General features: G+C 62.2%; 54 protein-coding genes (1 of these 54 running past the window's edge). 29 read left to right on the top strand and 25 right to left on the bottom strand.

Annotation, left to right across the window (positions count from 1 at the left end; all coding sequences use genetic code 11):
* On the bottom strand, positions 1-383 hold the 5' portion of the coding sequence (locus tag CRP40_RS08815) for a LysR family transcriptional regulator (RefSeq protein WP_023533541.1). 532 nt of this gene lie to the left of the window's left edge; 383 of the gene's 915 nt are visible here — the first part of the coding sequence; its start codon is at positions 381-383; its stop codon lies off the left edge, out of view.
* Positions 384-587: 204 nt separating this feature from the next.
* On the opposite strand from CRP40_RS08815, the gene CRP40_RS08810 reads away from it, so the two are divergent.
* The 14 genes from CRP40_RS08810 to ureG all read left to right on the top strand — a co-directional run bounded on the left by CRP40_RS08810 (position 588) and on the right by ureG (position 15,971).
* Positions 588-1,610: a zinc-dependent alcohol dehydrogenase family protein gene (locus CRP40_RS08810; RefSeq protein ID WP_027915525.1), complete on the top strand. Its 1,023-nt coding sequence runs from the start codon at positions 588-590 to the stop codon at positions 1,608-1,610.
* Positions 1,611-2,230: 620 nt separating this feature from the next.
* Entirely contained in the window at positions 2,231-3,610 is a 1,380-nt protein-coding gene (locus CRP40_RS08805; RefSeq protein WP_027915526.1) for a hypothetical protein, read from the top strand.
* Complete coding sequence (locus CRP40_RS08800) at positions 3,610-4,938, top strand: GntR family transcriptional regulator (RefSeq protein ID WP_027915527.1); 1,329 nt, start codon at positions 3,610-3,612, stop codon at positions 4,936-4,938. The genes CRP40_RS08805 and CRP40_RS08800 overlap by 1 nt, the downstream gene beginning before the upstream one ends.
* A 132-nt stretch (positions 4,939-5,070) precedes the next feature.
* Positions 5,071-6,720 (top strand): VRR-NUC domain-containing protein, encoded by a 1,650-nt coding sequence (locus tag CRP40_RS08795; RefSeq protein ID WP_027915528.1) that lies wholly within the window; start codon positions 5,071-5,073, stop codon positions 6,718-6,720.
* Entirely contained in the window at positions 6,717-8,978 is a 2,262-nt protein-coding gene (locus tag CRP40_RS08790) for an ATP-dependent DNA helicase (protein WP_027915529.1), read from the top strand. The genes CRP40_RS08795 and CRP40_RS08790 overlap by 4 nt, the downstream gene beginning before the upstream one ends.
* Positions 8,979-9,221: 243 nt before the next feature.
* Positions 9,222-10,136, top strand: coding sequence for a tyrosine-type recombinase/integrase (locus CRP40_RS08785; protein ID WP_027915530.1), 915 nt, complete (start codon positions 9,222-9,224; stop codon positions 10,134-10,136).
* A 282-nt stretch (positions 10,137-10,418) separates the two neighbouring features.
* Complete coding sequence (locus tag CRP40_RS08780) at positions 10,419-11,252, top strand: urease accessory protein UreD (RefSeq protein ID WP_027915531.1); 834 nt, start codon at positions 10,419-10,421, stop codon at positions 11,250-11,252.
* An 11-nt stretch (positions 11,253-11,263) separates the two neighbouring features.
* Complete coding sequence (locus CRP40_RS08775) at positions 11,264-11,566, top strand: urease subunit gamma (RefSeq protein ID WP_003253929.1); 303 nt, start codon at positions 11,264-11,266, stop codon at positions 11,564-11,566.
* Between the two features lie 19 nt (positions 11,567-11,585).
* Positions 11,586-11,903 carry an urease subunit beta gene (locus CRP40_RS08770; RefSeq protein ID WP_027915532.1) on the top strand — a complete coding sequence of 106 codons (318 nt, stop codon included), beginning with the start codon at positions 11,586-11,588 and terminating at the stop codon, positions 11,901-11,903.
* Positions 11,900-13,603 (top strand): urease subunit alpha, encoded by a 1,704-nt coding sequence (gene ureC, locus CRP40_RS08765; RefSeq protein ID WP_027915533.1) that lies wholly within the window; start codon positions 11,900-11,902, stop codon positions 13,601-13,603. The genes CRP40_RS08770 and ureC overlap by 4 nt, the downstream gene beginning before the upstream one ends.
* A 10-nt stretch (positions 13,604-13,613) precedes the next feature.
* Positions 13,614-14,099, top strand: a complete 486-nt coding sequence (gene ureE, locus CRP40_RS08760) for an urease accessory protein UreE (protein WP_027915534.1) — start codon at positions 13,614-13,616, stop codon at positions 14,097-14,099.
* Between the two features lie 17 nt (positions 14,100-14,116).
* Positions 14,117-14,662: a HupE/UreJ family protein gene (locus CRP40_RS08755; protein ID WP_027915535.1), complete on the top strand. Its 546-nt coding sequence runs from the start codon at positions 14,117-14,119 to the stop codon at positions 14,660-14,662.
* A complete protein-coding gene (locus CRP40_RS08750; RefSeq protein WP_027915536.1) occupies positions 14,662-15,336 on the top strand; it encodes an urease accessory UreF family protein in 675 nt (224 codons plus the stop codon). Before CRP40_RS08755 ends, CRP40_RS08750 begins: the two co-directional genes overlap by 1 nt.
* An 11-nt stretch (positions 15,337-15,347) precedes the next feature.
* A complete protein-coding gene (gene ureG, locus CRP40_RS08745; protein WP_027915537.1) occupies positions 15,348-15,971 on the top strand; it encodes an urease accessory protein UreG in 624 nt (207 codons plus the stop codon).
* A gap of 68 nt (positions 15,972-16,039) precedes the next feature.
* Here the strand turns inward: ureG and CRP40_RS08740 are convergent, their stop codons facing one another.
* The 10 genes from CRP40_RS08740 to CRP40_RS08695 all read right to left on the bottom strand — a co-directional run bounded on the left by CRP40_RS08740 (position 16,040) and on the right by CRP40_RS08695 (position 26,894).
* Entirely contained in the window at positions 16,040-18,241 is a 2,202-nt protein-coding gene (locus tag CRP40_RS08740; RefSeq protein WP_027915538.1) for an LTA synthase family protein, read from the bottom strand.
* Positions 18,242-18,375: 134 nt separating this feature from the next.
* Complete coding sequence (locus CRP40_RS08735) at positions 18,376-19,656, bottom strand: hypothetical protein (protein WP_027915539.1); 1,281 nt, start codon at positions 19,654-19,656, stop codon at positions 18,376-18,378.
* A 45-nt stretch (positions 19,657-19,701) separates the two neighbouring features.
* Entirely contained in the window at positions 19,702-20,460 is a 759-nt protein-coding gene (locus CRP40_RS08730; RefSeq protein WP_027915540.1) for a hypothetical protein, read from the bottom strand.
* 45 nt (positions 20,461-20,505) lie between these two features.
* Entirely contained in the window at positions 20,506-21,186 is a 681-nt protein-coding gene (locus CRP40_RS08725; RefSeq protein WP_027915541.1) for a C39 family peptidase, read from the bottom strand.
* 61 nt (positions 21,187-21,247) lie between these two features.
* A complete protein-coding gene (locus CRP40_RS08720) occupies positions 21,248-22,666 on the bottom strand; it encodes a hypothetical protein (RefSeq protein WP_027915542.1) in 1,419 nt (472 codons plus the stop codon).
* Positions 22,667-22,715: 49 nt separating this feature from the next.
* On the bottom strand, positions 22,716-23,294 hold the full coding sequence (locus tag CRP40_RS08715) for a hypothetical protein (protein WP_027915543.1): 579 nt from the start codon (positions 23,292-23,294) through the stop codon (positions 22,716-22,718).
* 1 nt (position 23,295) lies between these two features.
* Positions 23,296-23,730, bottom strand: coding sequence for a hypothetical protein (locus CRP40_RS08710; protein WP_027915544.1), 435 nt, complete (start codon positions 23,728-23,730; stop codon positions 23,296-23,298).
* A 299-nt stretch (positions 23,731-24,029) separates the two neighbouring features.
* Positions 24,030-24,584: an AAA family ATPase gene (locus tag CRP40_RS08705; protein ID WP_027915545.1), complete on the bottom strand. Its 555-nt coding sequence runs from the start codon at positions 24,582-24,584 to the stop codon at positions 24,030-24,032.
* Positions 24,581-25,147, bottom strand: a complete 567-nt coding sequence (gene pnuC / locus CRP40_RS08700; protein WP_027915546.1) for a nicotinamide riboside transporter PnuC — start codon at positions 25,145-25,147, stop codon at positions 24,581-24,583. Before pnuC ends, CRP40_RS08705 begins: the two co-directional genes overlap by 4 nt.
* Positions 25,148-25,259: 112 nt before the next feature.
* Positions 25,260-26,894 carry a methyl-accepting chemotaxis protein gene (locus CRP40_RS08695; protein WP_027915547.1) on the bottom strand — a complete coding sequence of 545 codons (1,635 nt, stop codon included), beginning with the start codon at positions 26,892-26,894 and terminating at the stop codon, positions 25,260-25,262.
* 297 nt (positions 26,895-27,191) lie between these two features.
* Here CRP40_RS08695 and CRP40_RS08690 point away from each other — a divergent pair, with 297 nt between their 5' ends.
* Together CRP40_RS08690 and CRP40_RS08685 are read left to right on the top strand one after the other, a co-directional pair.
* Positions 27,192-28,022 carry an undecaprenyl-diphosphate phosphatase gene (locus tag CRP40_RS08690; protein WP_027915548.1) on the top strand — a complete coding sequence of 277 codons (831 nt, stop codon included), beginning with the start codon at positions 27,192-27,194 and terminating at the stop codon, positions 28,020-28,022.
* On the top strand, positions 28,015-28,428 hold the full coding sequence (locus CRP40_RS08685) for a DUF1294 domain-containing protein (protein WP_027915549.1): 414 nt from the start codon (positions 28,015-28,017) through the stop codon (positions 28,426-28,428). The genes CRP40_RS08690 and CRP40_RS08685 overlap by 8 nt, the downstream gene beginning before the upstream one ends.
* Positions 28,429-28,503: 75 nt before the next feature.
* On the opposite strand, the gene CRP40_RS08680 is transcribed toward CRP40_RS08685, so the two are convergent.
* Positions 28,504-29,406 (bottom strand): LysR substrate-binding domain-containing protein, encoded by a 903-nt coding sequence (locus tag CRP40_RS08680; RefSeq protein WP_027915550.1) that lies wholly within the window; start codon positions 29,404-29,406, stop codon positions 28,504-28,506.
* A gap of 131 nt (positions 29,407-29,537) precedes the next feature.
* On the opposite strand from CRP40_RS08680, the gene CRP40_RS08675 reads away from it, so the two are divergent.
* The 3 genes from CRP40_RS08675 to CRP40_RS08665 all read left to right on the top strand — a co-directional run bounded on the left by CRP40_RS08675 (position 29,538) and on the right by CRP40_RS08665 (position 31,655).
* Positions 29,538-30,149, top strand: coding sequence for an FMN-dependent NADH-azoreductase (locus CRP40_RS08675; protein ID WP_027915551.1), 612 nt, complete (start codon positions 29,538-29,540; stop codon positions 30,147-30,149).
* Between the two features lie 192 nt (positions 30,150-30,341).
* Positions 30,342-31,226 carry an EamA family transporter gene (locus CRP40_RS08670; protein WP_027915552.1) on the top strand — a complete coding sequence of 295 codons (885 nt, stop codon included), beginning with the start codon at positions 30,342-30,344 and terminating at the stop codon, positions 31,224-31,226.
* A 129-nt stretch (positions 31,227-31,355) separates the two neighbouring features.
* Positions 31,356-31,655: a hypothetical protein gene (locus CRP40_RS08665; protein ID WP_027915553.1), complete on the top strand. Its 300-nt coding sequence runs from the start codon at positions 31,356-31,358 to the stop codon at positions 31,653-31,655.
* Between the two features lie 41 nt (positions 31,656-31,696).
* Here the strand turns inward: CRP40_RS08665 and CRP40_RS08660 are convergent, their stop codons facing one another.
* Positions 31,697-32,029, bottom strand: coding sequence for a hypothetical protein (locus tag CRP40_RS08660; RefSeq protein ID WP_023533476.1), 333 nt, complete (start codon positions 32,027-32,029; stop codon positions 31,697-31,699).
* 297 nt (positions 32,030-32,326) lie between these two features.
* On the bottom strand, positions 32,327-33,469 hold the full coding sequence (gene ampC, locus CRP40_RS08655) for a class C beta-lactamase (protein WP_027915554.1): 1,143 nt from the start codon (positions 33,467-33,469) through the stop codon (positions 32,327-32,329).
* 119 nt (positions 33,470-33,588) lie between these two features.
* Here ampC and CRP40_RS08650 point away from each other — a divergent pair, with 119 nt between their 5' ends.
* On the top strand, positions 33,589-34,581 hold the full coding sequence (locus tag CRP40_RS08650) for a bile acid:sodium symporter family protein (protein ID WP_027915555.1): 993 nt from the start codon (positions 33,589-33,591) through the stop codon (positions 34,579-34,581).
* A 50-nt stretch (positions 34,582-34,631) separates the two neighbouring features.
* Here the strand turns inward: CRP40_RS08650 and CRP40_RS08645 are convergent, their stop codons facing one another.
* The 3 genes from CRP40_RS08645 to CRP40_RS08635 all read right to left on the bottom strand — a co-directional run bounded on the left by CRP40_RS08645 (position 34,632) and on the right by CRP40_RS08635 (position 36,893).
* On the bottom strand, positions 34,632-35,177 hold the full coding sequence (locus CRP40_RS08645) for a cupin domain-containing protein (protein ID WP_027915556.1): 546 nt from the start codon (positions 35,175-35,177) through the stop codon (positions 34,632-34,634).
* 139 nt (positions 35,178-35,316) lie between these two features.
* Complete coding sequence (locus CRP40_RS08640; protein WP_027915557.1) at positions 35,317-35,844, bottom strand: cytochrome b; 528 nt, start codon at positions 35,842-35,844, stop codon at positions 35,317-35,319.
* Positions 35,841-36,893 (bottom strand): catalase family peroxidase, encoded by a 1,053-nt coding sequence (locus tag CRP40_RS08635; protein ID WP_027915558.1) that lies wholly within the window; start codon positions 36,891-36,893, stop codon positions 35,841-35,843. Before CRP40_RS08635 ends, CRP40_RS08640 begins: the two co-directional genes overlap by 4 nt.
* 126 nt (positions 36,894-37,019) lie before the next feature.
* Between CRP40_RS08635 and CRP40_RS08630 the strand changes: the two genes are divergently transcribed.
* The gene (locus CRP40_RS08630; RefSeq protein ID WP_027915559.1) at positions 37,020-37,541 is read left to right on the top strand and encodes a sigma-70 family RNA polymerase sigma factor; all 522 of its coding nucleotides are present in this window, start codon (positions 37,020-37,022) and stop codon (positions 37,539-37,541) included.
* Positions 37,538-38,287 (top strand): anti-sigma factor, encoded by a 750-nt coding sequence (locus CRP40_RS08625; protein WP_027915560.1) that lies wholly within the window; start codon positions 37,538-37,540, stop codon positions 38,285-38,287. The genes CRP40_RS08630 and CRP40_RS08625 overlap by 4 nt, the downstream gene beginning before the upstream one ends.
* A 33-nt stretch (positions 38,288-38,320) precedes the next feature.
* On the opposite strand, the gene xthA is transcribed toward CRP40_RS08625, so the two are convergent.
* On the bottom strand, positions 38,321-39,133 hold the full coding sequence (gene xthA / locus CRP40_RS08620) for an exodeoxyribonuclease III (RefSeq protein WP_023533543.1): 813 nt from the start codon (positions 39,131-39,133) through the stop codon (positions 38,321-38,323).
* A 156-nt stretch (positions 39,134-39,289) separates the two neighbouring features.
* Between xthA and CRP40_RS08615 the strand changes: the two genes are divergently transcribed.
* The 3 genes from CRP40_RS08615 to CRP40_RS08605 are packed head-to-tail and all read left to right on the top strand — an operon-like array spanning position 39,290 to position 45,403.
* The gene (locus CRP40_RS08615; RefSeq protein WP_027915561.1) at positions 39,290-39,937 is read left to right on the top strand and encodes a GNAT family N-acetyltransferase; all 648 of its coding nucleotides are present in this window, start codon (positions 39,290-39,292) and stop codon (positions 39,935-39,937) included.
* 52 nt (positions 39,938-39,989) lie between these two features.
* Positions 39,990-41,732 (top strand): autotransporter assembly complex family protein, encoded by a 1,743-nt coding sequence (locus CRP40_RS08610; protein ID WP_027915562.1) that lies wholly within the window; start codon positions 39,990-39,992, stop codon positions 41,730-41,732.
* Positions 41,729-45,403 (top strand): translocation/assembly module TamB domain-containing protein, encoded by a 3,675-nt coding sequence (locus CRP40_RS08605; protein WP_027915563.1) that lies wholly within the window; start codon positions 41,729-41,731, stop codon positions 45,401-45,403. Before CRP40_RS08610 ends, CRP40_RS08605 begins: the two co-directional genes overlap by 4 nt.
* A gap of 62 nt (positions 45,404-45,465) precedes the next feature.
* Here CRP40_RS08605 and CRP40_RS08600 read toward each other — a convergent pair whose 3' ends face one another.
* From CRP40_RS08600 to CRP40_RS08585, 4 genes are all read right to left on the bottom strand, one after another.
* Complete coding sequence (locus tag CRP40_RS08600) at positions 45,466-46,023, bottom strand: DUF2589 domain-containing protein (protein ID WP_027915564.1); 558 nt, start codon at positions 46,021-46,023, stop codon at positions 45,466-45,468.
* 85 nt (positions 46,024-46,108) lie between these two features.
* The gene (locus CRP40_RS08595) at positions 46,109-46,744 is read right to left on the bottom strand and encodes a DUF2589 domain-containing protein (protein ID WP_027915565.1); all 636 of its coding nucleotides are present in this window, start codon (positions 46,742-46,744) and stop codon (positions 46,109-46,111) included.
* Positions 46,745-46,802: 58 nt separating this feature from the next.
* Complete coding sequence (locus CRP40_RS08590; protein WP_027915566.1) at positions 46,803-47,183, bottom strand: Mor transcription activator family protein; 381 nt, start codon at positions 47,181-47,183, stop codon at positions 46,803-46,805.
* 238 nt (positions 47,184-47,421) lie between these two features.
* Complete coding sequence (locus tag CRP40_RS08585; RefSeq protein WP_027915567.1) at positions 47,422-47,880, bottom strand: hypothetical protein; 459 nt, start codon at positions 47,878-47,880, stop codon at positions 47,422-47,424.
* Between the two features lie 148 nt (positions 47,881-48,028).
* On the opposite strand from CRP40_RS08585, the gene CRP40_RS08580 reads away from it, so the two are divergent.
* Positions 48,029-48,217 (top strand): hypothetical protein, encoded by a 189-nt coding sequence (locus tag CRP40_RS08580; RefSeq protein WP_023533551.1) that lies wholly within the window; start codon positions 48,029-48,031, stop codon positions 48,215-48,217.
* Between the two features lie 32 nt (positions 48,218-48,249).
* Here the strand turns inward: CRP40_RS08580 and CRP40_RS08575 are convergent, their stop codons facing one another.
* A complete protein-coding gene (locus CRP40_RS08575; protein WP_027915568.1) occupies positions 48,250-48,603 on the bottom strand; it encodes a fe2+ zn2+ uptake regulation protein in 354 nt (117 codons plus the stop codon).
* A 300-nt stretch (positions 48,604-48,903) separates the two neighbouring features.
* Here CRP40_RS08575 and CRP40_RS08570 point away from each other — a divergent pair, with 300 nt between their 5' ends.
* Positions 48,904-51,156 (top strand): acylase, encoded by a 2,253-nt coding sequence (locus tag CRP40_RS08570; protein ID WP_239930211.1) that lies wholly within the window; start codon positions 48,904-48,906, stop codon positions 51,154-51,156.
* 142 nt (positions 51,157-51,298) lie between these two features.
* Here the strand turns inward: CRP40_RS08570 and CRP40_RS08565 are convergent, their stop codons facing one another.
* Together CRP40_RS08565 and CRP40_RS08560 are read right to left on the bottom strand one after the other, a co-directional pair.
* Positions 51,299-52,021: a UDP-2,3-diacylglucosamine diphosphatase gene (locus CRP40_RS08565; RefSeq protein WP_027915570.1), complete on the bottom strand. Its 723-nt coding sequence runs from the start codon at positions 52,019-52,021 to the stop codon at positions 51,299-51,301.
* The gene (locus CRP40_RS08560) at positions 52,018-52,518 is read right to left on the bottom strand and encodes a peptidylprolyl isomerase (protein WP_027915571.1); all 501 of its coding nucleotides are present in this window, start codon (positions 52,516-52,518) and stop codon (positions 52,018-52,020) included. The genes CRP40_RS08565 and CRP40_RS08560 overlap by 4 nt, the downstream gene beginning before the upstream one ends.
* Before the next feature lie 250 nt (positions 52,519-52,768).
* Between CRP40_RS08560 and CRP40_RS08555 the strand changes: the two genes are divergently transcribed.
* Together CRP40_RS08555 and cysS are read left to right on the top strand one after the other, a co-directional pair.
* Positions 52,769-54,472 carry a glutamine--tRNA ligase/YqeY domain fusion protein gene (locus CRP40_RS08555; RefSeq protein ID WP_027915572.1) on the top strand — a complete coding sequence of 568 codons (1,704 nt, stop codon included), beginning with the start codon at positions 52,769-52,771 and terminating at the stop codon, positions 54,470-54,472.
* Positions 54,473-54,481: 9 nt separating this feature from the next.
* Positions 54,482-55,864 carry a cysteine--tRNA ligase gene (gene cysS / locus CRP40_RS08550; protein ID WP_027915573.1) on the top strand — a complete coding sequence of 461 codons (1,383 nt, stop codon included), beginning with the start codon at positions 54,482-54,484 and terminating at the stop codon, positions 55,862-55,864.
* The last annotated feature ends 476 nt before the right edge of the window (positions 55,865-56,340 follow it).

Raw genomic sequence — 56,340 nt, 5'->3', positions numbered from 1 at the left:
CCTGGCGCCTCGGCGCGTACGCGCTTGAGCAACTGCGGCAGCAGGCCGAATTCGGCATCGTCCGACAAGCCGATGCGAAACACGGCGTTGCTGGTGGCCGGGTCGAACTCGGCCGCTCGGCTGACGGCCGTGGAAATCGAATCCAGCGCGGGCGAAAGCAGGGCGAAGATTTCGTTGGCGCGGGCGGACGGCTCCATGCTGCGCCCAGTGCGCACGAAAAGCGGATCATCGAACAGGTTGCGCAGGCGCGAGAGGGCGGCGCTGATGGCGGGCTGGCCGAGGAACAGCTTCTCCGCTGCACGGGTCACGCTTCGCTCATGCATGAGCGTTTCGAACACGATCAGCAGGTTGAGGTCTACGCGACGCAGGTCGTTTCGATTCATCGGGGCGCTTCGCCAGAAAAGGAGCAGGGGTGAATATTAAGGCCAAAGGCTGGTAATCTGCACCCATCCAGGGGGCCAATAGCAGGGAAAATGCGGGGCCCAATCGATGACAGGCATGTCGACTATTAATGACCGCGGCTGGTCCGATGCGTAAAGCCCGGATAGAGTCAGTGGCAATTGATGTTTCACTAGGCGAGGTAGGCGATGTCCCGCATGATTCGGTTCCACAAGTTCGGCGCTGCGGATGTGCTCCGTTGCGAGGAGCAGGCCGAGCCGATGCCTGCCGCCGGTGAGGTACAGATCCGCGTCGAGGCGATCGGTGTCAGCTGGTACGACGTGCTCTGGCGCCAGAACCTGGCGTCCTCCCGTGCCCGGCTGCCAGCCGGTATAGGTCATGAAATGGCCGGCGTGGTGACGGCGGTGGGCGATGCGGTCGACGACATCGTGGTCGGAGACAGGGTCGCGAGCTTCCCAGCCACCAGTGCCAACGATCACCCCGTGTACGGTGACGTTATCGTCTTGCCCCGTTCAGCCATCACCCGCTATCCGGAGGTGCTGACACCGATTGAAGCGAGCGTGCATTACACGCCATTGCTGATCGCCTATTTCGCGTACGTCGATCTGGCCCGTGCAAAAAGTGGGCAGACGGCATTGGTTACCGATGCCAGTCATTGCGCGGGACCGGCGTTCGTGCAGTTGGGCAAGGCGCTTGGCCTGACGGTGTTTGCTGCGACCAAGGATGGCGAGCAACGTGATTATCTGCTCGGCCTGGGCGCTGACAAGGTGATCGTCACCGAGGAGCAAGACCTGGTGATGCAGGTAGGCAAGTACACCGAGGGTCGCGGTGTGGACATGGTGCTCGATGGCCTGGGTGGGCCGCAGATGTCGTTGCTCGGTGATGTGTTGGCCCCGCGTGGCAGCCTTGTGCTGTATGGCCTGCAAGGCGGCAACCAGACCCCATTTCCGGCCTGTGCTGCGTTTCAGAAGAACATTCAGTTCTATGTACACTGCATTGGCAATTTTACGGGCAAGCCTGAACTGGGCATCAGCCAGGACCAAGTGGCTTTGCACAGGGCGTTGCGCGATATCAACCAGTTCACGGCCGACAAGCTGCTCACCCCGCAGATCATCAAGGTGTACCCGTTCGAGCAAGTGGTCGACGCCCATCGCTACATGGATCAGTGCCCTTGCGGTGGGCGCGTGGTGCTGGACCTGATGCCTGCCTGACAGGCTGTGCGCGCAATGATGGCTCGCTTCATTAGGCGGGCGTCCACAGGTCGTCGCCGACCGCATCGGGCTTGACCCGCCGATATCTATCCCAACGTTCAGCTGTCGTCGGCGTCCTGGCCGGCGGCGACTGACTGTTCCTGGCCATTCACTCGGTTTGGCAAGTGGCCGGCGATCCTGTGCATGAATTTTATAAAAGGATAATTCCTACAACGCACCAAGACTGATACTACATAAAGTTTCAGTGTCATGGAGTTTGGGAAATATCTCGCCTCTTATCTTTGATTGAAGTCTTCAAGTTTCAAGGTCAAGCTGTCGTTTCAACAGCTCTGACTACTTTTTTTCCCCTGATCTGTATCTTCAATTCTTCTGTTGCATATCGATAATGGCGCAATGACAGTTTACGCAAGGAGCGTGATATGAGCAGGGCTGAGCTGGCTGGGCAATGGCGTGAAAAGCCGGTGTGCCATGGGTATGCGGTGAGGGCTTCCGGCGTGTGTCGACAGTGAAGATGAACTTCGTTGTGCGTGGACTGTAACGACCATTCGGAATATCCCGGCCAGGGTTGATGCCGAGTGCTTGTGCATCGACTGGCCGCATGAACTGGACGAGGTAATATCGTGACGGCTATTCACGATCAGGCAATGCATCATATTTATCGGCAAGTGCTGGAGCGCTTGTTGAACCATATGTCCCAATCACAACGTGCTTCCTTGCAGTTGTTGATTCAGCGATTGCTGATAGCTGCCGGAGGCGCTGAATATATCGGGACGTTTCGTGTATTGGCTCTGCATGGCAACGACCGCCGTAGTGCCAGATTGCTGGCCATGCTCCGGGCTGCGCAATTGAGCATCGCCACACGCGGGCCGGTCACCTTCCAGTTGCGTGTGTTAGTGATCAGTCAACCCGCTCCTGGTTCTCACACCCTGGTATGTCACGAGCGTGCGTTCAATGCCTTGTTCCTCCAGGATGATCCACGCGTTGAGCTGCTCATGGTCCAGGGTCGGGCGGTCAGACCCTTTTCGCGAGACTGGGTGCCCAGCAGGGACGACGTCCCTCTGGCCAGCACTGCCATGCTGCTGTTGGGGCATCTGGCAGGTGCCAGGCCCGAGGGATTGTTGGGCGCTTGGCTTTATCTGGACCTGGCAAACACATTCAGCGAGGCCGTGCAGTTCCAAACACCTGTCGACGTGATGATCACGGCAATACCGGCTCAAGAGCGGCATCGTTTTCTGGCCTGGTTCCGGCGCATCTTGCACCTTGCCGGCGAAAGCGGCTTGCCCGAGGCGCAGCATTGCCTGGCTGCGTTGGCTGACGGGCTCGCTCAACTGGGCCAGCGGCTGGAGGGTGTTGGTGGCCAGGAAATCAGGCCGACAGGCCGGCAGGAGCAGGTACGCACGCCACTGCGGGTCATGGCGATCGATGAGCTTCTGGCAGACTTGCTTGAAGGACAGAAACTTGAATCGATGCTCGGCAATCCGTGCGCAGTGCCGCAGGATGCCTATCCATTGGGGGCTTTCGTGGATCCTGAGGCGTTGGCGCAGGTGCACCAACTGCAGGCCCGCGCTCAGCAAGCCCAGGGGTGCAGGCCCGCATTGTCGCTCAAGCATCAGGTGGACAAACCGGGCCGGGGCCGCACTGGGCAGGTGGGCGGCGTGTGGGGGTTGAGCCACGATCAGCTGATGTGCTTGCTGTTCACACCCTTTGCTCGCAGGGGTAAGCATTTGGAGCGCTTCCTCAAGTGCCGGCATACCGACATGCTGGTGGCATTGCCCTACCTGCATCACGCCTTGCGCGGCGAGCCATGTCCACAAGCCGTGAAGGCTTGGCTCGTCAATGTCAGTGGCTTGCCTGTTGCACAGCTGCGGGCCCTGTATGAAACCAACTTGCCTGCCTCGGCCATGCGCGTGTTGAGGCACCTGGCCCGGCGTGACATCAACTTGCGTCTGCTGTGCCAGGCGCCCTTGCCGGCGCAAGGCTGCGACGTGGAGCGGCCGTGATGCCGCAGGCCCCGCATCGCGAGTTTGCCTATCGCAAGGTCTACCGGTACATCGAAGCACTCATTGATCAATCGCCGCCCGGGCAACGGCAGCGTTTGCCCTCGCTGCGAGGCCTTGCTTCGAGGCTACGGGTGTCGCTGGGCACTGTCCAGCATGCCTATAACCTGCTGGAGGAGGCCGGTCGTGTTGAGCGTCTGCCCAGGTCGGGCTACTTCGTGCACAGTGCATCAAGCAGCGAGGTGGCCCTCACGCCCCGGCAACCGCCGGTATTCGAGCCATCGCTGTTCGAGCTGAACTTGCACAATCATGAACGCCGGCTGGCGCGTCAGCGGCTGCGAGCCATGGGCTGGGGTCAGGACCCGGGCAGCGTGAGATTGCGTCAGGCGCTTGCCGAGCGCTACACCCATTCCAGCAGCCGCTACTGGTGCGCCAAGGATGTGCACGTGGCGCCGGACCTCACTGCGTTGCTCGATACCGTGTGGGCAGCGCTTGAGCTCAAGCATGCGGCAGTGGTGGTTCATTCGCCTTGCTGCTGGCAGCTATTGCAGGCGCTCGCTCGCACCGGGGTGCCCGTGCTTGAGGTGCCAGTGGATACTCGGGGTGATCTCAATCTGTATGCGCTGACCTGTCTGTTGGAAAGCGAGCCAGTGGGGCTTGTGGTGCTGCCCTCCTGTCTGAGCACGCCACAAGGCCGGCTGGTGACCTCGGCGGGCCAGCAGCAGTTGGGCCATCTGCTCTCGCGGTATAGGGTATGGGTGCTGGAAAGCGACCTGGACAGCGAGCTCTGTCACGCAGGCCCGCCTGTCATCCGCCAGCGAGACTGGGTGGATGTCAGGCAACTGCTGGTGGTGGGTGGGTTCGAGGCAGTGCTTGGGCCCGAGGCCCCGTATGCCTACGTGTTAGGACCGACCGGTGCCCTGACCAGAGGCTTCTGCGAACGGGCTTTCCGCTTGCCACCCTTACGCATGCAAGCGTTGGCCTGCATGTTGGACAAGGGGGAGGTGGATGCACAATGGGCCCGGCTTCGCCAGGCCCTGCAACGCCGTACCCGAACATTGGCACGCGTGCTCGCGTTACGCTTTGGGCCACAGCTGCAACTGCGCTTGCCCGACGGTGGCGGCTTGCTCTGGGCAAGGTTGCGCCAGCCTGTCCATTGGGATTCCATCAGTAAGGCCCTGGCCGGTACGCCGCTGCATGCCATGCCTGGCAAGCACTTCAGCTTGCACGGCCGCTTTCAGCATCATCTGGCCTTGGGCTGGACGGGTGATGACCCGGTAGAGCTACAGATTGCCGTCGATCGACTGGCTCAGGTCGCCGGGCACCCTTGATGACCGCCCCAGGCCTGCATCGGCCATGCTGCCAGGGCGCGAAGATGCACGGCCCGACCCGCGGCACTTGTCACACGCGCTAGTCTGTATGTATAACCAGTACCCCGTAAAGCTGCCGTCCGACCGATTTCCGTGATTGCCCATTCTGTCGAAGATCCGTTGTATTACCTGCATAACTTCCGCCAGGTCCTGTGCTGGGTGGGTCAGCGCTATGCAGACCTGCTCGATCTGAGCGAGCAGGCGTTCATCGCTACGTTCGCCGAGCTCGACGCACCTGCACAGGCGATCATGGTGCGCATGGTCATGCGCAAGGGTGAGCTGTTTCGCGATGATCGCCTGCAGTATGCCGAGGTTGGTGATATCGGGCAGGCGCTGGCACCTTTGATGGGGCTTGGCTGGGTGTGCGAGCCCGAGCACTTGACCCTGGAGCAGTTGTTCACGCTCTTGCGCAAGGATGAACTGGCGCAGTGTTTCGCAACGCAGCTCAGCCGGCCGCGTGCGGCCAAGCATGAGTTGCTGGCCGAGCTGCAAGCATTGGAGCTGGCGCCCCGTTCTTTGCGCCAATGGTTCGCCCACAGCGAACTGCGTATCGTGCAGTGGTGCCGACAGCCGGTCTGTGACCGGATCCGGCTGCTGTTTTTCGGCAATCTCTATCAAGACTGGTCGGACTTCGTGCTGGCCGACCTGGGTGTATTGCGCTTCGAGCAGGTAGCGTTCAGTGCTGACTCGCGGGCCTTGCACCAGCGCTCGGAGGTTGACCTGGCGCTAGCGCTGCACCAGTGCGCCGAGCGTCTTGAGGAGGGGGCCGATACCGCTTCGGTCCTGGCGACACTGCAAGGCTTGCACAGTGGCAATGCATGGCTGGCCAGGCGCCGGGCGCGGTTACTGTTCGCGCTGGGCCAGCAGTGTGAACGCAGGGGCGAATGGGATCAGGCCATGGCAGTGTACGCCCAGTGCGCCCACCCCCAGGCGCGCATTCGTCAAGTACGCGTACTGGAACGCACGCAGTCCTGGGAGCAGGCCCATGCCCTGGCCTTGCAACTGGCAGCAGCGCCGGCCAATGCGCTCGAGGTACAGGCGCTGGAGCGCATGTTGCCGCGCCTGGCGCGCAAGCTTGGCGGGCCACCTCAGCGTCGCCAGCGCCTCAAGCCAGTCGAGTTGATCGAGCTGGAACTGCCCAGGGCCCACGCCGAGCTTGGCGTTGAGGAAGCGGTGCGACAGCACCTGGCTGCGTCGGGTGGCGAAGTGCACTATGTGGAAAACACCTTGTTCAACAGCTTGTTCGGCCTGTTGTGCTGGGAGGCTGTGTTCGCCCCGGTTCCAGGGGCCTTCTTCAACCCGTTCCAGTCGGCGCCCCAAGACCTGCACGACAGCGACTTCCAGCATCGGCGCAGCGACGTGTTCGAGCGTTGCCTGAGCCGGCTGGACGACGGTACGCATCGGCAAATCATTCGGGACTGCTATGCCACCAAGCGCGGTCTGCAATCGCCGTTCGTGTTCTGGGGCATGCTTAATGAAACCCTGCTGGACCAAGCCTTGGGCTGCTTGCCGGGCGCTCATTTGAAACAATGCTTTTTGAGGCTGCTGCAGGACATCCGCAATAACCGCACCGGCATGCCGGACTTGATTCAGTTCTGGCCGGAGCAGGGCAGCTACCGCATGGTGGAGGTCAAGGGGCCGGGTGATCGCCTGCAGGATAACCAGCTGCGTTGGCTGGAATTCTGCCGCCTGCACGGCCTGCCGGTTGCGGTGTGCCATGTGCGCTGGAGCGAGGCGGCGTGAGCTACAGCGTGGCCGTACGGGCGTTGTGTGAGTTCAGCGCCAAGGTGGGTGACCTGGACCTGCGCTTCACGCCGTCGCCCACAGCCCAGGAAGGCATCGAAGGCCATCGGCGCGTGGTCGCACGGCGGGGCGCGGGCTATGAATCGGAAATCGCCTTGGAAGGTCAGTTCGAAACCTTGCGCGTGCGCGGACGCGCCGACGGCTATGACCCGGCCTGCAACCGCCTCGAAGAAATCAAGACCCACCGTGGTGACCTGGCTCGTCAGCCTGACAATCATCGCCAATTGCACTGGGCTCAAGCCAAGGTCTATGGCTGGCTGCTGTGCCAGGCGCGTGGCCTGGCAGCCCTAGATGTCGCCCTTGTATACCTGGACGTCGACAGTGATGGGCAGACGCTGATCACCCAGCACTGCACAGCGACGGATCTGCAGGCCTTCTTCGACGACCAGTGCCAGCGGTTTCTGGCCTGGGCTCACGGTCAGCAACGGCGCATTGCGCAGCGCGACCAAGGGCTACTGGCGCTGCGTTTTCCCTATCCGCAGTTTCGTCAAGGGCAGCGACAGCTGTCTGAGACCCTGTACAAGGCCGTGAGCACTGGCCGCTGCCTCATGGCCCAAGCCAGCACTGGCATCGGCAAGACCCTGGGAACGCTGTTTCCCCTGCTCAAGGCCATGGTGCCGCAGCAACTGGACAAGCTGTTCTTTCTGACAGCCAAGACACCGGGACGCGCGCTGGCCCTTGATGCACTTCGTCAACTGACCGACACCCAGGCCCAGCCCGGCCTGCGCACGCTGGAGTTGATCGCCCGCGACAAGGCCTGCGAACACCCGGACAAAGCCTGCCATGGGGAGTCATGCCCGTTGGCGGCGGGCTTCTACGACAGGCTCCCCGCTGCACGCGAAGCCGCCGCTGCCCAGCCCTTGCTCGACCGCAGCAGCCTGCGCGCAGTGGCATTGGCCCACCAGGTATGCCCGTATTACCTGGGGCAGGAAATGGCGCGCTGGGTCGATGTGCTCATTGCCGACTACAACTACTATTTCGATGCCCACGCCTTGCTCTTCGGCCTGGCCCAGGCCAACCAGTGGCGTACCGCCGTATTGGTGGACGAGGCTCATAACCTGGTCGATCGAGGCCGCAGCATGTACAGCGCCAGCCTCGATCAGGGCCAGCTGCAGGCGTTACGCCAGCGCAAGCCGGCCGGGCTGACCACGGCGCTGGACCGTTTGAACCGGCAGTGGAATGCGCTGCACAAAGAGCAGCGCGCACCGTACCAGGCCAGTGACGTGTTGCCCCAAGCGCTGCTGCGCGCACTCCAGCAATGCATAAGCCTGATCCAGGAGCAGATGAATCAATCCCCGGCGCATACCGATCCGCAACTGCTGCAGTTTTTTTTCAGTGCGTTGCAGTTCAACCGGGTGGCTGAACTGTTCGACGAGCATTTCATGTTCGACATCAGTGTGCGCAACGGCCCACGCAACAAGCGCTATTCCACACTGTGCCTGCGTAACGTCAACCCGGCGCGGCTGCTCTCGCCCCGCATGCAGGCGGCCCGCAGCGTGACCCTGTTTTCAGCCACCCTGAGCCCCCGACGCTTCTACCACGACCTGCTGGGCATGCCGGCGGACACCGCCTGGCTCGAGGTGGCCGCACCGTTTCGCGCCGAGCAGCTGCAAGTGCGCATCGCAAGCCAGGTTTCCACGCGTTATCAGCAGCGCAGCGCCTCGTTAGCGCCAATCGTCGAGCTGATTGCGCAGCAGTACCAGCGCCTTCCCGGTAACTACCTTGCCTTCTTCAGCAGCTTCGAATACCTGCAGCAGGTGGCGGAGTTGCTGGCGCGCCAGCACGGGCAGATCCCCCTCTGGTCGCAAGCGCCAGGCATGGACGAGGGTGAACGTCAGGCGTTCCTGGACCGATTCGTCGAAGGCGGGCGCGGCATAGGGTTTGCGGTATTGGGCGGGGCCTTCGGTGAAGGTGTCGATCTGCCGGGAACGCGCTTGATCGGCGCATTCGTGGCCACCTTGGGTCTGCCCCAGGTCAACCCGATCAACGAGCAATTCAAGCAGCGACTTGGGCGCCAGTTCGGCGCCGGGTTTGACTATGCCTACCTGTATCCAGGTGTGCGCAAGGTCATCCAGGCCGCAGGCAGGGTCATCCGGGGCGACCAGGACCGCGGAGTGCTGGTGCTCATCGACGAGCGCTTTGCCGAACCCCGCGTCCAGCAGATGTTCCCAGGCTGGTGGCCGCCAGCGATTGCCTGACCCTACTGCTTGGGCCCGATTCCTCAACTGATGAAAAGGCGGCTTTGAGGCCCTGCGTTCGTTCTGGTCGAGCCTTTGCGGTAAGATCAGCGACCACACCGATCCGCAATCCGTTGTATTGGAGGGCGGTTGAGCGTGTCAGGTTCGCAGTGGCCTGGCCCGTGCGCTGTCTCGAAAGCCTGAGAATGGGTAGCCTGCACTCATCGCCCGCCTGCGCTGCAACACTGCTACAGGATTTATGTTTTGTCCGAACTTCCGAAAAACCCGCTCTTGCAGTACATGGACCGGCTGGCGCCCTCCAGTCAGCAGACCATGCGCTATATCCTCCAGGACGCTGCCGACCGGCTAGGGTTCGTGGACTGCAACCTGGTCGATGTGCCGTGGCACCAGCTTGAGCCTGGCCATGTGATAGGGCTGGTCGCCGCGCTTCGCAGTGATGGTTTTGCGCCCAACAGCTCGTCACTGTATGTCAATGCCATTCGCGGCGTCATGAACGAGGCCTGGCGACAGGGCCTGATCGACCACGAGCACCTGCTGCGCATGCGCGAAGTCAAACCTGCCACTGGCTCGCGACTACCGCCTGGTCGCAACCTGCGGCGCAGCCTGATTCGTGAACTGATGGATGTGTGCGCCGCTGACCCGCGCCCGCAGGGGGTTCGTGACGCCGCCATCATTGCCTTGTTGTACGGCACTGGCATGCGCAAGTCGGAATCGGTGGACATCGATCTGAACCAGGTGGATTTCGAGGCCCGCAGTTTGCAGGTGGTGGGCAAGGGCAATCACCAGCTGATCAAGTACGCCCCGCCCTGGGCCTTCGAGAAACTGCAGGCCTGGCTTGACCTGCGGCGCGCTGACTTGCCTGCCGGCGCCGAGGACGATCCGTTTCTGTTCAACCGTATCCGGCGGGGCAACCACATCACCCGGGCCCGGATCACCAAGCATGCGATCTACTACATTGCCCGCCAACGCGGCACGCAGGTAGGCGTGAAGATCATGCCGCACGATTTTCGTCGGGCCTTCATCACGCGGGTCATCGAAGAGCACGACCTGTCCATCGCTCAGAAGCTGGCGCACCACGCCAACATCCAGACCACTGCCATCTATGACCGGCGCGATGACAATGAACGTCGGCGTGCTGTGGACCGCTTCGACTACTGAACACGCCCATCCTTTGTCCTGAGGATGGCAGACCCTACGCCCATGGCCACGAGCACCTCAATAGCGCTCGTGGTTGCCCCTGCCTAGTGCACGCGATATCGGGCTGCCCGATGCGGGCGCAGCTGTCTGATATCAGCGTCTGTGACTGATCCACTGAATTGGCCCATTCCCTGCTAAGTCCACTTCGAGAATATTGATCGAGTGGTCAGGCAGGGGCGGGCAGCCGTTCCCGCCCAATGCCCTCCCAACGGCTACCAGGCCACGCATTACAAGGGCTGCAGGATGATGCTCGCAGAGCCGCTGAATACATTGGATGACCCGAGCGGGTGGAGCGCTCATCTGCAATTGCGTTTCGTCCTACGTGAGGGTGTGACCCGCCTTGGTGCGCGCCGGCATTTCGGACCTCTTTTGGTGCAACGGCCATTCTATCCAGAAGGTGCGCCATGCCATGTCTATGTCCTGCATCCGCCAGGCGGCATCGTTGCCGGTGACCGGTTGGAGTTGGACATCAGCCTGGAACCCGGTAGCCACGCACTGCTCACCATGCCGGGGGCGAGCAAGTTCTACCGCAGCGTGGGGCCGACGGCGCGCCTGACCCAGCGCTTTCGCCTAGCAGCGGACAGCACACTGGAGTGGCTGCCGCAGGACAGCATTTTTTTCAATGGTGCCAAGGCAACGCTCGAGAGCCGCTTCACCCTCGAAGCAGGTGCTCGACTGCTGGCCTGGGAAACCCTGTGCCTGGGCAGGCCGGTCATGCAGGAGCGCTTCGAGCAAGGCGCGCTCGACAGCCTGCTGAACATTGAGCAGGCAGACGAAATCGGCTTGCACGAACGCTTGCGGGTGCGCGGTGGACGCCTGGAGAAGCTCGGCGGTCATCCGTTGCTGTCAACCTTCTGCGCTGCGCCCGCCAATCAAGACACCCTCGAGGCCGTACGCCCGCAACTGGATGGGCTAGGTATCCCGGCAGGCGCGACGTTGCTCGGCTCGCTGCTGGTGATTCGCCTGCTCGATCACGATAACCAACGCCTGCAACACACCCTGCAACGCCTGTGGCAAGTGCTGCGTCCGGCCGTCCTGGGGCTGTCCGCCTGCCCGCCACGCATCTGGGCCACCTGAAGAGAGTACCGATGGAGCTGACCCCTAGAGAGAAAGACAAACTGCTGCTGTTCACCGCCGCATTGCTGGCCGAACGGCGCCTGGCCCGTGGCCTGAAGCTCAATTACCCGGAGGCGGTGGCGCTGATCAGCGCGGCGGTGCTCGAAGGAGCACGCGACGGGCGAACGGTCGCCGAGCTGATGAGCCTCGGCCGTGAGGTGCTGACCCGCGAGCAGGTCATGCCCGGCATCGCCGAGATGCTGCACGACGTGCAGGTAGAAGCAACGTTTCCCGATGGCACCAAGCTTGTGACGGTGCATGACCCCATTGTCTGAAACCCCACCGGAGCCCCTGATGATTCCAGGTGAAATCCAGGTCGCCCTCGGCGACATCGAGCTCAACAGCGGCCGTGCCACCGTCAGCGTGAGCGTTGCCAACCACGGCGACCGCCCCGTGCAGGTCGGGTCGCATTACCATTTCTACGAGGTCAACGCGGCCCTGGTTTTCGAGCGTGGCCCTACCCGCGGGTTTCGCCTGGACATTCCGGCAGGTACCGCCGTGCGTTTCGAACCCGGCCAGGCTCGTACCGTGCAATTGGTCGCCTACGCCGGCAAGCGTGAGGTGTACGGGTTCCAGGGCAAGGTCATGGGGCCTCTGGAGGGTGAAGCATGAGCCGACTGTCTCGCCAGGCTTATGCCGACATGTTCGGGCCCACGGTGGGGGACCGGGTACGCCTGGCTGACACCGAGCTGTGGGTGGCCGTCGAAAAGGATTACACCCTGTACGGTGAAGAAGTGAAGTTCGGCGGCGGCAAGGTCATCCGCGACGGCATGGGCCAAGGGCAGATGCTGGCCGCCGAGGCCATGGATCTGGTCCTTACCAATGCGCTGATCATCGACCACTGGGGCATCGTCAAAGCTGACATTGGCATCAAGCAGGGCCGCATTGCAGGCATTGGCAAGGCCGGCAACCCTGACGTGCAGCCAGGCGTCACCTTGCCAATCGGCCCCGGCACCGAGGTGATTGCGGCCGAAGGCAAGATCGTCACCGCCGGCGGCATCGATTCGCACATCCATTTCATCTGCCCACAGCAGGTGGATGAAGCCTTGAACAGCGGCGTCACGACCTTCATTGGCGGCGGTACCGGACCTGCCACCGGCACCAATGCCACCACCTGCACACCAGGCCCCTGGTACCTGGCGCGTATGCTCCAGGCAGCTGACAGCCTGCCCATCAACATCGGGTTGCTGGGCAAAGGCAATGCTTCGCGGCCAGAGGCGCTGCGCGAGCAGATCGCCGCCGGGGCTGTGGGGCTCAAGCTGCACGAGGATTGGGGGTCGACCCCCGCGGCCATCGACTGTTGCCTGGGGGTGGCCGAGGAGATGGACATCCAAGTGGCTATCCATACCGACACCCTCAACGAGTCCGGCTGCATCGAAGACACCCTGGCCGCCATTGGCGAGCGCACCATCCACACCTTTCATACCGAAGGGGCTGGCGGGGGGCATGCGCCCGACATCATCCGGGCAGCGGGGCAGCCCAATGTACTGCCGTCCTCGACCAACCCGACCTTGCCCTACACGGTCAATACCGTGGATGAGCACCTGGACATGCTGATGGTCTGCCACCACTTGGACCCGAGCATTGCAGAAGACGTCGCCTTCGCCGAGTCGCGTATCCGGCGCGAGACCATTGCGGCCGAGGATATCCTGCATGACATGGGCGCCTTCGCCATGACGTCTTCCGATTCCCAGGCCATGGGCCGGGTCGGGGAAGTCGTGCTACGCACCTGGCAGGTGGCGCACCAGATGAAAAAGCGTCGCGGACCCCTGGCGCCTGATACGGCCTACAGCGATAACTTCCGGGTCAAGCGCTATATCGCCAAGTACACCCTCAACCCTGCAGTCACCCACGGGATCGCCCATGAGGTCGGCTCGGTCGAGGCGGGCAAACTGGCAGACCTGGTGTTGTGGTCACCGGCGTTTTTCGCGGTCAAGCCCGCGTTGGTGATCAAGGGCGGCATGATCGTCACTGCGCCCATGGGCGACGTCAACGGCTCGATTCCAACGCCGCAACCGGTGCACTACCGGCCGATGTTCGGCGCCCTGGGCGCGGCCCGCCATGCCACACGCATGACCTTCCTGCCACAGGCCGCAATGGACGACGGCCTGCACCAGGCATTGAACCTGCGCAGCCTGATCGGGGTGGCCCACGGCTGCCGACGGGTGCGCAAGGCCGACATGATCCACAACACCCTGCAACCGGTGATCGAAGTCGACGCCCAGACCTATCAGGTCAGGGCCGACGGTGAACTGCTGGTATGCGAACCGGCCACCGAGCTGCCGCTGGCGCAGCGCTATTTCCTGTTCTGAAGGAGTTCCGATGCTAGTCCTTACCCGTCGTATCACCGACCCCGGTACTCATGCCCAAACCGGCACTGTCACCCTGGATGTGGACAGCCGCATCAAAAGCCGTTTGCGGGTAACCCTGGACGATGGCCGCGAAGCGGGCTTGATGCTGGAACGGGGTCACCTGCTGCGCGGCGGAGAACTGCTGGCAGATGCCACCGGTAGCCAGTTGATCCGAGTACAAGCCGCGCCCGAAGCAGTCTCGACCGTGCGCTGTGCGGACCCGCACCTGCTTGCACGCGCCGCCTATCACCTGGGGAATCGACACGTACCCCTGCAAATCGAGCCTGGCCTGCTGCGCTTTCAGCATGACCATGTGCTCGATGACATGCTGCGTGGCCTGGGCCTGACAGTGGAAGCCGAACAGGCGCCTTTCGAACCGGAGGCCGGCGCCTACCAGAGTGCGCCACATGCCCATGGCCATGGGCATCCCTTCGTGCGCCTGCCTGCTCATTCCTGACCCTGTTGGAGCTACCTATGAAAAAGATGTTCGCGTTGTTGCTGCTGATGCTGGCATTGCCGGCTTTCGCCCACCCGGGCCACGATACCCACCCGCTACAGGACGGGCTGTTGCACCCACTGACCGGGCTGGATCACCTGTTGATGCTGCTGGGTACAGGCGTGTTAGCGGCGCTCACCGGCCGCACGTTGCTGCTCCCCCTGGCCACATTGGCGGCGATGTTCGCCGGGGCTGTAGGGGGGCACGTGTTCGGCAATGTGCTGGGCATGGAAACCCTGATTGCTGGCTCGCTGGTGGTGGCTGGTGCAGCAATGCTGCTGCCAGCAAGGCAACTGCTGCTGGCCCTGGCCATGCCGGTGTTCGCGCTGTTCCATGGCTGGGCGCATGGGGTGGAGGCGACGCCTAGCGCGTTCTGGCAGTTCAGCGCAGGTTTCGTTGCAGTGAGCGGCCTGTTACTGGCCTGTGGCTACGCCGCAGGCCTGCTGCTGCGTCGTCATGCGCGGCTGCAGAAAGCGTTCGGCGGTGGGCTGTTGGCCGGTGCAGCCCTGGTGCTGGCCGGTTGATGAGCACCGATCTGGCGTTGCTGCGATTGTTGCAGCTGGCAAGCCCCGGCTTGCCAGTCGGGGGCTTCACTTACTCGCAAGGCCTGGAATGGGCAGTTGAAGCAGGGTGGGTCAAGGACACGGCTGGCTTTGCAGCCTGGCAACGCGAACAGGTCCAGGACACCCTCGCGTGCCTGGACTGGCCCGTGCTTGTCCGCCTATACGACGCCTGCCTGGCCAGCGATGCCCAGGCTTACGCCCGCTGGTGCCGGTTCTTGCTGGCCAATCGCGAAACCGCAGAGCTGCGCCTGGAAGAGGGACAGCGCGGGGCCGCGCTGGCGCGCCTGCTCGACGGTTGGCAACTGGCACAGGTCCCGGCCTGGCGTGACAGCCTAGGGCTCACCCAGCTCGGTGCCATGGCCTGGCTGGCTGTGCATTGGGCGATTCCCTTGCGCCAACTGGCCATGGGCTACGGCTTCGCCTGGCTCGAAGGGGCGGTGATGGCCGGCGTCAAGCTGGTGCCGTTCGGCCAACAGGCTGCCCAGACCCTGCTGCATGCGCTCAGCAACGACCTGCCCGACGCATTCGATCATGCACTGACCCTTGGCGACGACCAGCTTGGCGGCGGCTTGCCGCTGCTGGCCATCGCATCGTCGCGTCACGAAACCCAATACACCCGTTTGTTCCGCTCTTGAGGACTGCCTGAATGCAAAGCTATCAACAACCCCTGCGTGTCGGTGTGGGTGGCCCTGTGGGCTCCGGCAAGACCGCATTGCTCGAGGCGCTGTGCAAGGCCATGCGCGATCATTACCAGATCGCGGTGGTGACCAACGACATCTATACCAAGGAAGACCAGCGTATTCTGACCGAAGCCGGCGCACTTGAGCCTGAGCGCATCGTGGGCGTGGAAACCGGCGGCTGCCCGCACACGGCCATTCGTGAAGATGCGTCGATGAACCTCGCAGCCGTCGAGGAGCTGGCGCGCAAGTTTGGCAACCTTGAAGTCATCTTTGTCGAAAGTGGCGGCGATAACCTGAGCGCCACGTTCAGCCCCGAGCTCGCGGACCTGACCATCTACGTGATCGACGTCGCCGAAGGGGAGAAGATTCCGCGCAAGGGCGGACCCGGCATCACCAAGTCGGACTTCCTGGTCATCAACAAGACCGACCTGGCACCGTACGTTGGGGCTTCACTCGAAGTAATGGAGCGTGACACCCAACGGATGCGGCCCGAGCGGCCCTGGACGTTCAGCAACCTGAAAAAAGGGGAGGGGTTGCAGGCGGTGATCGACTTCATCATCGAGCGAGGCATGCTCGGCGTGCGGACCTGACTCCGCTTGATGTGCAACCCCCAGCCTGGGCCGTACGCCAGGCTGGGTAGACAAGACCAGGCAGCGCATCAGCCTGAGTGCGCAACGTGCTCCGGCGTCAGTTCCTCCTGAAAATCCGCCTCGCCAGGCAATGCAGTGATGACGCTGAAGTCACTCACCTCGACCTGCCCACCCCCATAACCCAGAAGGTGGAACGAGAAGGCCTTGCGTTCCACTGGGTTGTCGAACCCGAACTCCATCTCCAACGGTTCGTCGGCGGTGACCCTGACTTCCTCCGGCAAGCCTAGCGGCACATCCTGCTCCAGTTGCTTGGCCTTGAGCTGGATGTAAGCGGCGTGCCGGGCGTCCAGCGCACGCACCTTGACCCTGACACGCGTGCGCGAGCCTTCGGGCATCTCCAGGTACTGCGCGCCGATCAGGTTATCGGCCCAGTCGTCATGGATGCGCTTGCTGAGCTGGATGGGTGAGGGCCCGCCAAATTGATAGCGCAGATTGAGGGGGCTTTGCATCAGCGATTGGTCCAGTACGCCGGCCAATGCACCTATTTGCTGCCCCAGCGCATTGTCGCCCTGGTCCAGGTAGCGGGCCCGATCGGCAATGAACCCTTCACTGGCGTAACGGCGACAGCGCTGCTGGAAATCGCACTCGGTAAACACGCCCTTGCCGTCGTGGTAGCGGAGCATGCCATTGGTGAACGAGATCATTTCGCGGCCGGTGTCGTAGTCTCGATACATCGACCGCCCGCCAAGGGCCAGCGGGATGGGCAGCGCGAAATAGTCGAGCAGCGAAGTGGCCAGGTCGACGTGCCCGTAGGTACCGCCCTTGAGGTGAGGCAACTGGGCCTGATCGGGTGCGAGGGTCAGGTTGAAGCCCCAGGAAGAAGCCAAGCGCACCCCATCGATGCCGTGGGATTCATCCGAGGTGACCACCACCAAGGTATCCTTGAGCACGCCCTGGCGCTCCAGGTTGTCCAAGAAAGCGCCCAAGGCGTCGTCCAGATAGGCCACGGCGGCCTGCTTGGGGGTGTCGAAGCGCGCCAGGTAATCGGCAGGGGCGGAGTAGGGCTGATGGGTGCCGACGGTGAGCAGGGTGAGCATCCACGGTTGGTCTTGCTTGCGCAGTTGCCCGACGTAATCCAGCGCGCCTTCGAAAAAGGCTCGGTCATCCTTGCCCCATGGGAAGTCCAGGTAATTGCGGTTGCCGAACCACTCCACGCCATGTACCGAATCAAAACCTACGTGGGGCATGATGCGGTCCTTGGCCATGAAACGCAGCCCAGCGCCTTGCAGGTAATGGGTGGTAAAACCAGCCTGGCGCAACTGCGCCGGCAGGCAGGCCTGGTTGCGCTCGGCCTGGGTCAACAACTCCACGCCTTTGGGCGTGCCGTTGGCCAGTTTGTCGTAGTCGCCGCAGAGCATTGCATACAGCCCGCGTATGGTCTGGTGGCTGTGTAGGACATAGTCCGGGGTATTCATGCCCCGCGTAGCCCACTGGCTCAAGCGCGGCATCAAGTCTTCGTCGAAGCGGCTGTGCAGCGCCTCGCGATTGGGACGCAGGTAGGCACCGGGGATGCCCTCGACCGTGATGACCAGCAGGTTGCGCGCACTGCCTGGGCCATCGAGCAAGCGTTGGCCGTTGAGGTCTGATTGGGTAAGGCCGGCGCTGGGCAGGGGGGTGAACGGCGTCACCTGGCCGCTCCAGCGTTGCACTTGGCGCTGCACATCGCCCACCGCCGCAGAGGCGAGCTGATGGCCCAGGTTGTATTGGCGCCATTGCTCGGCATCGGAGGGTGCCAGGTGTTGACTGGCCCAATGCACGCCGAACAAGGCCAGTACCGCTACCCACGCCTTGCGTGGTAACGGCCGGCCAGGCTGGCGACGGGTCTTCCATGCCCAGGCCAACCAGGCCAGCAGCCCGGCACCCATGGACCAAGCCAGCCAGCCGTGGGCCAGGCCGCCCCCGGTGGAGTTTTCCATGAACTGCGGGTCGACCAGGTAGGCGAGGTCTGCGCTGGTGGGCAACCGTCCCACCGCGCTCACCAGTTCGGCCGAGGCGACCCAAAGCAGGGCCCACGCCAGCAGCACCGGCAGCGCCAGCCACCAGGGCCGACGATGCAAAAGCAGTAACAGCGCGCCGCCCAGGGCCAGGTCGGAGAGATAGCCAAGCGGGTTGGACCAGCCCAACGCGGCACGTGCGCCCAAGGGTAGCACCAGCACCAACACGGCCAAGGCGGCGAGCCGCTTGTGTGAGGGGTCTGAGAGGCTTTTCACAAAAACGTTCCTTTGCCATTAAATCGTCATCAATCTGTGGCTGATGATAACAGGCCAAGGGCGGGCAAAGCGGGCGTGCAAAGCGCTGGCACACAAAAGCCAGGCCCGCGTAAGCGGGCCCGGTGCGTCGATCATCAGAAGTAGTAGGGGAATTTCAGACTGAACGAGAAGTCGGGCGCATCATCGGTCAGCCCGATGGACAGATTGGGCACGATCGTAAGGTTGTTGGTCGCCGCAAACGTCATGCCGACGTTGAAGTTGGCCGCGTTGTAGTCGCTGTTGGAGACCGATTGCCAGTCACCACCGTCGGGCTTGATCTTGCTCTTGCGTCCGAACTGGTCGGAGACCGAGAACGACATGCTCATCTTCTCGTTCAGCGCGAAGGCAATGCCCGCACCGATTTGCCACGAGTCGCCCAGCTTCACGTCACCGGGTACCTTGCTGTTGACCTGCGGGCTGATGTCGCTGAAGGAGTCTTCCAGGTTGTACGTGTAGGACAAGCTGCCGAACAGCACGGCCGGGTCGAACGTCTTGACCAGGGAGATACCCGGCGTGATGGACCAGACCCCGTTGCCGGTCGGCAGGCTCTCAGGCACCGAAAGGTTGTCGTTGCCCGCCACTTCGCGCAGCTTGATCCCGTAGGGGTCCTTGCCGGTCGGCGCCTTGACCCGCAAGGTGGCTACGGCATCTGGCCAGGTCTCGGATTCGTCCAGGAACTTGTAGGCGACACCTACGTTGATATCGCCGATTTCCGGGTCGCGCGTGACCGTGGCGTCCGAGGTGCTCGGCCCGGCCCCTCCAGCGCCGCCAGACGAATAGGTGGACTCGCGGTAGATGACCGGGACGTTGATGTCAAACTGCCAACGCTGGTCCAGGTTGTAGCGTGCCGTCAGGTCCAGGGTCCAGTTATCGGCCTTGATACGGTCCAGGTTGATATTGCCCAGGAAGATCGAATCCAGCGCCAGGAAGCCGTTGAGGGTCAGGGCGCGGGTGTCGTAGTGGGTATAGGTCAAGCCGGTTTCGAGGCTGAACTTGCCACCCCCGAAGAACCCGCTGGCCTCGTCGTACAAGTTGGAGACGCTCTGCGCAGGCTCGGAGTCTGCGGCCAGCGCCTGCCCATACGAGGCGCCGGTGGTCCCAGGCGCCCCGGCAGCGACGGTCTGGCCCCCCTTGACCCGTTCGCTGGGCGATCGCACCAGGCGTTTGGGCGGGGGGGCTGCCGGGGTTTCTTCGACCTGGCGAACCCGCTGCTCCAGCACCATCAGCGCCTGCTGCTGGGCTTCGTAGCGGCGCTTGAGTTCGGTCAGTTCCTGTTTGAGTGCTTCGACTTGCGGATCTACAGCGGCGTATAGCGATGTGGCGGGTGCCAAGGTTGTCAAACACACAACCGCTTTGAGTGCTAACGATCGTTGCATGAAGATGCCGTCCCTTCCGACTGCTGTGATGAGACTGAGCGTAGATCAGTATCCGACAGAGCGAAGCCCTTTGAGCTGGTCCAGGCTGCCATTTAGCGAAGCGGCGGTTGGCAGGTTCTGGCGCATGACCACGTTCAGAGAGGTGACGTTGTTCACCAGGTTGCCATTGCCGAGCACGGTGGTGTTCTGCATCAACCCGCCTTGGGCCAGACGCTGCACGCTGTTGCCCTGATTGCCGTGGGCATCTATGTTCATTTGCACGCCTACGCCTGTGGACGACACGCTCAGCGCGCCGGCGCCGTTCTCGGCCATCAGCGTCTGTCCGGCGGCCAATACCTGCCCATGGGGCTGCACCGTGGGAGCCTGGTCGGCTTTGGTCACATTGACGTTCACATTGTTGTAGGCACTGTTGTCGTCGCCGGCCGCGCGGACCACTTGGGTCACCCCCTGCGTAGTACCAAGCCCGGCACCGCCGCTCACCGTACCGCTGCCCTGGGCAACCGGCTGGGCACTTCCCTGGGCCGTCGGCGCGCCGCGCTCATCGATCAACGAGACGTAGAATTGCGGCTTGATCGTGGCCTGCTGCACCTGCAAGGTGCTGCTGGCGCCTATCACTTCACCGCGCGCGTTCTGCCAGGTGCTGCTCATGACGATGCCGAAACTCACGATTCGACCCGGCATCACGTAGCGTCCGCGCAAGCTCGCCAGTTCCTGGTCCTTGAGCTCGATAGGGTGCAGCACTTCGGCGTGGATAGGCAGGCTGGCCGTCATGCAGGCCAGAACCAACCAGATAGGGGTCTTCATGCAATGCTCCCCGGCGCATCGTGCACCTTGTTCTTGGAAGAGGCGTTAGAAGAAATCGCTTCGAATGAAGCCGTAGTCCAGCAGATCGGCATCCTTGACCGGCGTGAAGCCGTCCAGGCGGCCTTTGGCCGTCAGCGGCAGCGGAGGGTCGAGCAGGGCGTTTTGCTTGTCGTAGCCCTGGCCGATCACCGCGAAGATGATGCCGTTCCAGCCCTTTAGGAAGTCCTCGGTTCTGTAACGCTTGTGCCCCAGCACCGGATCGCCGATGTAGACCCAGCCCCGGTCGACCTTCTGCATGACCACAAAGTGCTTGTAGCCGCGGATGTCCATCAGCACCACCACTGGGATTCGAACGCTGTTCAGTGTCTCGGGCGCCACTCGGTAACCCCGGGCGCGCATGCCCAGGCTTTCCACATAGCGCTTCATGTCGAGCATCGAAAACCCCTGGGTGCGGACCAGGTTCTGGTCGGCATGGGTGAGCATGCCCTCGATGATCTGGTGTTCGTCCACGTCCAGCCAGTAGGCCTGACGCAGGATGGTTGCCAGCGCGGCGGCGCCGCAGCTGAAATCGGTCTTCTGTTGCACCAAGTCGGCGAACTTGCGTTCGCGCATGCTCTGGATGGGCTTGAACACCACCGCGCCGCCAGGCAGGACCGACAGCGGCATCTGGGCTGCTTGACCCATGCTGGCCAGGCACAGCAGGAACGCCAGGGCGAATACACGCATGATCGACGCCTTTGGGTGCGTTGGAGATAGGCCCCCAAAAAGGGGGCCTTGGGGTCTGGCATCAGAACGAGGTGTTGGAGATGGCCAGCGAGTTGCTCTGCTGGTTGCCCACACCGGCCGCCACGTTCACGCCCAGGTTGCCGCTGCCGCCATTGACCGAACCGCTAAGGGTTGCAGTGTTGGTCACAGGGTTGGCCCAGCCGGTCGGGGTCAGCACTTGGAAGGACACGGTATTGCTCAAGTCGTAAGCGCTGCTTTCGCTGTAGCTCTTGGCGACGTCGTTGGAGGACTGACTGGAGGTTTCGCCAGACTTTTCATACGCCGAAGCCGAAGCGTTCTCGTAGGAAGAGTCATGCGACTTGGTGTACGACGAGTCCCGCGAATGGTTATAGGACGACTCGCGCGACTTGTCGTAGTTGGAGTCGAAGGCTTTTTCGAACGAAGAGTCGTATGCACTTTGCTGCGAGGTGTTCACCGAAGCATCCAGGGATGCATTGAGCGAACCGTCTACGCTGCTGGTGCGGGTGCGCTCGCGATCGCCGTTGGTCAGGGTCAGGGTACGCGTGGCATCGGCAGCCGCTGCCAGGCTGGCACTCAGGCTGGCGCTGCTCGAGGCGCTGGCGCTGCCGCTTGCCGAACCGTTCATGCCCCAGCTGTTGGAACCACTGGCACTGGCACTGTTGGAGCCGCTGGCGTTATTGGCACTCGAACCACTTGAATTCCAACCGCTGGAGCCGCTGGAGCTGGCACTTTGCGAACCCGCCAGGTTGAAGCTGGACGAGGCACTGCGGTCATCGGTAGAGTTCAGCGTACCTTCACGCGAGCTGGAACCGGTGGCCGAGGTGGTGAAGGTCAGGGTATCGACGCGGTACGTGCGGTCGGCCCCGTTGTTGACCACAAGCCCTGGGCCGTTCTGATCGGCCTTGGCCGTAGCCGTGGCATTGCCGATACCGGCGTTGGTATTGGCGATGGCCATGCTGTTTTTCTGCTGGTTCAGGTCGCCGCCGGCAATGTTGATGCCCACGTTACCCGAGCTGCCTTCGCCAGAGCCGCTCATCACTGCCGAAGACTGGGTCGACCAGTTGTCGACACGATTGTTGTTGCTGTACTGGCTGACGTCAGCGTTGGCTTCGGCGGTGCCGAAGACGAAACTGTTGTCCAGGGTAGAGTCGGCAGCGGCATTGGCGATGGCCGACGCGTTGCCCTGCTGGTTGCCGTTACCAGACGCCACGTTGACACCCACGTTGCCACTGGCACCGGTTGCCGAGCTGCTCATTTCAGCTTCGTTGACGGTGCCCTGGTTGGTGATGGTGTTGCCGGTGCTACGCTGGGTGTCCAGCGCATCGGCCTTGGCCGAGATGGGCAGCCAGGTGGTGCTGTTGCCGTTGTAGCTGCGACGGTTCTGATCGGCTTGTACAGCAACGGCCATGACCGCAGCAATTGCGAAAACCAGAGGCTTGAGTGCCATCGAAGGTTTCATGGTGATTCTCCGTACTCTAAAGGTTAAGTGTCGTTCATGACTCAAACGGTCAGTCGGCGACCCGTATGCTCAAGGTGTTGGCCATGCGGTTTCCCACCCCGGCACTCTGATTCAGCTGAACCACGCCACGGCCACCGGTGAACGCTTGGTCACTGGTGGTGACCTGGCGATGACCCGTCGAGGTAGTAGCTGAGTCAAAGGTGTTGAGCAGCGTCACGTTCTGTTGCAGGAGGACGCTGTCGTCGATGCTTTGCGGTTGTATACCCACGCTGATGCGCAGGGCGTTGGCCTGCTGGGTGCCTGCACCGGCGCTCTGGTTGACACCAAGCGCGCCATTGCCGTGGCTGAACGCGGCGCCGCCAATATTGGCCTGGGTATCCATGGCAGCGTCCGGAGGTGTATTGAGCCGCTGCCGGATCTGTGTCGTGGCACTGGCGCCGTGGCCCAGGGCGAACGCCCGGGCGTTGGCCTGCTGCTGCAGGTCTCCGGCAGCCTGGTTGACCGTCATGTTGCCCTGATAGGCACGGCCGGCGTCGTCGATGGTGGCGTTGTTGCTGACGGCAGCCGGTGGCTGGGCGATGGCGGACGCGCTGCACAGCAGGGTGATTACGAGCAGGGCAGGCTTCATGTCATTTGCCCCCCGTCAGGATCTGCAGGGGCGCGAGGCCTTTCTGCACGCTCGAATTGACCATGTTGGAGATCCCGTTGCCCGAGCCTGATCCACGTCCGCCTGCCAGGTTGGGCAATTGGGTCTGGTGGCCGAGGTTGCCGCCCAGGTGGTCGGTCTGCTGGGTGATCATGGCGTTGATGCCTGAGCCGCTGCTGATGCTGGCGAAGTCGCCGTCACTCAACTCGTTGGTCTGGCGCAGCACATGATTGACCGGGTTGGCATTGACGGTGGTAGGTGTGGGGTCCGGGCGCAGTGGGGGAATCACGGCATTGCGTGTCTGCACGTCGCGGGTAATGACGATGGTGCCATTGTCGGCTTGGGTGGTTGCGCTGAGCGAGCTGACCACGCACCCCAGCAGCAACAGGTAACCCAGGCGTTTGTCGATGTTCCTCACGACGGCGGTTCCTTCTTCAGCCGCTGGCCTTGTTCAGCGTTGCGCTAGCAAGAGCAGGAGCCGTGCCGCTTTTGAGAAGTCGCGGTATTTCAGGGGGTTAGCGTGATAAAGGCCGTCGTGCAGGCCTGCGTTGTGTCAGGGCTGATACAACGAGCAGATACCGGTGACCGAGCGGTCACCTCTGGGAGAGGGTTTGATCACAGTGGCAGGCAGTGTTTCGGTGGCGTGACACTTACCGCACTTCACGGCGTAAGCCGCATGCTTGCAGGGTTGGCTGCGGCGGGGGTGTGTCAGGGGCTTTACACCGGGGCCGAGCGACGCAGCATTGAAGCGACCAGCTCCAGCGCCAGGGCCTGCCGTGTTGCCCAGTCGCCTTCGATGATGCGGTAAGGCTGATCGTGGTCTTGCAACCAGTGCAGGCTCGCCCCGAAAAACTGCTGGCGCTCTCGCACATCCGGCTGGGTGCGCTGACCATCGGCAACCCAGGGCACGCCCTCAGGGCTAAGCAGCAAGTGCAGGTCGTAGTGACGATCGAGCAGAGCCTGCTCCAGCCAAGGTGGGCAATCGCCGAACAAGGTCTGACTCCAGAGCATATTGCTGAGCAGATGAGTATCCAGAATCAGCAGCGACGGCGAGCTTGCGCGTGCAGCGTCTTCCCAGGCCAATTGCCCACGGGCGATGCTGGGGATGTCGGCGTAGCACGTGTCGCGGCAGTGCTGGTCGATGAAGTGACGCACGTACTCACCCACTACCAGCCCACCGAAACGCGCCTGGATCTGGCCGCTCAACCAGCTCTTGCCACTGGATTCGGGGCCGCACAGCACCACCACCTGAGTGCTCGTCACAGCGCTCATGCCTTCACCAACGCTGGGTCCCGGTACCACTCCAGCCATCCGCGCAGGGCGATGAGGGTAAGCACCGCAAACAGCGCTGCGGTGAAGTACAAGTGCTGGTGCAGGTACTGCCCGACATAGATGATGTCCACCACGGCCCACAGGGGCCAGCATTGCAAGCGCTTTTGCGCCATCCACCACTGCGCCACCAGGCTGAAGCCGGTCAGGCTGGCGTCCAGCCAGGGCAGGGCGGCATCGGTCCAGGTGGCCATGGCAGCACCTAATGCTGCGCTGAGCAGCACGCCCAGGCACAGGTGGGTGAGCAGCGCGCCGGGTCGCAAGCTCGATACCTGGCGTGCCGCATCTTGGCGTTCAGGGCGCTTCCACTGCCACCAGCCATACACTTGCAACAGCGCATAGGCAACTTGAAGCAGCATGCCCGAATAGAGCTTGACCTCGTAAAAGAGCCAGGCATAGATCAGCACCATGATCAGGCCAATGGGCCAGCACCAGGCGTTCTGCTTGACCGTGAGCCACACAGCGATGACGCCGAGGACGGCGGCGATGAGTTCAAGGCCGGACATCGGCGATCCTTGGAGAATTGAGCGGGGGGCGCGATTGTAGCGGTTAGCTCAAGGAAGGTGTAGGGCGTTGCCGGCATCAGGGCCGTCTTGCAGCCCTGAGCCGCTGTCGGCTTCAGACCTTGAACTGGCGCAGCAGTTGTTCCAGGTCCTGGCTGAGCCGGCCCAGCGCCACGCCGGCTTCACTGGACTGACGCGCCGCATCGGCCGCCTGCTGGGAAAGGCCTGCCGTGTCCAGCACGTTGCGGTTGATGTCTTCCACTACGTGGGATTGCTGCAGGGTGGCGCTGGCAATGGAAGCATTCAACGCTGTCAGGGTGTGCAGGGCCTGGTTGATCGCATCGAGGCTGGCGCCTGCTTCACGGGCTTGCGTGACAGTTTGTCGTGAGGCCTCGCTGCTGGTGTCGATCGCCTTGACGGCGGCATCGGACTGGCTCTGCAAGTGTTCGATCATGGTGTGGATCTCGGCGGTGGACTGGGCCGTGCGCTGCGCCAGCAGGCGCACTTCATCGGCTACCACGGCAAAACCCCGGCCTTGCTCGCCTGCGCGAGCCGCTTCGATCGCCGCATTGAGGGCCAGCAGGTTGGTCTGTTCTGCAATCGAGCGGATCACGTCCAGTACGCCGCCAATGCGGGTACTGTGCCCGGCCAGATCGCGGATCACCTGCACTGCCTGTTCGATGGTCATGGACAACCGGTCGATCTGAGCCAGGCTGCCATGGATCGCCTGCTGCCCCTGCGCGACCTGTTGCTGAGCGGTGTGCATCTCCCCGGCGGCCTGCTCGGCGGTCTTGGCAACATCCTGCACGGCGTAGGTCACCTCGTTCACGGCCGTTGCCACCTGGTCCATCTGCAGTGATTGCTGCGCGCTTTGCTGTTGCGCCGCACCGGCGTTGTCGCCTACATGGTCGGCCGATCTGGCCAGCGCATGCGCCGCCCCTTGCAGTTGTCCGATCACCCCTTGCAGCTTGCCGTTGAAGCGGTTGAAGTGCTCGCCCAGCTGGCTGAGTTCATCACGCCCGTGGGTATCCAGCCGCCGGGTCAGGTCGCTTTCGCCGCTGGCGATATTGCCCATGGCCTGCACGGCTTCCTGCAGCGGGCGGGCAATGCTGCGTGCGATGACCCAGACCATCAGGCCCATCAGCAGCGCGATCACCACGCCCAGCAGCGAAGCGTCACGCAGCTGTCGAGCGAACTCGGCCTGTACGTCGTCCACGTAGACGCCAGAGCCGATGATCCAGCCCCAGGGCTTGAACAGCTGGATGAAGGACGTCTTGGCAACAGGTTCGCTAGCCCCGGGCTTGGGCCAGCGGTAATTCACAGGCCCTGCCCCCTGCTGGCGCCCCAGCGCGGCCATTTCGTTGAATATCGCAAAACCATCCGGATCGCGGATGCCCGACAGGTCCTGGCCATCGAGCTTGGGATTGGCCGGATGCATGATCATGCGCGGGGTCAGGTCGTTGATCCAGAAGTAGTCGTCATGGTCATAGCGCAGCGCCCTCACCACCTGCAGGGCTTGTTGCTGGGCCGCGTCGCGGCTCAACGTGCCGGCGGCCTCCAGCTGTTGGAAATGCACCAATACACCTGTGGCCGTTTCCACCACATGCCGGGTTTTCTCAGCCTTGGCCTGGTACAAGTCGCCGTGGATCTGGCGCAGCATCAGCAGACCAAGCGCCAACAGCATGGCTATCGCCACTACCAGGATCAGCCACAAGCGGCTGCTGATCGACATCGATCTAAGCGTCTTCATTGCACATGCTCCATTTGTTCTTGTTTTCACCTGCATCCAAGCACGCCTGTGGCCATGGACCCACTCGACCAATGGCTAAGTGCCATGTGTCGTGGAGTTTGTTGCCTGCAACGTCATGACAGTGCAAAGGGGTTCTGCCAGCATTTCGGCGGCGCAACATGAAACCTTTAGTAACCGTGAACTTTTCCACTGGCTTTGCGACCAACAGACGCTGTAAAACAGCCGGGCCGCGTGCGGCAATATTCAGGCAAATCAAGAACAAGGAGCTTGCCACGAGCAGGCTCCATCGGGGGGATGATGGATTTTTGGACGGCCTTTCAGGCAATCATACTGGGCGTGGTGGAAGGGCTGACGGAGTTCCTGCCGATTTCCAGTACCGGCCACCAGATCATCGTCGCCGACCTCATCGGGTTCACAGGTGAGCGGGCGATGGCCTTCAACATCATCATTCAGCTGGCCGCCATCCTGGCCGTGATGTGGGAGTTTCGCGGCAAGATAATCGACGTGGTCCGCGGGTTGCCCAATCAGCGCAGGGCGCAGCGCTTCACCGGTAACCTGCTATTGGCCTTTCTGCCAGCGCTGGTATTGGGTGTATTGTTCGCCGACCTGATTCATGAGTACCTGTTCAACGCGGTCACCGTGGCGGCTGCGCTGGTGCTGGGTGGGGTGATCATGCTCTGGGCCGAGCGACGGCAACACGCGGTTGAGGTGACGCATGTCGATGAGATGCGCTGGAGCCATGCGCTGAAAATCGGTTTTGTGCAGTGCCTGGCCATGATTCCTGGTACTTCGCGCTCCGGCTCGACCATCATCGGTGGCCTGCTGTTTGGCCTGTCGCGTACTGCTGCGACGGAGTTTTCCTTCTTTCTGGCGATGCCGACGATGGTGGGGGCTGCCGTGTACTCGGGCTACAAGTACCGTCATCTGTTCCAGCCCGATGATCTACCGGTCTTTGCGCTGGGCTTCGTGACCTCGTTCATCTTCGCGATGATCGCCGTACGCGGCCTGTTGAAGTTCATCGCCAACCACAGTTATGCAGCCTTTGCCTGGTATCGGATCGTCTTCGGCATGCTGATTCTGGCCAGCTGGCTGTTCGGCTGGGTCGACTGGACCGTTGCCCATGGTTGAGCAGCCAGATCGCCAGCGCCCCGCGCAGATACGCAACGCCCGGTTCAAGGGGGGGCTGCTGGGGCTGCTGTGTGTGCTGCCGGTGTTGGGTGTAGCGTGCCTGGCCTACGACGCGCAGGCGTGGTGGCCGCTGGTGGTGTACCCGGTGGTGAGCCTGGTCAGCGTGTTGCTCTACTGGCACGACAAGGCCCAGGCCCGCACCCAGGCGCGGCGCATCCCGGAGAAGCTGTTGCACGGTACAGAACTGTTCGGTGGCTGGCCTGGCGCTCTGCTGGCGCAGCAGTTGTTCAGGCACAAGACACGCAAGGTGCCTTACCAGGTTACCTTCTGGGCCATCGTGGTCGTGCACCAGGCCGCCTGGGCGTATTGGCTGTTCTTCCAGGGGCGAGCTGCGGCATTGGCGTGAAACCGCTTTATCACACACGGGAGCGAGCGCGCTTAATACATTTCCCGGCCACTCCTGTATTTGCTCAGTGACCTGTCAGACATAGCGTTCCCCGCACGTTTCGAATGAGGCGGCCAAATGATCGATCCATACGCGCACCGCAGGCGTGACACCGCGTCTGTGAGGGTATACCGCTTGCAGGTAGCCGCCTGGCAAGGACCAGTCCGGGAGCAGCCTGACAAGTTCTCCACGCTGCAGCTGCTCTTCACAAAACAGGCTGGGCAGGGCGGTGAAGCCCAGGCCCGCGCGTACAGCTGCATTACGTACCACGAAATCGTCCACTGACAGCCTGGGTTCGAGCGCCAAGGCGCGCAGCTGGCCCCCAGGCCCTTGCAGCCTCAGGTGTACCAGGCGGTCGGCTTCGGGTGCGCCGAGCACCGGCAGGTCGGCTAGCTGCTCAGGCTCGCGTACCTGTGGGGCAAAACCAGGCGCGGCAACCAGTTGCATCTGTGCCTGACAAAGTCGCCGGGTCACCAGCGTAGGGTCCTCATCGCCCAGGTCACGCACACGTAGCGCTACATCTATACCTTCGGAGATCAGGTCCACCCGACGGTTGAGCAAGACCAGGTCCAGTTGTACGAGCGGATATTGCCGCAAAAACTGGGTCACCACGTCCGGCAAGAACGCATGACCCAAGGCCACCGGGCAGGATACGCGTAGCCTGCCGCGCGGTTCACTGCTCATGCTGGCTACCGCTTCCTCGGCAGCCTCGGCTTCGAGAAGCATGGCCTGGCAGTGATGCAGGTAGCGCTCGCCCACGGCGGTCAGTTTCACCTGGCGTGTAGTGCGCTGTAGCAGGCGCATCCCTAAGCGTTCTTCCAGTTCGGCGATTCGACGGGACAACCTTGATTTCGGAATGCCCAGTTGGCGTCCGGCGGCGGCGAAGCCGCCTGCTTCGACGACGCGGGCAAAGTAGAACAGATCGTTCAAATCCTGCATGGGCAATGCTCATTGTTCCAGGGATAGGACAAACTAACGCGATTGGGGGCACTTATCATCCATTACTCGCTTAGGTAACATCGTTCCCATCAAACATCTCCCGCTTCAACCCCTTTTCGCAGGAGCACCTCATGAAACTGCTGCACATCGATTCGAGCATCCTGGGTGACAACTCGGCCTCGCGCCAACTGAGCCGTGAGGTCGTAGCCGCTTGGCAGGCCGCTGAGCCAAACGTCGAAGTGGTCTATCGCGACCTGGCAGCCGATGCCATCGCTCATTTCTCGGCCGCTACCCTGATGGCTGCCGGCACGGGTGAAGAGCTGCGCGATGCAGCCCAGGCCTTCGAGGCCAAGCTCAGTGCCGAGACCCTCGAAGAGTTCCTGGCCGCCGATGCGGTGGTCATTGGCGCACCGATGTACAACTTTAGCGTGCCGACCCAACTCAAGGCGTGGATCGACCGCATCGCCGTCGCCGGCAAGACCTTCCGTTACACCGAAGCTGGCCCGGAAGGCTTGTGCGGTGACAAGAAAGTGGTGCTGGTTTCCACGGCAGGTGGTGTGCACGCCGATCAACCTACCGGGGTAGGCCATGAAGACTTCCTCAAGGTGTTCCTGGGCTTCATCGGCATTACCGACCTGCACGTGGTTCGGGCTCACGGCCTGGCTTATGGTCCGGAGCAGCGTACCCAAGCGATAACCGCTGCACAGGCGCACATCGAGAACGATCTGTTCGCCGTTGCGTGACGGCGGGGGTTCACCTTAGCGCAAGTTGAGGGTCGCCTAGGCGGCCCTTTTTCATGCGCGGCCACAGCATTCCGCTAACGGCGACACAGCCTACTGTTACGCAACGCTGGGGCTCAACTGTAATGGTGGGTCATCGAGGAATAGCCTTATGCTGTAACGAAATATGTATAAGCGCTGAAGAAGGAAGCCGCAATGCCGCTCAAGGACCTGCTCATCGCTCTGGTGGTAATCATCGCCTGGGGCGTCAACTTCGTGGTGATCAAGGTCGGGCTCGATGGGTTGCCGCCCATGTTGCTGGGGGCGCTGCGTTTTCTCCTTGTGGCATTCCCTGCAGTGTTCTTCATCAAGCGGCCAAACCTGCCTTGGCGTTGGCTGATCGCGTACGGTGCGACCATCTCCCTGGGGCAGTTCGCATTTCTGTTCCAGGCCATGGCCAGCGGCATGCCACCGGGGCTGGCTTCATTGGTCCTGCAGTCCCAGGCCTTCTTCACCCTGGGCTTCGCCGCGCTGTTTCTGGGCGAGCGCTTGCGCGTGGCCAGTGTGCTCGGGCTGCTGGTGGCCGCTGGTGGACTGGCGCTGATCGGCAGTGAAGACGGCAGCCATGTTCCCACGCTCGCGCTGATATTGACCTTGTGTGGCGGGGCGATGTGGGGCTTGGGCAACATCATTACCCGCCGCTTCGGATCGATTGACCTGGTGGCATTGGTCATCTGGGGCGGCTTGATCCCTCCGCTGCCCTTTCTGCTGCTCTCTGGCTGGCTGGAGGGGCCTGAACGCATCAGCCAGGCGCTCACGCACATCGGCTGGCACTCGATTGCCGCGCTGGCATACCTGGCATTCGTCGCCACCATCCTGGGCTACAGCCTCTGGAGCACGCTGTTGTCGCGCCATCCGGCTGGCAAGGTCGCGCCTTTTTCGCTATTGGTGCCTGTGGTAGGCCTGAGTTCGTCGGCACTGCTGCTGGGTGAGCGCCTGACCGAAACCCAGGGTTGGGGTGCCTTGCTGGTCATGTGTGGTTTGCTGGTGAACGTGTTTGGTGCCCGACTCGGCCAGCGGCTCAGGGCCGCGAGGGCCTGAGTAACTGCGGGCGCTACCCGTTTTTTTCGAGTTTTGATTGACCAGGCTCATGTTGTTGGTCGGTTACAGTCGCCCAGCAGGCACGGATATGCTTCCCTGGCTACGTTTTGGTAGGGAGGACCGCAAACGATGCGAGTCAGGGACGAAATCTATTGGCAGTGGGCCGATGCACAACTGCACAGCCGCTGCCACGACGAGGCGCTCAGCGACGGCACGACCCTCGATGTGCAGGTGCGCCTGTCCAGGCAAGGCGCAACTCAACTGTTTCTTGGCCTTTACGCTCGCGACGGGCAGGCTCTGGTGGAGGAGTATTATCCCGCCCGCTGCGGCGAAACCATGACCCGCGCGCTGGTGTGGGGTGTGGAGCGCGCTCGGGCATTGGCCACGGGCGCCACGCCGTTACCCCATAAGGCAAAAAGGCGCGCATGAAAAAGCCCGGCGCGGTGGCCGGGCTTGAGACCGCGTGAGGGTCAGTACTGCGCTTCGATCACCTTCACGGCATGTTGCGTACGCGCCTCTGGCCATTGCTGTTGCAGGGTTTGCAAGACACGGCCGACGAACTCGGTATCGGCAGCCGCCTTCTTGCCTACATAGCCCTGGCCTCGGCGGTAGGCCTTGAAGCGCGCACGCATGCTTGGCAGGTGCTCCTGGAATTCATCTTCGATCGTGTTGGGTGGCAAGCGGTCCAGGCGCACTTCGCCGCTTTGGCTCACCCACAGCAGATGGTCATCAAGGCTGTCCTTGCGCGTGGCGAACAGCTTGGCCAATTGATCGATGGTCGGATTGTCGTTCAAGTTCATCATAAAGCCCCCATTACCCAGTTTCAGGTGATTTTCACAGTTGGCGCTATCGCGATGTAGCGCGTTTCCAAGGCTGCTACTGCAGCTTTGCAACAGGGGCTTTCTCACGCTGCCTTTTGGACAGTTCCCTCTCCACGGGCCGCCTGCGTTACCGCGCAGGCGGCCTGGAACACCCTTGCCACGGCTCCCGATCAGGGAGACGGCCTCATCATGCACAAGCGCGATGAACGGCGTCAACCGTTTTGTAGTGATTATTTTTGCTCACTACATTTTCGTAGAGTTGTCCGACAATCCTTGGTTTCAGAGCCCTGAAAGAATCTCGAATGCCGCGCGGACCCGGGCTTCGTTGGGGTAGTTGCGGTTGGCCAGAAGCACGATGGCCAACCCTTCTGATGGGACGAACGCTGCATATGAACCGAAACCGTTGGTGGAGCCGGTCTTGTTGTACCATGCTGCCGCCAACGGAGCGGCTGGCGGCTGCAGCCGTTGTGCCGGCTGGGGGCCTCGTATCATCTGCGGACCATTGCCGGTGAGGAGGGTGCGCAATGTGACGGGGTACGCATAACGCTCCCAGCCCAGGCCTTGTGTCATCTCACCGATCTGGGCGTAGCCATTGCGGGTGATGAGGACGGCGCGGGCCAAGGGCGCGGGCAGATCGTCGGGCTGCATGTTCAAGCGCACGTAGCGCAGCAGGTCGCTGGCACTGGTCTTGATGCCGTAGGCTTGTTGCGCGTAAGGGCCAGGGTTCACGCGCACAGGCTTGTCGCTGGCATCGTAGCCTTGGGCATACAGGCTACGTGCATCGCTGGGCACATCCAGGTAGGTACTGTGCAGGCCCATGGGCTTGAGCACGTTTTGCTCAAGCAAGGTGGCAAACGGTTGATGCTGGGCACGGGCGGCCAGGTCGCCGAACAGGCCCAGGCTCGGGTTGGAGTAACACCGTTGGGCACCCGGCGTGCCTTTGGGCTGCCATTGCCGCAAGAACGTCACGATTTGCTGGGGGGAGTTCACGGTGTCGGGGAACTGCAAGGGCAAGCAGTCAGCGCTGTAGGTGCCCAGGTCCTGCACGGTGGCGTCCCCCATGGGAGTACCCCCCAGGGCCGGGTGATAGCGTTTGGCAGGGGCGTCGAGGGCGAGCTGGCCTTCGGCATTGGCCACGGCTACCAACGTGGCGGTGAATGTCTTGCTCAGCGAGCCGATTTCGAACAGGGTGTCGCGGCTAACGGGCACGCCGCTGTCGCGGCTGGCGACGCCGTAGCTGAAGTAATGAGCGTGGCCATGGGCATACAGCGCGACGGCCATGCCGCTGATGCCCTCGGCCTGCATCAGGGGGCCGATGACGGTGTCGACTTTAATTCGCAGCGGATCATTGGCGTAGGCGGATGACCAGGGTGCGCCGAGCATGAGGGCGACCGCAATATAGACGGAGCGGGAGCAGATCATTGAAGTTCCTTGGCTGAGTGTCCGTTGCGCGATACCGGCAGGGGTTCCGGCGTTAGCGCCTGGGGACGCAAAACCTTATCCTCCGTGCTTGCCCAAAGACAAGACGGAACGGAACTGTGATGAAGTATCTGCGCATGCTGTTCGACAACTTCACCCTGGCGTTGCTGGCCGTGGTGGCGATTGCCACCGTGCTGCCTTGCTCAGGTCAGGGGGCTGTGTATTTCGGCTGGCTCACCAACCTGGCGATCGGTTTGTTGTTCTTCCTGCATGGGGCCAAGCTCTCGCGGGAGGCAATCATCGCTGGGGCGGGGCATTGGCGCCTCCATCTGCTGGTGTTTTCCTGCACGTTTGTGCTGTTTCCACTGCTGGGCATGGCGTTCAAGCCGCTGTTCCTGCCACTGGTGGGAGATGAGCTTTACTTGGGGGTGCTGTACCTCTGCGCGTTGCCTGCCACCGTCCAGTCGGCCATTGCGTTCACCTCGCTGGCGCGGGGTAACGTGCCGGCGGCCATCTGCAGCGCAGCCGCCTCCAGCCTGCTGGGCATATTCCTGACCCCAGTGCTGGTGATGTTGTTGCTGGGCGCCAGCGGAGACACCGGCTCAGGTCTGGACGCAGTGCTCAAGATCACCTTGCAGTTGCTGGTGCCGTTCGTGGCCGGGCAGCTCGCCCGCCGCTGGATTGGTGCCTGGGTCAAGCGCAATGCGCGCTGGCTGAAGATCGTCGACCAGGGCTCGATTCTGCTGGTGGTCTACACCGCCTTCAGCGAAGCGGTGGTCACAGGCTTATGGCACACCGTTTCGCCGCAGCACCTGGCAGGCCTGTTCGCCGTCTGCGGCATCCTGCTGACCGTGGTGTTGGTGGGGACGAGCTTGCTGGGCAAAGTGTTTGGCTTCAACCTGGAAGACCGAATCACCATCCTGTTCGCAGGCTCGAAGAAGAGCCTGGCAACCGGGGTGCCGATGGCGCAGGTGTTGTTCGTCGGGAGCGGCATTGGCGCAATGATCCTGCCACTGATGCTGTTCCACCAGATCCAGCTGATGGTCTGCGCCGTGCTGGCGCAACATTACGCGAGCCGCGAGCAGGATGATATCGAGGTGCCAACGGTCCGATGAACCGGTGATGGTTGCAGCCGACCTGGGCTGCAACCATCACGGCGCCTGAATCAGAAGTTCGCGGGGGTATTGGCGCTGATGATCTCCGCTTCGTCCTGGCCAATATTCTTGAAACTGTGGGGCAGCGTGGTTGGGATGTAGTAGCCGTCACCGGCATTGAGCACGCTGACTTGGCCATCGACCCACAGCTCGACGGTGCCTCGGGTGACGAGCCCGCACTCTTCACCCTCGGCGTGCACGATGGGCTCGCCCGAGTCGGCTCCTGGGGCATAAAGCTCGCGCAGCATACGCATTTGCCGGCCCTCGACGCTGGCACCCACCAGCAGCATGCGCAACCCGTTGCGACCCAAGTCGGGCTGCTCGCCTGCCCGGAACACAAATCGCTCCTCACGCACGGGTTCATCGAAGCTGAAAAACTCTGCCAGGCTCATCGGAATGCCCTCCAGCAGCTTTTTCAAGGAGCTGACTGAAGGACTGACGCGATTCTGCTCGATCTGCGAAATGGTCGAGTTGGTGAGCCCGCTGCGGCGCGCCAGCTCTCGCTGCGAGAGGTTGTTGCGTTCACGCACTAGTTTGAGTCGCGTCCCCGTGTCCATAGCCGCCTTGTGATAAGAGGTGTCAAGAATAATGAGCGAGGCGCATTAAAACATACTCTCAAGCCTTGCGCGCTGCGGTTTGCCAGTGCAGGCCGTTGGCGATGCCGGATGGGTCATCGCCAGGCGAGATACGGCGCCCTTATTCCGCTCTCGGGCCTGGCCACATGCTGCGCAGCACCCCGTCACGGCGAACCCAGGCGTGCATCAGCGCAGCGCCCACGTGTACCAGTACCGTGGCAAACAACAGGTAACCCGCCCAGCCATGCGCCTGGCGCAGCACGGCATACAGCTGCACGTCATGAGGCGCGATCGCCGGCAGGTCGAGCGGGCGAGGGTACCCGCCGGCCGAGAGCATGGCCCACCCCAGCAAGGGCATGGCAAGCATGAGGCCGTACAGAAGCAGATGCGAAGCGCCCGCAGCCAGGCGCTGGACAGCTGGCAGGTCCTGGGGCAGGGGCGGATGGGGAATACTCAGACGCACGATGATGCGCGCTATCACCAGTACCAGCAGCGCCAGCCCTGTGCCCTTGTGCAAACTGACCAGCACTGGATGACGGACCGACAGGTCCGTGACCATGCTTACCCCGATGAAGAGCATGGCCAGGATCAGAATCGCCATCGACCAGTGCAGCACGCGGGCGACGGGATGAAAGACGGTGGGTTTCATGGTCGGGCTCCAGTGCTCAAGGACTCGCGGCTACGACGGTTGAACGATTCGGAATAGGCCGCTGAACGGGCCGCGAGTATAGGGTCGGCGGTAGGTTCGATGCCGCGGGGCAGGATCAAGGGATCGAAGTTGAGGTCGCGGCAGGCACCCTGTTCCGGTGCGTCGACCTGTTCAAGCACCAACGTGCCTGCGTTGACGCTGCGCCGGTTCGCAGGCCAGGGTTTGGCGGGGTCGTCGATGGCGTCATCCGGCTCGGCAAGTACCAAACGCAGGGTCCAGCGCAAGGGCCCCTGCGCCAGCCGTCGCTGCAGGTCATGTTGCAGAAACAGGGGGTCGTCTACCTGCGCCGGCAACGCGGTGTAGGGCGTGAGCGGTTCAAGCTGCCAGCGCACCGGGTGGGCATTGCCGTCGGCATCGATCAACTTGAATGCATTGATGCTGTGGTACTGGGTGTTGGCGAAACTGTCGCTGGGCTTGTAGCTGGCGGCCCATTGCCGAAACGCGGCGCTTTCGGGGTGGGTTGCAAAGAAGGCCTGTACCTTGGCAGGGTCCGGCTTGCGCGTCGCCGGGTCCGGGGTGTTGGCCAGCACCTGCTCGTAGAACGCCTCGGCCGTACTCACTGCCAGTACGGGCGGATTGTTCATGCCGGTCCTCCAGACTTGCCCGTCATCGGTGGAGAGCTCGATTGCCAGGCTGCGCACGGGGATGCCGGTGTCAGGCGCGAACGGGTTGGCACCGCCAATGGCCAGGCGGCCTATCACCGGCACGCGCGCCTGGGTGAACGCCCGTGCCGTCGACAAGCTTGCCGCTTGCCCGCTGGCCTGGAAATAGCCGCTCACGCACAGGCCTTTGGAGTGGTTCTTGCGATAACCCGGGTAATGCCCAGCCTGGGCCTCGAACGTATCGATGATGCGCTGTGGTGTGAGCGCGGAGGTGCCAAGCCAGCCGGCGCTGTAGGCAAAGCCCGCACCGGCAGCCAGCATTAACGCGCCGATTGCCGCAAGACGCCAGGCCTTGGCCTGGCCCTGCAAAGGTTGGTTCATGGTCAGTCCCGTTGATTTCACGAAAGGTGCCAGTACGACGCTGCACTGAAAAAGTTATTCCTCGGGTGGGAATAACTTTTTCTCCAGCGCGTCTGTTCCCTACACTGCCCCATCATTGCCCGGATACTTTCCATGCAGGACTTGGACGACCAACAATGGCGAGCGCTGCTGGCCCGACTGCGCCGCTTCGCCATCTGGCTGACTCGCGAGGCGGGGAGTGCCGATGACCTTGTGCAGGCCACGGTCGAGCGTGCCTTGAGCCGGCGTCAGCAGCATCAGGATCCCGATGCCCTGCGCGCCTGGCTGTTCACCATCCTTTATCGCCTGTTTCTGGATGGCAAACGGCGAGAACGCCTGCACGCCCGCTGGCTCTCCTGGTTCGCCAGCAGCAGCGCGGCCGAAGAAGTGGCTGGCGACAATCTTGAGGACATCGTGCTGGCCCAGGCGGATTTGCAGGCATTCGGCCGACTCAAGACCGAGCAACGTGCCTTGCTGTTGCTGGTGAGCGTTGAAGGTCTGAGTTACAAGGAGGCTGCCCAGACGTTGGGCATTCCCATCGGTACTGTCATGTCACGCCTGTCGCGCGCGCGCGATGCCCTGCGCGCATTGACCGAGGACAGCCCTCGACCACCGGCCTTGCGGAGATTGAAATGACACGTCTTATGCCTAGTGAAGAAGAGCTTCATGCCTACGTCGATGACCGCCTGGACCCGGTGCGCCGCGCCGAAGTCCAGGCCTGGCTGGCCAGCCATCCCCAGGCTGCGCAACGCGTTGAAGGCTGGCTCGCCGATGCGCGCCAATTGCGTACGGGCCTGGCGGGCCTTGCGCAGCCGCGGGCGAGCACGCTGGTTGATCGGGATCAGCTGCGGCGACAGGCGCGACACCGCCTGCAGCGTCGCTGGGCAAGTGCTGCCGCGATCGTAGTGGCCTTGGGCGTAGGCGGGCTCGGTGGGTGGCAGGCGCGCGATGCCAGCCTTGCTGACGTAAAACCCATGGCTGATGCCGTGCAGGCTCACCGCTTGTTCGCCGACAGCCAGGCGCTGGACATCCAGGCGCGTGATTCCGATCAATTGCGCACTTGGCTGCAAGCGCACTTTGATCAGGTGGGGCAACTGCCTGACCTGGCAGGCTACGGGTTCACCCCCGTGGGCGCCCGACTGCTCAGTAACGAGCAAGGGCCGGCGGCGCTGGTGGTGTTCGAAGATGGGGTGGGGCGCAGGATCAGCCTGTTCCTGCGCTCACCCGGCAAGCACTTCCGGCGCATGCCGCAAGGGCAGCGCATCGATGGTCAGCTTCAGGCCCGGTACTGGTCCCATGGTGCGTACAATTTCGCCCTGGTCAGCGCCGCCGATGATGGCCGGGGTGTCGGCATCGGGGAGGCCTTGCGCACGACGTTGTGAGCCGGACGAGACCCCGTGCGCGCCCAGGCTGGCTTAGCTGAGCTCTAGCCAGATGGGCGCATGGTCCGACGGTTTCTCCATCGCGCGCAGTTCGTAATCCACTCCCGCAGCCTTGATCCTCGGGACCAGGCTTGCCGAGGCCATGATCAGGTCGATGCGCAGGCCGCGCTTGGGCGCGTCTTCGAAGCCACGGCTGCGGTAGTCGAACCAGCTGAAGCGGTCGTCGACACCCGGGTGCAGATGCCGGAAGCTGTCTACCAGGCCCCAGCCTTTCAAGCGCTCCATCCACTCACGCTCCTCTGGCAGGAAGCTGCATTTGCCGGTCCTGAGCCAGCGCTTGGCATTGTCTGGGCCGATACCGATGTCGCAGTCTTCTGGCGATATGTTCATGTCGCCCATCACCAGCACGGGTTGGTCATTGCGAAACTGGCCTTCGAGCAGTGCTTGCAGGTCGGCGTAGAAACGCTGCTTGGCCGGAAACTTGGTGGGGTGGTCACGGCTTTCGCCCTGCGGGAAATAGCCGTTCATGACGGTAATGGGGTTGCCTTGGTGGTCGGCGAAGGTGCCCCAGATGAAACGGCGCTGAGCGTCTTCTTCGTCCGTTGCGAACCCCTTGTGAAGGCTCAAGGGTGCCTGGCGCGACAGCAGGGCGACACCGTAGTGGCCCTTTTGCCCGTGGTAATGCACGTGATAGCCCAGGGCCTGGACCTCGGCTAGCGGAAACTGATCGTCGCTGACCTTGGTTTCCTGCAGGCCGATGATGTCCGGCTGGTGCTTTTCGACCAGGGCGGCCAACTGGTGTGGGCGCGCCCGCAGGCCGTTGATGTTGAAACAGACGATCTTCATGCAGAGACGATCCCGGTAAAAAGGCGCGATGCTAGCCGACATCGGCGTTGATCACCAGCATGGTGGCGCGTAGGCGCCACTGGTGCAGCGCCAAGGTGAACGATGGGCGGCATTGTGCCTCCAAGGCCTATCAGCCAGCCCAGAAGGTTCCCCTCCATGTATCAAGCCCCTGCCGCCGAGGCCCGCGTTTGCCTGCTCGATTCCGGTTACCGCCGCGAAACCCGGGCACTGCTGTACACCGTCTACCGGGACGACCCAACCTTCGCTTATCTGCTCGAAGCGCATCGCCCCGGTTATGAGCGGCGCCTGCGCACACTGCTGCGCGAGTGGGTCCGCCAGCATTTTTACCTGCAGCTGCCCGCCGTCGGCCTGCTACTCGACGATCGTCTGATCGGCGTCGCGCTGATCGTCCCGCCCCTGCGGCGTCTGGGTGTGGCAGACAGTTGGGCCTGGCGTTTGCGCATGATGGTTGGCGCAGGGGTGCGTGCCACCCGGCGCTTCATGGCTTACCAGGCGGCCGTCTCGACGTGCCGGCCTACCGATCAGGTGCACGTGTTACCGCTGCTGGGTGTGTTGCCAGTGCTACAAGGCCAGGTGTATCCGACCCAGTTGTTACATGCGGTACAACACTGGTGCAGAAATGATGGAGATGCCCAAGGCATCGTCGTCGACACGGGCAATGACGAACACGTGGCGTTTTATCACACCCAAGGCTTTGTCGAGACCGGTGAGGTCGCCATTGGGACAGTACGCCAACGCGTCTTGATGTATGACAACGCTCAGGCCGGTGAGCCATTGGCGTGAATGGCGTTTGGGTTGGCTTCTTTTACACTGTTGGTCTGGTAGCATGCGCGGGATGACATATTCAGGAAGAGTTCGCTGGGGCCTGGTGATCTGGGCCGTTAGCTTTGCTGCATGGGGCCAGAGCGAATTGGTGGTGACGGTCAAACCGGCCAACAAGGCGCTCAAGGCCAATGTCGAGGGCTATATCGGTAGCTTGGGTGACCGCGACGAGCAAGCGCTGCTGCGTTTCAGTCGCGGGGCCGAGGAGCAGGCGCGCAAAGCGGCCCAGGCGCTGGGCTACTACCAGGCCCAGATAAGCACCGACGTCAAGCCGCCTAGCGGTGATGACGGTTCACCGCGATTGGTGGTGAACATCGTGCCTGGCGAGCCGATTCGCCTGCGCAACGTAACCGTGCGCGTCGAGGGGCCGGCCAGTGACATGACCGCCTTCAGGGTGCCTTCCGGCGGCGCCCTTCGCGCTGGCCAGCCACTGAACCACGGCGTCTATGAAGATGCCAAGCGTGTCATTCAGAACCAGGCCTCACGTTATGGCTTCTTCGCAGGCCGCTTCAGCCAGCAGCGCCTGGCCGTCGATCCACGTGCTGGCGTGGCCGATATCGATCTGGTCTACCAAAGTGGGCCGCGGTACCGCTTGGGCGCGGTCACCTTCAGTGGCGATACGCCGTTGGACGACGATCTGCTGCAGCGTATGGTCTCGTTCAAGCCCGGTACACCCTATGATTCGGAGCTGATTGCCGAACTCAACAACGATTTGCAATCGAGCGGCTACTTCGAGGGCGTGCGCGTAGACGCCGCGCCCACGGCCGCTGTCGCCCAGAACATTCCGGTCGATGTGCGCCTGGAAACCCGCAAACCCCGTACATTAGGCCTGGGCCTTGGCTACTCCACCGACGTCGGTCCGCGCGGCAAGGCCAACTGGACTCGCCATTGGGTCAACCCTCAGGGGCACAGCTATGGCTGGGAAGCGGAGCTGTCGGCGCCGCGGCAAAACGTGGGGTTGTGGTACGACATCCCGTTGGACCCACCATTGACGGACAAACTGCGTTTTGCCGGGGGGTACCAGAACGAGGAACTGGCGGGTACCGACACCCTCAGCAAGCTGTTGACGGTAGGCCCTGAATGGCACAGCAAGCTGCCCAATGGCTGGCAGCGAGTCATATCGCTCAAGTACCAACGCGAAGAGTACCGGCTGGGGGACGATGCGGGCCTGAGCAACCTGCTGATGCCCGGTATCAGCTATTCGTTTCTGCGCAGCGACAACCGCATAGACCCCCACAATGGCTATCGCGTGCAGTTCGAAGCGCAAGTGGCCAAGGAAGGTGTCGGCTCCGATACGAACCTGCTGCGCGGCAACGTGTTGCTCAAAGGGCTTACGACGGTAGGCCAGAATCACCGTCTACTGGGCCGCGTGCAGTTTGGCGGTAGTGCCACCAACGGTTTCCAGAACAGCGTTCCGCCTTCGCTGCGGTTTTTCGCCGGTGGCGACCAGAGCGTGCGCGGCTATGACTACCAGACGCTGTCGCCAAAAAACAGCGATGGGGATCGCATCGGTGGTCGCTACCTGGTGGCGGGCAGCGTCGAGTACCAGTATTCCCTGACGGACAAATGGCGCCTGGCAACCTTCGTCGACCAGGGCAATGCGTTTAATGACTTCGAATTGCCCAACCTGAAGACGGGCGTCGGCTTCGGCGTGCGCTGGGTGTCACCGGTAGGGCCGCTACGCCTGGACCTGGCCAAGGCCCTGGACGACGACGGCGGCATCCGCCTGCACTTTTCCATGGGGCCTGAGCTTTGAAACCTGTAATCAAATACATGCTGCTGGGCCTGTTGGGGCTCGTGAGCATCCTGACCCTGACCATCGCGTTGCTGATCGGCACAGAGGGCGGCAGCCGGTGGGCGCTGGGCAAGGTTCCCGGGCTGAGCGTAGAGGGCTTCGCAGGACGGCTGGCGGGCACTTGGCAAGCGACTCGTCTTTCCTACGTCGATGGGCAAACCCAGGTTCTGGTGCAGGCGCCCTTGCTGAACTGGTCCCCGGCGTGCCTGCTGCGTGGGGCTTTGTGCATCGATCAGCTGCACGCAGAACGTATCGACATGGCGTTTGCCCCTTCGACCGACGTCAGTGACGACGGCCCGCTGCAATTGCCCACAGTGGACTTGCCGCTTGCCATCGAACTGGGCGAGGTGCAGATCGGGCAATTGCGTCTGGATGGCAGCGACCTGCTTGGTGATCTGCAACTGGCTGCGCACTGGACCGGTGAGGGCATGCGCATCGACAGCCTGCATCTGACCCGCGACGATTTGAAGCTGGACCTGCAAGGTGACGTGAAGCCCCAAGGCGATTGGCCTGTGCAGCTACAGGCCCAGGTGCAGCTCCCTGCCATGGGTGACCAGCCATGGCAACTGGCATTGCAGGCCACGGGTCAATTGCAACGCTCGCTTGACCTGACCGGCACTAGCAGTGGGTACCTGGATGCCACTCTTGCAGGCAAGGTCCAGGCGTTGGCCGAACACCTGCCCGCCAGCTTGAGCATTCAGTCCAAAGCGTTCAAACCGTCGGAAGCACTGCCCGACACCCTGCAGCTCGATGACCTGGTGCTGCTGGCCGATGGGAACCTGGAGACGGGTTATGCATTGACCGGTTCTGCCAACTTGCCAGCCGAGCAGTCGCCCATCGCTCTGGCCTTGTCCGGCGTGGTCGACAGCAAGGGCGCCGTGGTCAAGGGCCTTGATCTCAACGCAAGCGATAGCCAGCAGGTGAAGCTGCAAGCCAAGGTCGACTGGCAGGAGGGCCTGGCAGCGGACGCGCAATTGGTTTGGCAGGACTTCCCCTGGCTGCGCCTGTACCCATTGGATACACCACCCGAGGTGACGCTCAAGCGCCTGAATGCAGAGGTCCGCTACCGCGACGGTCGCTATGAAGGCAGCTTCGATGGCGATCTGGACGGGCCTGCCGGCGCTTTCAAGGTGGCGAGCCCCTTCGAAGGTGACCTTGAGCAGGTCACCTTGCCAACGCTGGCGCTCACTGCGGGGCAAGGCAAGGCAACTGGCCGTGTGGCCGTACGCTTCGCCCAAGCACTCGCCTGGGACGTCGACCTGCAACTGTCGGCGTTGAACCCGGCCTATTGGGTTGCGGAACTCCCTGGAACATTGGCCGGGCCGTTGCGCAGCAAAGGCCAGGTGCAGGGCGATGACCTGTCGCTCGACGCACAGCTTGACCTCAAGGGCCGCCTGCGTGGTCAACCCGCTGTACTCAACGTTCAGGCGGACGGGGCCGGGCAGCGCTGGACCCTAGCAGCCTTGCGCGTACAACTGGGCGACAACCGCATAAACGGCAGTGGCAGCCTGCAACAGCGCCTGGCCGGCAAGGTGGACATCGACCTGCCACGCCTTGGGCAGCTGTGGCCCGAGCTGCAGGGCCAGGTCAAGGGGCAGCTGGACGTGGCCGGCACCCTGCAGGCGCCGCAAGGCACACTGGCTCTGCGCGGTACCGGGTTGGCCCAGGCCGAGAATCGCTTGCAGCAACTGAACCTGTCGGCCCGTCTGGACGACAGGCAACGGGCCAATATCGACTTGAAGGTCACGGGCATTCAGGCGGGTGATACCGACCTCGGTACGCTGCAAGCGGTCGGCAATGGCGACATGCGACGACAAGCATTGACGCTGGCGTTGAACGGCCCGCAGCTGAAGTTGGACGTGGGGCTGGACGGGCAACTGGACGATGGTGACTGGCGCGGCCGCCTGGCCACTGGGCGGGTACAGGCTGGCGGACAAGACTGGCAATTGCAGGCGCCTGCCAAATTGCAGCGCCTGGCCAGCGGTCAGCTGGATTTCGGTGCCCATTGCTGGCGATCCGGGCAGGCCAGTCTGTGTGGTGACGATCAACGGTTGGCGCCTGAGCCACGCCTGCGGTACCACCTCAAGCGCTTCCCGCTGGACAGCCTGGCGCAGTGGATGCCCAAGGATTTCGCATGGCAGGGTCTGCTCAATGCCGACATCAACCTGGACCTGCCCGCCAGCGGCCCGAAGGGTACGGTGGTAGTGGACGCCAGTGGCGGCACATTGCGCGTCAATGACGGTAATCGCTGGGTCGATTTCCCCTACCAGACCCTGCGACTGGATAGCACCTTGGCACCGCGGCGTATCGATACGCGTCTTGCATTCCGTGGGGAGCGCCTGGGACAGCTGAATCTCACAACGCGCATTGACCCACTGGGCAAGGACAAGCCGTTGTCCGGTGATTTCAACCTGGCTGGTCTCGACCTTTCGGTCGCCCGTCCCTTCGTGCCGATGGTGGAGCACCTGGCTGGGGAGCTCAAGGGTAGCGGGCAGCTGTCCGGCACATTGTTGGCGCCGCAAGTCAACGGTAGTGTGAATTTGAGCGGTGGCCAGATCACCGGCGCCGAACTGCCGACCCAGTTCCAGGACCTCAGCCTCCAGGCCCGGATCGCGGGTGAACAGGTGCAGCTTGCCGGCACCTGGCGCAGCGGCAGCACCGGGCGCGGCCAGGTCGATGGTAGCCTGACCTGGGGCCAGGCGCTGGGGATGAACATCCGCGTGCAAGGGCAGCAGTTGCCCGTCACGGTCGAACCCTATGCCACCCTGGAGGTGGCGCCGGACCTTACCTTGCAACTGATCGACGACAAGTTGGCAGTCACAGGCAAGGTGCAGGTGCCCAACGGCAAGATCACGGTGCGCGAGCTGCCCCCCTCGACGGTCAAGGTTTCCGACGACACGGTCATCGTGGGCAACCAGACCGAGGAGGGCAAGCCGCCCATGGCCATGGCCATGGATATCGATGTAGAGGTAGGACGAGGCAAGCTGTCGTTCAGTGGTTTCGGCCTGACTGCCAACCTGCTGGGGCACGTACATATCGGTGACAATCTCGATACGCGCGGCGAGTTGAGCCTGGCCGATGGTCGCTACCGCGCCTACGGCCAGCGGCTGACCATCCGCCGCGCCAGGCTGCTGTTTGCCGGTCCGATCGACCAGCCCTACCTGGACATCGAAGCGATCCGCCAGGTTGATGACGTGATTGCCGGCATCCGCTTGAGCGGCAACGCCGAGCAACCGACCAGTACGGTGTTCTCCGAGCCTGCCATGAGCCAGGAGCAAGCGTTGTCCTACCTGGTGCTTGGCCGTCCGTTGGGAGCATCGGGTGAAGACAACAACATGCTGGCCGAGGCCGCATTGGGCCTGGGACTGGCTGGCAGCGCAGGGATCACGGGGAATGTGGCATCGCGTCTGGGCATCGACGACTTCCAGCTCGATACCGAGGGTTCAGGCAACACTACCAGTGTGGTGGCCAGTGGCAACCTGACCGAGAAACTCAGCCTGCGCTATGGGGTAGGTGTGTTCGAGCCGGCGAACACCATCGCTCTGCGCTACAAGCTCAGCAAGAAGGTGTATGTCGAGGCTGCCAGTGGAGTGGCAAGCTCGCTGGACGTCTTCTACAAACGGGACTTCTAGTCGCCACCCAAGGTTGACGGCCTGACCTGGCCGAGGGTCGGGCTGAGCAGATGGTGTCGGAATCAACGGATCGTCGCCGCCTCGATGAACTCGTTGGTGGGCGCGGGGGGTGTCGCTGGAGCCGGGGCGCGAACTGGGGTGATCAAGTTCGTGTACTCCTCGATCAGCCGGTTCAAAGCCTCGGGCGGTTCGCTTGCCTGGAACTGCATGCGGATCTGCACTTCGTCGGGATCGCGGTTATCCCCTTGGCGGCCATGGCCGCCGATGGTGACCTTGAAACTCGCCGAGCGGTTTCCATCGGCTGGGGTGAGAGCTCGGCGTGCTTCGGTATTCTGGACGCGAACCGACAGGTCGACCTGCATCCGTTCGAGCGCCAACCCTTTGGGCGAAACCAGCGCAAAAAGGGGCACGCGCATCAAGTGTTGCCCATCCATGGCCACCTCGACCATCTTCGCGGTCATCGGTGCGCCCAGCTCTTGGTGATTGCAGTCGAAAAAACGATCGAACAGTTCAATGTACTGTTGCGCGATCATGCTGTTGGCGGCGCTCGCAGCTTCCTGCAGGCCGCGAGTGATTTCGCGCAGGTCAATGGAGGTCATGGGGGCGGGGCTCTTGTCCATGGGGTCGACTCATTGGGCCAAGTGGGTCCCCTGAAGAACCTTCAGGGGGACAGGTCGCGTCACGCCGTGAGTGCGTCGACGGTGGTCATGCCGTTGGGCGATTGCGCTCTTCCTGAGCCTCAGATGGCGGATTCGAAGGGCGCTCTTGCTGCGTGGCATCCTTTGCAAGAACGGGCTTGGTGGCGGCCTCCGTGAGGAAGTCGATCACCCTCATCATTGCCTCCGGTGGATCCTGGCGCTTGAGGGTCGTGTTGAATGCGTACCGCGCCCGGGTGTCGGTCTTGCGAGTTTGCGAGGACTTGTGGCTTACGCTGCCCTTGACGTTGAGTTTGAAGGGTCCCCAACCCAAGGAGGCGGCGGCTTCTGCGTTCACATCCCTGGCCGACGTGTCTTCGGACATCTGGTTGATGACCAGCTCGAATTCGACAGTACCGTTTTCGATGGCGATGTTGGGGTGGGTGATCGCCGCCATCAGCGGCACTTGCAGCGTCTTCTTGACCACGCCCTTTGATTGGCCCTGCTCGTCGACGATGGTCTCGTCGTAATCGAACTGAATGGCGACCGCCTTGCCGTCCTGTACGCAGACTTGCATGAGGAAGTCTGCGTAGGATTTGCTGGCGGTGACCTGGGCTTGGACCATGGCCTGCAATGGGCCTGCGATCATGCGGTCCATGGGCAGGGCGTTGATGACAGACCCGATTAAGCTGTTATCTATAGACATACTGGGTTCTCTTCTTAGGTTTCAGGTTGAGGGGGGGTATGAGTTGATAAAGCGTCGCTTATCGCAATGGCAAATCCTGACGGCGGATGTTGCCGATCTGGCGCAGGCTCAGCCCGTACTTATTGGCCAACAAGCTGCGCGAGAATCCGCTGGCGCTTTCTTTCTGAATCTGTTGGTTGCGCAGTTGGCGGACGAAATGATCAGCCTTGGGAATCTCGAGCGCGACACCTGCAAAGCGCTTGATCAGGGCGTCGAGTGCCTCAGCCGGTAACACATCAGCAAGCTTGGTACGATCGCGGTGCTTTGGAATGTACTTAGGCCTACCGCCAAACGCGCAGGTCAGCTGGTACGCGTTTTCTATGCCTATGCACTCAATCAATGCCTGTAACGATTGCGGCAATTGGCTGACGTCGATGTGGCTCAAGTCTGGCGTTTCCATATGACGCTCCTTCGAAAATGGTAGGGATCACCAGCGGCATAACGTCGAGGTGTGGCTGGATTTTCAGTGATAGCCGGCGGGGCCCGCTAGGCGCCATTAGGGCTGAGGGTTGTAGCTTCGGTTACTAGCTTATGCAGGCAGCGCAGTCTCACCGTGTAGGAAAACAGCATGTATGCGCTTGAGAATCGACTGTTGTCAGGGGGTGAGCGCAACGTATGGCATTTTGGGTACTAGCACCTCAGTCGCAGGGATAGGCACTGAGTAAACTGGCGCTGCTCACGCGCGCCTGTTCAAGGCTTCGCAGCTCCGATGGCACGGACCTCCAGTCCACTTGCACGCAGAGCGCGCGAAGGGGCTGCCCTTTACGGGATCCGATAATCCGGTCATCGAAGGTCCGGCGGTAGATCGCCTGGGTCTGGGACACAGGCCGTACATGGTCGGCCCCGGCCAGGGTCTGCTGCGCAAGTGCTGGCAATACAGCGGAGGGCACCTCGAAGCGCAACGAGGTGTTGTCAGGACTCAGGTAGCCAGCCTTTCGGACCCGTTGCCACAACTGTTGCCACTGGCTGCTCCCTGCTTGCTGGCTCAGCGTGTGCCCAAGCTCGAGCAGTGTTGCGCAAGGGACTTCAGTTGTAGTGAAAGCGTGCAGTGGCGTGGCGACCAGGCACAGCAAGAGGGTTGTCAGGCGCTTGTTCATGGGGCTCCCCACAGGTGTGATGAAGCCGTATGTTTTCAGCTGGCGATGCTACCAGGCAGCAGGAAATGCAGCGCCGGGGCGGGCGAACGTTGTATCATCTGCGCGGCTTGAGCAAAGCCATCTGTCCCGGATGTAGCAAGGAACCCTGATGACACACGTGCAGCGCCTGAAATATTCTCTCCTGATCATTCTGGTAGTCCTCGGGCTGATGATCGGTCTTTCCCACTTGCAAAAAGCCGGTACGATCAGCGAGCAGACCTTCCAGATGCTGGCTATCGCCATTGCCGTGGTCGTGGTCGTGATCAACGGCATACTACGACGCAAAGTCAGGCGCTGATGCTTGCCGGGCCAGTGGGCCGGCCCAGCTGCTCAGGGCGAAATAGTCCGCTCCAACAGGGCGCGTGCATGCGGATCAAGGCTGTAGCATTTGTCGGCCCCTAGCTGAATCACGCCTTCGGCGCATAACCGCTTGAGCACTTCTCGTACGCTGAGAAATGACAGCGGTATGTCCAATTGCTCCAGTTGCGCATGCACACCTCGCACCCCAATGCTTCTTCCATTTCGCTGCGCCGCGTGCAGGGTGTCTATCACTTTCAGCCGTATCAGGCTGGTACGCAGGCCGAAGCTGCGCAGCAACTCGCGTATCTGCTCGTTGCCGGTTCGTTCGTCGATCTGCGCGTCCTGCCCCGTCGTGGCATGCATCGGAGTTGGCGGGTTGTACATGTGAATGCTCCTTTTCTTGGACGAATCCGAACGATGGGTGCCTCTTTGAATAAGACGAATGAGCGCATGTAATCTGCAATGCAAAAGCAGAAAAAACTTGATCATTCGTTGGGTTTCCAGATCAAGCGGCCTCTTCTCCAGTCATGTCTTGGGCTCTGCGCGCTGGTGCCAGGCCTGAGCGCGGAGGCCGCCTAAACTCTACCCACGTTCGTTCGTTTCACCGGCATGAACCGTATTCGAGGAGTGCCCGTGTCCCCACTTATCCGCTCAAGTCGTTGTGCCGGTTTAGCCGCAGCGCTCATGGTTGCGGCCTTGACCGCACAGGCCGAAACCGTAGCGCAAGACGCCAGCGCCCAGATCCGTCGCACTACCTATGGCGTGCCGCATATCGTGGCCAAAGACGAAAGAGGGCTCGGTTATGGCATTGGCTATGCCTATGCCCAGGACAACCTTTGTTTGCTGGCTGACCAGGTGCTGACGGTCAGTGGTGAGCGCTCGCGCTATTTTGGTAGCCAAGGCCAGACCGTGGACCAGCGCGAGAACCTGGCCAGCGATGTGTTCTTCACGTGGCTCAACGCGCCGGCTCAGGTGCAGGCCTTTCTGGAGGCACAGCCCGCTGCCATCCAGGCCCTCCTGGCGGGTTATGCCAGTGGTTTCAATCGAGCACTGGCCGAGCGGCGTCAACAGGGCTTGCCTGCGGAATGTGGAGATGGCACGTGGGTGCGCGCCATCACCAGCCAGGACCTGGTCAAGCTTACCCGGCGGTTACTTGCAGAAGGTGGGGTCGGGCAGTTCGTCGAGGCCCTGGCCGGGGCGCACCCGCCTCAGAACGATGCCCAGCGACCCGCCGTCGCTTATGGGCAAGCGTTGGAGCAGCAGCAACGCTTTGCCACCCAGCGCGGCAGCAACGCCATTGCAGTGGGTGCCCAGCGTTCGCTCAATGGCCGAGGTTTGCTGTTGGCCAACCCGCATTTCCCTTGGGTGGGAGGCATGCGGTTCTACCAGATGCAATTGACCATCCCCGGTGAGCTCGATGTGATGGGCGCAGCGCTGCCAGGCTTGCCGATGGTCAATATTGGCTTCAATCGCCACCTTGCGTGGACCCACACCGTCGACACGTCCAGGCATTTCACCCTGTTTCGCCTGCAACTCGATCCAAAGGACCCAACCCGATACATGCTCGACGGCAAGTCGCTGCCGCTGACCCGTCAAAGCATCAGCATCATGGTCAAGGCCGCCGATGGCCAATTGCAGAAAGTTGAGCGTGTTCTGTACAGCTCGTCATTTGGCCCGATCGTCCGGTGGCCAGGGCGGTTGGATTGGGACAGACATACGGCTTACAGCCTGCGCGATGCCAACAGCGACAACACCCGCGTCTTGCAGCAGTGGTACCAGATCAATCGCGCTGACAGCGTGGCGGCGCTGACGCGTTCCGTCGAGCAGCTGCATGGCATTCCATGGGTCAACACCGTCGCTGTGGATGAAGGTGGCAAGACGACCTACCTGAACCAGTCGGTGGTGCCTTATGTCGACCAGGCATTGCTCGATGCCTGCGGGGGCGAACAGGCAGGCCCGTTGGTCGTGCTCGATGGTTCCCGCAGCCTGTGTAACTGGAAGGTTGACGGCCGCGCCGCCCAACCCGGTACGGTTCCGGCTGAACTCATGCCGCGCCTGGAACGCGATGACTTCGTCCAGAATTCCAATGATCCAGCCTGGATGACCAACCCTGCGCAGCCGCTGACAGGCTACTCCCCGTTGGTCAGCCGCAGTGATCAGCCTCTGGGCATGCGCGGGCGTTTCGCATTGGAACGTTTGCAAGGCAAGGCGCTGCTTGGTGTGGACGACCTGCAGCGCATGGTGACCGATGATGAAGTCTACCTTGCGCGTTTGTTGCTGCCGGATCTGTTGAACTGGTGCAAGCGTGCCCCCACAGATGTCGAGCCAGTGTGCCGTAGCCTGGCCAGCTGGAACGGCAAGGCCAACCAGCAGAGCAACATGGGGCTGGTGCACTTTCAAAACATCTACGATGCACTTGAGCAACAACCGCAGGTATGGCGAGTAGCGTTCGATCGCAACGATCCCGTGAATACCCCGCGTGGTTTAGCGGTGGAGCAGGCATCGGTGAGCAAGGTGGTTCATCAGGCGGCGCTTGCCTCACTCCGTCAAGTGGCCGAGGAGGGGATCGACCCGATGGCGCGGTGGGGGCAGGTGCAACAGGCCCATGATGGCACGCCAGTGCCGGGCGGCCCCCAGGCGCTTGGCGTGTACAACGCCATGTACAGTGTGCCGATGGGGCAGGGCAAGCGTCTGGTTGTCAGCGGCACCAGCTACCTACAGCTGGTCAGCTTCACCGACGATGGCCCCAAGGCACGCGGTCTGCTGGCGTTCTCCCAATCGAGCGAGGCGGCCTCGCCGCATGCCAGTGATCAGACCAAGGCGTTCGCCGCTGGTCAGCTGCATGATATGCCGTTTACAGAGAAGCAGATTAAGGCCGATCCGGCGTACCGGGCGATGATTATCCGTGAGCGAGATGAGCGGCCAGGCGTTCAGTGATTGTCGGTACGGGAGACGAGCCTTGCTGGTCTCCCGCATGCCTTGACTGTGAGCGTCGCGCGTTGCGTATGAGCATCAGGCCGACGCCTGATGCTGCGCTCAGGCGGGCTATCCCGTTGTCGAGCAGGTAGCGCTCAAGCGCTCAGGGAAACTCGAACGGCGCCAGCTGAAACCCTTGCGCGTCCACTTGCAAGGCCCAGGCCCGCTTGTCCCAGTCGCCCAGCACGATGCGCCGGGCCGGCTCCCCGTCCACCATCAGCTTGTGAATCGCCGGACGATGGGTGTGGCCGTGCACCAGCGTTCGCACGTGGTGCGCTGCCATGACCTTGGGCACTTCCTCGGGCGTGACGTCAACGATCTCCGTGGACTTCATTTGCGTCTGTGCGCGGCTTTCGCTGCGCAGCTTGCGTGCCAATTTCATCCGAACTGACAGCGGCAGGTGCCGAAGCAACCAGAGGCTTACAGGGTTGCGCAGTAACCGGCGCATTTTCATGTAGCCCACGTCGCGGGTGCACAAGGTATCGCCGTGCATCAGCAGCACCCGTTCTGCTCCCAACTCCACCACGCAGGGGTCGCTCAGCAGGGTGCAACCTGCGGCCTCGCAAAAGGCCTGGCCAATCAGAAAGTCGCGGTTGCCGTGCATCAGGTACACCGCTGTGCCGCTGTCACTGAGTCGGCGCATGGCCTGGCAGATCGACTGCTGGAAAGCGGTCATGGCATCGTCGCCGATCCACGCTTCGAAAAAGTCGCCCAGTATGTACAGTGCCTGGGCCTGGCGAGCACGACCTTCGAGCAGATCAAGAAACGCCCGGGTAATGTCCGGGCGTTCTTCTTGCAAGTGCAGATCAGAGATCAGCAGTATCACTCAATGATCTCGGCTTTCTCGATGATCACGTCGTCTTTGGGTACGTCCTGGTGGCCAGCACTCGAGCCCGTGGCAACCTTCTCGATGGCGTCGACGACTTCACGGCCTTCGATCACTTCGCCGAACACGGCGTAGCCCCAGCCCTGAGTGTTCTTGCCACTGTGGTTGAGGAAATCGTTGTCCGAGGCGTTGATGAAGAACTGCGCCGAGGCGGAGTGCGGGTCCATGGTGCGCGCCATGGCGATGCTGTACTTCTTGTTCTTCAGGCCGTTGTCGGCTTCGTTCTGGATGCTGGCGCGGGTTTTCTTCTGGGACATGCCGGCTTTGAAGCCGCCGCCCTGAATCATGAAGCCTTTGATGACACGGTGGAAAACGGTGCCGTCGTAGTGGCCTTCCTTGACGTACTGCACGAAGTTCGCGGTCGTCTGCGGCGCTTTCTCGGCGTCCAGTTGCAGGACGATGTCGCCGTGGTTGGTGCTCAGTTTGACTTTGGACATGCTGAAACTCGCTTTTTCAAGGCAATCGGAAATTGGGATGCGCTGGGCGCTGATTACTAACCAGACGCGGCATCAGGTGTTGGGGACACATGGCGCGCTTGCGCCATTTTGCCAAGGCTGCGGCAAAAAGGCGTGATAAAACACGCCAGTTTGGCGGAGCCCGACTGTCGGCAGCTTGACTGCTTCGGCTATGATAGGCCCTTTGATTCATTCGGCCTACCCAGGCCGGCTACGTGCATTCAAGGATCCTATGAGCAAGCCCACTGCCGACAACGCGCCCAACGCCGCTGCCAAAGGCGCCCCCGCTGTCCCTGCGAACTTCCTGCGGCCGATCATCCAGGCCGACCTGGACTCGGGCAAGCACGCCAGCATCGTCACCCGCTTCCCGCCAGAGCCAAACGGCTACCTGCACATCGGACATGCCAAGTCGATTTGCGTCAATTTCGGCCTGGCCAAGGAGTTCGGGGGTGTCTGTCACCTGCGTTTTGACGACACCAATCCTGCCAAGGAAGACCAGGAATACATCGATGCCATCCAACGCGATGTAAAGTGGCTGGGCTTTGACTGGGCCGGTGACGTTCGCTATGCCTCCAGCTACTTCGACCAACTGCACGCCTGGGCCGTCGAGCTGATCAAGCAGGGCAAAGCCTACGTGTGCGACCTCACCCCGGAGCAGGCCAAGGAATACCGCGGCAGCCTCAAGGAGCCAGGCAAGAACAGCCCGTTCCGCGAGCGCAGCGTGGAGGAAAACCTCGATCTGTTCGCGCGCATGAAGGCCGGCGAGTTCAAGGACGGCGAGCGCGTGCTGCGCGCCAAGATCGACATGGCGTCGCCCAACATGAACCTGCGGGACCCGATCCTCTACCGGATCCGCCATGCGCACCATCACCAAACAGGTGATACCTGGTGCATCTACCCCAACTACGACTTCACGCACGGCCAGTCGGATGCCATCGAAGGCATCACCCACTCCATTTGCACCCTGGAGTTCGAAGGTCACCGGCCGCTGTACGAGTGGTTCCTGGACAACCTGCCGGTGCCGGCGCATCCGCGCCAGTACGAGTTCAGCCGTCTTAACCTCAACTACACGATCACCTCCAAGCGCAAGCTCAAGCAACTGGTGGACGAGCAACACGTCGAGGGCTGGGACGACCCGCGCATGTCCACGCTGTCGGGCTTCCGCCGCCGTGGCTACACACCAGCATCGATCCGCAACTTCTGCGAAATGATCGGTACCAACCGCTCGGACGGCGTGGTCGACATGTCCATGCTGGAGTTCTGCATCCGCGACGATCTGGACCGCACTGCACCCCGCGCCATGTGCGTGTTACGCCCTTTGAAGGTGGTGATCACCAACTATCCCGAAGGCCAGACCGAGCAGCTCGAGCTGCCGCGCCACCCCAAGGAAGACATGGGGGTGCGCGTGCTGCCGTTCGCACGCGAGTTGTACATCGACCGTGACGACTTCATGGAAGAGCCGCCCAAGGGCTACAAACGTCTTGAGCCCAACGGCGAAGTGCGCCTGCGCGGTAGCTACGTCATCCGCGCCGACGAGGCGATCAAGGACGCCGATGGCAACATCGTCGAACTGCGCTGCTCGTACGATCCCGACACCCTGGGCAAGAACCCCGAAGGCCGCAAGGTCAAGGGCGTGATCCACTGGGTGCCGGTCGAAGGCAGCGTGGAGTGCGAAGTCCGCTTGTACGATCGGTTGTTCCGTTCGGCGAACCCTGAGAAGACCGAGGAGGGTGGCACTTTCCTCGACAACATCAACCCCGATTCGCTGCAAGTGCTCAGCGGCTGCCGTGCCGAGCCCTCGCTGGCCCAGGCGCAGCCAGAAGATCGCTTCCAGTTCGAACGCGAAGGCTATTTCTGTGCTGACCTCAAGGACAGTCAGCCGGGCCGCCCGGTATTCAACCGCACCGTCACATTGCGTGACTCCTGGGGCAGCTGAGGAACCATCGTGCTCACGATCTACAACACACTGACCAAGACCAAGGAGCCGTTCAAACCGTTGGACGGCAACAACGTGCGCATGTACGTCTGCGGCATGACCGTCTACGACTACTGCCACCTGGGCCATGGTCGCAGCATGGTGGCCTTCGACTTGGCCACCCGGTGGTTGCGCAAGAGCGGCTACAACCTGACGTACGTGCGCAACATCACCGACATCGATGACAAGATCATCAACCGGGCCAACGAGAACGGAGAAACCTTCGACGCACTCACCGCCCGTATGATCGACGCGATGCATGAGGACGAACGCCGCCTCAACATCCTACCTCCGGACCAGGAACCGCGCGCCACCGATCACATTGCCGGCATGCATGCCATGATCCAGACCTTGATCGACAAAGGGTATGCGTATGCGCCTGGCAACGGCGACGTGTACTACCGCGTCGGCAAGTTCGTGGGTTACGGCAAGCTCTCGCGCAAGAAGATCGAAGACCTGCGCATTGGTGCGCGGATCGAGGTCGGCGAGGCCAAGCAGGACCCGTTGGACTTCGTACTGTGGAAGGGCGTCAAGCCAGGCGAACCCAGCTGGGAGTCACCCTGGGGGCCTGGCCGGCCTGGTTGGCACATCGAGTGCTCGGTGATGTCCACGTGCTGCCTGGGTGAGAGTTTCGACATCCATGGCGGCGGCAGCGACCTTGAGTTCCCGCACCACGAGAACGAAATTGCCCAGAGCGAAGCTGCAACCGGCAAGCCGTACGCCAACGCCTGGATGCACTGCGGCATGATTCGCATCAACGGCGAGAAGATGTCCAAGTCGCTGAACAACTTCTTCACCATTCGTGACGTGCTGGAAAAGTATCACCCTGAAGTGGTGCGCTATCTGCTGGTGGCGAGCCACTACCGCAGCGCGATCAACTATTCGGAGGACAGCCTGCGTGATGCCAAGGGCGCACTGGAGCGGTTCTACCACGCCTTGCGTGGCCTGCCCCGTGTCCCGGCCAGCGGTGGGGATGCTTTCGTCGAGCGTTTCACTGCTGCGATGAACGACGATTTCGGTACGCCGGAAGCCTGCGCCGTGTTGTTCGATCTGGTCCGCGAGATCAACCGCCTGCGCGAGAGCGATGTGTCTGCAGCGGCAGGCTTGGCGGGGCGTTTGCGTGAGCTGGGTGACGTGCTGGGTGTGTTGCAGCTGGAGGCCGATGACTTCCTGCGTGCGGGCGCTGAAGGCAAGGTGGACGCAGCGCAGGTCGAGGGTTTGATCCAGGCGCGGTTGCAGGCGCGGGCCGACAAGAACTGGGCCGAGTCTGATCGCATCCGTGACCAGTTGACGGCCATGGGTGTGGTGCTTGAAGACAGCAAAGGCGGGACGACCTGGCGGTTGGCGGACTGATCTGGGGGGCGAGCTGATTGGGTTGCTCGCAACCCATGTCTAGCGCGCCTCGACTCCAAGATTGCCAAGCTAGTCGCCCTTGTCCTTGTCCTTGTCCTTGTCCTTACCGCTACGTGTTTCTGCTTCTGCTTCTAAGCGCGCGGTAGTCCAGGCGCCGCAGATCGCGACTTCAGGAGGCCGAGCGCAGGGCTTGCGGAGGGAGGTGACAGGCATGGATGCCTGTCAAGCGCTGGGCCCCAGGATGGGGCCTGCAGCGCGGTCCTCCCGGGAGCAAGCCCGGAGCGAGGGGACCCCGGAGCGTAGCGTAGGGGCCGGATGATAGGAGCAGGCGGTTTTTGCTTACTTTTTGACAAGACAAAAAGTGAGCCGCCGTAAGGGCGGAAGGGTGACTGTGCGCCACCCGCGCCAATGAATACCAACTTGCTGTATGCGCCCACGCTTTGAAGTTTGAAGTTTGAAGTTTGAAGTTTGAAGTT

Source organism: Pseudomonas sp. URMO17WK12:I9 (assembly GCF_900230165.1).
GTDB lineage: Bacteria > Pseudomonadota > Gammaproteobacteria > Pseudomonadales > Pseudomonadaceae > Aquipseudomonas > Aquipseudomonas fulva.
This window is presented reverse-complemented; position numbering and strand designations above follow the sequence as displayed.

Excerpts from the sequence above, each read along its gene's own strand:
- CRP40_RS08680 (WP_027915550.1), bottom strand. The coding sequence starts at position 29,406 with ATGCAGGATTTGAACGATCTGTTCTACTTTGCCCGCGTCGTCGAAGCA.
- CRP40_RS08580 (WP_023533551.1), top strand. The coding sequence starts at position 48,029 with ATGACACACGTGCAGCGCCTGAAATATTCTCTCCTGATCATTCTGGTA.
- CRP40_RS08560 (WP_027915571.1), bottom strand. The coding sequence starts at position 52,518 with ATGTCCAAAGTCAAACTGAGCACCAACCACGGCGACATCGTCCTGCAA.
- CRP40_RS08800 (WP_027915527.1), top strand. The coding sequence starts at position 3,610 with ATGCCGCAGGCCCCGCATCGCGAGTTTGCCTATCGCAAGGTCTACCGG.
- CRP40_RS08685 (WP_027915549.1), top strand. The coding sequence starts at position 28,015 with ATGGTTGAGCAGCCAGATCGCCAGCGCCCCGCGCAGATACGCAACGCC.
- CRP40_RS08775 (WP_003253929.1), top strand. The coding sequence starts at position 11,264 with ATGGAGCTGACCCCTAGAGAGAAAGACAAACTGCTGCTGTTCACCGCC.
- CRP40_RS08575 (WP_027915568.1), bottom strand. The coding sequence starts at position 48,603 with ATGTACAACCCGCCAACTCCGATGCATGCCACGACGGGGCAGGACGCG.
- CRP40_RS08640 (WP_027915557.1), bottom strand. The coding sequence starts at position 35,844 with ATGAAACCCACCGTCTTTCATCCCGTCGCCCGCGTGCTGCACTGGTCG.
- CRP40_RS08705 (WP_027915545.1), bottom strand. The coding sequence starts at position 24,584 with ATGAGCGCTGTGACGAGCACTCAGGTGGTGGTGCTGTGCGGCCCCGAA.
- CRP40_RS08645 (WP_027915556.1), bottom strand. The coding sequence starts at position 35,177 with ATGGACACGGGGACGCGACTCAAACTAGTGCGTGAACGCAACAACCTC.
- CRP40_RS08780 (WP_027915531.1), top strand. The coding sequence starts at position 10,419 with ATGATGCTCGCAGAGCCGCTGAATACATTGGATGACCCGAGCGGGTGG.
- CRP40_RS08675 (WP_027915551.1), top strand. The coding sequence starts at position 29,538 with ATGAAACTGCTGCACATCGATTCGAGCATCCTGGGTGACAACTCGGCC.
- CRP40_RS08630 (WP_027915559.1), top strand. The coding sequence starts at position 37,020 with ATGCAGGACTTGGACGACCAACAATGGCGAGCGCTGCTGGCCCGACTG.
- CRP40_RS08690 (WP_027915548.1), top strand. The coding sequence starts at position 27,192 with ATGGATTTTTGGACGGCCTTTCAGGCAATCATACTGGGCGTGGTGGAA.
- CRP40_RS08570 (WP_239930211.1), top strand. The coding sequence starts at position 48,904 with ATGGTTGCGGCCTTGACCGCACAGGCCGAAACCGTAGCGCAAGACGCC.
- pnuC (WP_027915546.1), bottom strand. The coding sequence starts at position 25,147 with ATGTCCGGCCTTGAACTCATCGCCGCCGTCCTCGGCGTCATCGCTGTG.
- CRP40_RS08715 (WP_027915543.1), bottom strand. The coding sequence starts at position 23,294 with ATGAAGCCTGCCCTGCTCGTAATCACCCTGCTGTGCAGCGCGTCCGCC.
- CRP40_RS08610 (WP_027915562.1), top strand. The coding sequence starts at position 39,990 with ATGACATATTCAGGAAGAGTTCGCTGGGGCCTGGTGATCTGGGCCGTT.
- CRP40_RS08595 (WP_027915565.1), bottom strand. The coding sequence starts at position 46,744 with ATGTCTATAGATAACAGCTTAATCGGGTCTGTCATCAACGCCCTGCCC.
- CRP40_RS08585 (WP_027915567.1), bottom strand. The coding sequence starts at position 47,880 with ATGAACAAGCGCCTGACAACCCTCTTGCTGTGCCTGGTCGCCACGCCA.
- CRP40_RS08725 (WP_027915541.1), bottom strand. The coding sequence starts at position 21,186 with ATGCGTGTATTCGCCCTGGCGTTCCTGCTGTGCCTGGCCAGCATGGGT.
- CRP40_RS08670 (WP_027915552.1), top strand. The coding sequence starts at position 30,342 with ATGCCGCTCAAGGACCTGCTCATCGCTCTGGTGGTAATCATCGCCTGG.
- CRP40_RS08625 (WP_027915560.1), top strand. The coding sequence starts at position 37,538 with ATGACACGTCTTATGCCTAGTGAAGAAGAGCTTCATGCCTACGTCGAT.
- ampC (WP_027915554.1), bottom strand. The coding sequence starts at position 33,469 with ATGATCTGCTCCCGCTCCGTCTATATTGCGGTCGCCCTCATGCTCGGC.
- ureG (WP_027915537.1), top strand. The coding sequence starts at position 15,348 with ATGCAAAGCTATCAACAACCCCTGCGTGTCGGTGTGGGTGGCCCTGTG.
- CRP40_RS08730 (WP_027915540.1), bottom strand. The coding sequence starts at position 20,460 with ATGAAGACCCCTATCTGGTTGGTTCTGGCCTGCATGACGGCCAGCCTG.
- ureE (WP_027915534.1), top strand. The coding sequence starts at position 13,614 with ATGCTAGTCCTTACCCGTCGTATCACCGACCCCGGTACTCATGCCCAA.
- CRP40_RS08810 (WP_027915525.1), top strand. The coding sequence starts at position 588 with ATGTCCCGCATGATTCGGTTCCACAAGTTCGGCGCTGCGGATGTGCTC.
- CRP40_RS08665 (WP_027915553.1), top strand. The coding sequence starts at position 31,356 with ATGCGAGTCAGGGACGAAATCTATTGGCAGTGGGCCGATGCACAACTG.
- CRP40_RS08720 (WP_027915542.1), bottom strand. The coding sequence starts at position 22,666 with ATGAAACCTTCGATGGCACTCAAGCCTCTGGTTTTCGCAATTGCTGCG.
- ureC (WP_027915533.1), top strand. The coding sequence starts at position 11,900 with ATGAGCCGACTGTCTCGCCAGGCTTATGCCGACATGTTCGGGCCCACG.
- CRP40_RS08600 (WP_027915564.1), bottom strand. The coding sequence starts at position 46,023 with ATGGACAAGAGCCCCGCCCCCATGACCTCCATTGACCTGCGCGAAATC.
- CRP40_RS08590 (WP_027915566.1), bottom strand. The coding sequence starts at position 47,183 with ATGGAAACGCCAGACTTGAGCCACATCGACGTCAGCCAATTGCCGCAA.
- CRP40_RS08770 (WP_027915532.1), top strand. The coding sequence starts at position 11,586 with ATGATTCCAGGTGAAATCCAGGTCGCCCTCGGCGACATCGAGCTCAAC.
- CRP40_RS08755 (WP_027915535.1), top strand. The coding sequence starts at position 14,117 with ATGAAAAAGATGTTCGCGTTGTTGCTGCTGATGCTGGCATTGCCGGCT.
- CRP40_RS08695 (WP_027915547.1), bottom strand. The coding sequence starts at position 26,894 with ATGAAGACGCTTAGATCGATGTCGATCAGCAGCCGCTTGTGGCTGATC.
- xthA (WP_023533543.1), bottom strand. The coding sequence starts at position 39,133 with ATGAAGATCGTCTGTTTCAACATCAACGGCCTGCGGGCGCGCCCACAC.
- CRP40_RS08650 (WP_027915555.1), top strand. The coding sequence starts at position 33,589 with ATGAAGTATCTGCGCATGCTGTTCGACAACTTCACCCTGGCGTTGCTG.
- CRP40_RS08660 (WP_023533476.1), bottom strand. The coding sequence starts at position 32,029 with ATGATGAACTTGAACGACAATCCGACCATCGATCAATTGGCCAAGCTG.
- CRP40_RS08615 (WP_027915561.1), top strand. The coding sequence starts at position 39,290 with ATGTATCAAGCCCCTGCCGCCGAGGCCCGCGTTTGCCTGCTCGATTCC.
- CRP40_RS08555 (WP_027915572.1), top strand. The coding sequence starts at position 52,769 with ATGAGCAAGCCCACTGCCGACAACGCGCCCAACGCCGCTGCCAAAGGC.
- CRP40_RS08750 (WP_027915536.1), top strand. The coding sequence starts at position 14,662 with ATGAGCACCGATCTGGCGTTGCTGCGATTGTTGCAGCTGGCAAGCCCC.
- CRP40_RS08735 (WP_027915539.1), bottom strand. The coding sequence starts at position 19,656 with ATGCAACGATCGTTAGCACTCAAAGCGGTTGTGTGTTTGACAACCTTG.